Annotated in this window: 44 protein-coding genes; 31 read left to right on the top strand and 13 right to left on the bottom strand. The window is 68.4% G+C overall.

Annotated elements, in window-relative coordinates:
* The 7 genes from A5697_RS18930 to A5697_RS18900 form a co-directional block, all read right to left on the bottom strand.
* The coding region (locus A5697_RS18930; RefSeq protein ID WP_068011668.1) for a YciI family protein at positions 1-466 on the bottom strand (466 nt) is incomplete at its 3' end.
* 94 nt (positions 467-560) lie between these two features.
* Positions 561-1457, bottom strand: a complete 897-nt coding sequence (mmaA4, locus tag A5697_RS18925) for a hydroxymycolate synthase MmaA4 (protein ID WP_067946579.1) — start codon at positions 1455-1457, stop codon at positions 561-563.
* Positions 1458-1540: 83 nt separating this feature from the next.
* Complete coding sequence (locus A5697_RS18920) at positions 1541-2422, bottom strand: cyclopropane mycolic acid synthase family methyltransferase (RefSeq protein WP_068011665.1); 882 nt, start codon at positions 2420-2422, stop codon at positions 1541-1543.
* 145 nt (positions 2423-2567) lie between these two features.
* Positions 2568-3428: a cyclopropane mycolic acid synthase family methyltransferase gene (locus tag A5697_RS18915; RefSeq protein ID WP_068011664.1), complete on the bottom strand. Its 861-nt coding sequence runs from the start codon at positions 3426-3428 to the stop codon at positions 2568-2570.
* An 87-nt stretch (positions 3429-3515) separates the two neighbouring features.
* Positions 3516-4433: an alpha/beta fold hydrolase gene (locus A5697_RS18910; protein WP_068011663.1), complete on the bottom strand. Its 918-nt coding sequence runs from the start codon at positions 4431-4433 to the stop codon at positions 3516-3518.
* Entirely contained in the window at positions 4433-5776 is a 1344-nt protein-coding gene (locus tag A5697_RS18905; RefSeq protein ID WP_068011662.1) for an AarF/ABC1/UbiB kinase family protein, read from the bottom strand. The genes A5697_RS18910 and A5697_RS18905 overlap by 1 nt, the downstream gene beginning before the upstream one ends.
* Before the next feature lie 40 nt (positions 5777-5816).
* Positions 5817-6410: a DinB family protein gene (locus A5697_RS18900; protein ID WP_068011661.1), complete on the bottom strand. Its 594-nt coding sequence runs from the start codon at positions 6408-6410 to the stop codon at positions 5817-5819.
* 38 nt (positions 6411-6448) lie between these two features.
* On the opposite strand from A5697_RS18900, the gene A5697_RS18895 reads away from it, so the two are divergent.
* From A5697_RS18895 to rplL, 5 genes are all read left to right on the top strand, one after another.
* Positions 6449-10621, top strand: coding sequence for an NEW3 domain-containing protein (locus tag A5697_RS18895; RefSeq protein ID WP_068011660.1), 4173 nt, complete (start codon positions 6449-6451; stop codon positions 10619-10621).
* Positions 10618-11229: a malonyl CoA-ACP transacylase gene (locus A5697_RS18890; RefSeq protein WP_068011659.1), complete on the top strand. Its 612-nt coding sequence runs from the start codon at positions 10618-10620 to the stop codon at positions 11227-11229. The genes A5697_RS18895 and A5697_RS18890 overlap by 4 nt, the downstream gene beginning before the upstream one ends.
* Positions 11229-12143: an ROK family protein gene (locus A5697_RS18885; RefSeq protein WP_068011658.1), complete on the top strand. Its 915-nt coding sequence runs from the start codon at positions 11229-11231 to the stop codon at positions 12141-12143. The genes A5697_RS18890 and A5697_RS18885 overlap by 1 nt, the downstream gene beginning before the upstream one ends.
* 276 nt (positions 12144-12419) lie before the next feature.
* A complete protein-coding gene (rplJ, locus tag A5697_RS18880) occupies positions 12420-13022 on the top strand; it encodes a 50S ribosomal protein L10 (RefSeq protein WP_067944858.1) in 603 nt (200 codons plus the stop codon).
* Positions 13023-13055: 33 nt separating this feature from the next.
* The gene (gene rplL, locus A5697_RS18875) at positions 13056-13448 is read left to right on the top strand and encodes a 50S ribosomal protein L7/L12 (protein ID WP_066951972.1); all 393 of its coding nucleotides are present in this window, start codon (positions 13056-13058) and stop codon (positions 13446-13448) included.
* A gap of 57 nt (positions 13449-13505) precedes the next feature.
* On the opposite strand, the gene A5697_RS18870 is transcribed toward rplL, so the two are convergent.
* Positions 13506-14198, bottom strand: coding sequence for a TetR/AcrR family transcriptional regulator (locus A5697_RS18870; protein ID WP_369806129.1), 693 nt, complete (start codon positions 14196-14198; stop codon positions 13506-13508).
* A 62-nt stretch (positions 14199-14260) separates the two neighbouring features.
* Here A5697_RS18870 and A5697_RS18865 point away from each other — a divergent pair, with 62 nt between their 5' ends.
* The 10 genes from A5697_RS18865 (at position 14261) to A5697_RS18820 (ending at position 30818) form a co-directional block, all read left to right on the top strand.
* Positions 14261-15754 carry a carotenoid oxygenase family protein gene (locus A5697_RS18865; protein ID WP_068011657.1) on the top strand — a complete coding sequence of 498 codons (1494 nt, stop codon included), beginning with the start codon at positions 14261-14263 and terminating at the stop codon, positions 15752-15754.
* A gap of 169 nt (positions 15755-15923) precedes the next feature.
* Positions 15924-16934: an ABC transporter ATP-binding protein gene (locus A5697_RS18860; protein ID WP_066951969.1), complete on the top strand. Its 1011-nt coding sequence runs from the start codon at positions 15924-15926 to the stop codon at positions 16932-16934.
* 391 nt (positions 16935-17325) lie between these two features.
* Complete coding sequence (locus tag A5697_RS18855) at positions 17326-20847, top strand: DNA-directed RNA polymerase subunit beta (RefSeq protein WP_156673363.1); 3522 nt, start codon at positions 17326-17328, stop codon at positions 20845-20847.
* 41 nt (positions 20848-20888) lie between these two features.
* Entirely contained in the window at positions 20889-24839 is a 3951-nt protein-coding gene (locus A5697_RS18850) for a DNA-directed RNA polymerase subunit beta' (protein ID WP_068011656.1), read from the top strand.
* Positions 24840-25119: 280 nt separating this feature from the next.
* A complete protein-coding gene (locus tag A5697_RS18845) occupies positions 25120-25875 on the top strand; it encodes a deoxyribonuclease IV (protein ID WP_068011655.1) in 756 nt (251 codons plus the stop codon).
* 10 nt (positions 25876-25885) lie between these two features.
* On the top strand, positions 25886-26716 hold the full coding sequence (locus A5697_RS18840; RefSeq protein WP_068011654.1) for a PHB depolymerase family esterase: 831 nt from the start codon (positions 25886-25888) through the stop codon (positions 26714-26716).
* Between the two features lie 51 nt (positions 26717-26767).
* Entirely contained in the window at positions 26768-28396 is a 1629-nt protein-coding gene (locus A5697_RS18835) for an acyl-CoA dehydrogenase family protein (RefSeq protein ID WP_068011653.1), read from the top strand.
* Complete coding sequence (locus A5697_RS18830; RefSeq protein WP_067944852.1) at positions 28393-29331, top strand: crotonase/enoyl-CoA hydratase family protein; 939 nt, start codon at positions 28393-28395, stop codon at positions 29329-29331. The genes A5697_RS18835 and A5697_RS18830 overlap by 4 nt, the downstream gene beginning before the upstream one ends.
* A gap of 3 nt (positions 29332-29334) precedes the next feature.
* The gene (locus A5697_RS18825) at positions 29335-30054 is read left to right on the top strand and encodes a PaaX family transcriptional regulator C-terminal domain-containing protein (protein ID WP_067944851.1); all 720 of its coding nucleotides are present in this window, start codon (positions 29335-29337) and stop codon (positions 30052-30054) included.
* Positions 30051-30818: a crotonase/enoyl-CoA hydratase family protein gene (locus A5697_RS18820; RefSeq protein ID WP_067944850.1), complete on the top strand. Its 768-nt coding sequence runs from the start codon at positions 30051-30053 to the stop codon at positions 30816-30818. Before A5697_RS18825 ends, A5697_RS18820 begins: the two co-directional genes overlap by 4 nt.
* 8 nt (positions 30819-30826) lie before the next feature.
* On the opposite strand, the gene A5697_RS18815 is transcribed toward A5697_RS18820, so the two are convergent.
* From A5697_RS18815 to A5697_RS18805, 3 genes are all read right to left on the bottom strand, one after another.
* A complete protein-coding gene (locus A5697_RS18815) occupies positions 30827-31549 on the bottom strand; it encodes a DUF732 domain-containing protein (RefSeq protein WP_067944849.1) in 723 nt (240 codons plus the stop codon).
* 184 nt (positions 31550-31733) lie between these two features.
* A complete protein-coding gene (locus tag A5697_RS18810; protein WP_068011652.1) occupies positions 31734-32222 on the bottom strand; it encodes a DUF3060 domain-containing protein in 489 nt (162 codons plus the stop codon).
* A gap of 59 nt (positions 32223-32281) precedes the next feature.
* On the bottom strand, positions 32282-32650 hold the full coding sequence (locus A5697_RS18805) for a DUF3060 domain-containing protein (RefSeq protein ID WP_067944847.1): 369 nt from the start codon (positions 32648-32650) through the stop codon (positions 32282-32284).
* Positions 32651-32787: 137 nt separating this feature from the next.
* Here A5697_RS18805 and A5697_RS18800 point away from each other — a divergent pair, with 137 nt between their 5' ends.
* From A5697_RS18800 to A5697_RS18760, 9 genes are all read left to right on the top strand, one after another.
* Positions 32788-33420, top strand: a complete 633-nt coding sequence (locus A5697_RS18800; RefSeq protein ID WP_067944846.1) for a TetR/AcrR family transcriptional regulator — start codon at positions 32788-32790, stop codon at positions 33418-33420.
* Positions 33421-33665: 245 nt separating this feature from the next.
* Positions 33666-34040, top strand: coding sequence for a 30S ribosomal protein S12 (gene rpsL / locus A5697_RS18795; protein ID WP_007167812.1), 375 nt, complete (start codon positions 33666-33668; stop codon positions 34038-34040).
* Entirely contained in the window at positions 34040-34510 is a 471-nt protein-coding gene (rpsG, locus tag A5697_RS18790; RefSeq protein WP_007167813.1) for a 30S ribosomal protein S7, read from the top strand. Before rpsL ends, rpsG begins: the two co-directional genes overlap by 1 nt.
* A 68-nt stretch (positions 34511-34578) precedes the next feature.
* Entirely contained in the window at positions 34579-36684 is a 2106-nt protein-coding gene (gene fusA, locus A5697_RS18785) for an elongation factor G (RefSeq protein ID WP_082953480.1), read from the top strand.
* A 109-nt stretch (positions 36685-36793) separates the two neighbouring features.
* Positions 36794-37984 (top strand): elongation factor Tu, encoded by a 1191-nt coding sequence (tuf, locus tag A5697_RS18780; protein WP_066951944.1) that lies wholly within the window; start codon positions 36794-36796, stop codon positions 37982-37984.
* 134 nt (positions 37985-38118) lie between these two features.
* Positions 38119-38874, top strand: coding sequence for a PE family protein (locus A5697_RS27320; protein ID WP_082953479.1), 756 nt, complete (start codon positions 38119-38121; stop codon positions 38872-38874).
* Between the two features lie 89 nt (positions 38875-38963).
* Positions 38964-39803: an SHOCT domain-containing protein gene (locus A5697_RS18770; protein WP_068011651.1), complete on the top strand. Its 840-nt coding sequence runs from the start codon at positions 38964-38966 to the stop codon at positions 39801-39803.
* 49 nt (positions 39804-39852) lie between these two features.
* Positions 39853-40671, top strand: a complete 819-nt coding sequence (locus A5697_RS18765) for a mycofactocin-coupled SDR family oxidoreductase (protein ID WP_082953478.1) — start codon at positions 39853-39855, stop codon at positions 40669-40671.
* Positions 40672-40696: 25 nt separating this feature from the next.
* The gene (locus A5697_RS18760) at positions 40697-41872 is read left to right on the top strand and encodes an NAD(P)/FAD-dependent oxidoreductase (protein ID WP_067944843.1); all 1176 of its coding nucleotides are present in this window, start codon (positions 40697-40699) and stop codon (positions 41870-41872) included.
* A gap of 51 nt (positions 41873-41923) precedes the next feature.
* Here the strand turns inward: A5697_RS18760 and A5697_RS18755 are convergent, their stop codons facing one another.
* Complete coding sequence (locus A5697_RS18755) at positions 41924-42967, bottom strand: DUF2332 domain-containing protein (RefSeq protein ID WP_068011650.1); 1044 nt, start codon at positions 42965-42967, stop codon at positions 41924-41926.
* Positions 42964-43560, bottom strand: coding sequence for a mycofactocin system transcriptional regulator (mftR, locus tag A5697_RS18750; protein ID WP_197501063.1), 597 nt, complete (start codon positions 43558-43560; stop codon positions 42964-42966). The genes A5697_RS18755 and mftR overlap by 4 nt, the downstream gene beginning before the upstream one ends.
* 99 nt (positions 43561-43659) lie before the next feature.
* On the opposite strand from mftR, the gene mftA reads away from it, so the two are divergent.
* The 7 genes from mftA to A5697_RS18715 form a co-directional block, all read left to right on the top strand.
* Positions 43660-43749 carry a mycofactocin precursor MftA gene (gene mftA, locus A5697_RS27825; RefSeq protein ID WP_040621348.1) on the top strand — a complete coding sequence of 30 codons (90 nt, stop codon included), beginning with the start codon at positions 43660-43662 and terminating at the stop codon, positions 43747-43749.
* Between the two features lie 5 nt (positions 43750-43754).
* The gene (gene mftB, locus A5697_RS18740; protein ID WP_231588695.1) at positions 43755-44027 is read left to right on the top strand and encodes a mycofactocin biosynthesis chaperone MftB; all 273 of its coding nucleotides are present in this window, start codon (positions 43755-43757) and stop codon (positions 44025-44027) included.
* Entirely contained in the window at positions 44024-45199 is a 1176-nt protein-coding gene (gene mftC / locus A5697_RS18735) for a mycofactocin radical SAM maturase (protein WP_067944839.1), read from the top strand. The genes mftB and mftC overlap by 4 nt, the downstream gene beginning before the upstream one ends.
* Positions 45200-45201: 2 nt before the next feature.
* Positions 45202-46392: a pre-mycofactocin synthase MftD gene (mftD, locus tag A5697_RS18730; protein WP_068011649.1), complete on the top strand. Its 1191-nt coding sequence runs from the start codon at positions 45202-45204 to the stop codon at positions 46390-46392.
* Between the two features lie 164 nt (positions 46393-46556).
* A complete protein-coding gene (gene mftE / locus A5697_RS18725) occupies positions 46557-47300 on the top strand; it encodes a mycofactocin biosynthesis peptidyl-dipeptidase MftE (protein WP_068011648.1) in 744 nt (247 codons plus the stop codon).
* Positions 47297-48709, top strand: a complete 1413-nt coding sequence (mftF, locus tag A5697_RS18720) for a mycofactocin biosynthesis glycosyltransferase MftF (protein ID WP_068011647.1) — start codon at positions 47297-47299, stop codon at positions 48707-48709. The genes mftE and mftF overlap by 4 nt, the downstream gene beginning before the upstream one ends.
* Positions 48710-48728: 19 nt before the next feature.
* On the top strand, positions 48729-49214 hold a 486-nt coding region (locus A5697_RS18715; RefSeq protein ID WP_231972111.1), incomplete at its 3' end, for a GMC family oxidoreductase N-terminal domain-containing protein.

Genomic DNA, 49214 nt, shown 5'->3' with positions numbered 1-49214 from the left:
CCGCGGCCGCATGGAGCTCGGCGTGGCGTGCCGCGACGGCCTCCCACTCCGGGGTGCCCGGCGTATGGGCCGATGCCGGGGGTTCCAGCAGCAGCGCCAACCAGTCGTTTCCCGTGAGCTTGCGGGACGGTTCGATCGCGTGGACCACCGGCCAGACTTCCACCGCTCCGAACTGGGCGACCGGGACGTCGCGCGCCAGCGCCAGCGCCTCGTCCAGGTTCTCCGCTTCGAACACGTAGTAGCCGCAGGCCACTTCGGCGGACTCGGCGAACGGGCCGTCGGTGGTGACCGGCGCGTCCGGCCCGCCGGTGATGACCGCCGCGCTGGCAGCGGGCGCGAGCGCGTCACCGGCTTTGATCGCCGGGCCGGCTTTGGCGTGGAAGCTCTCCCAGGCGGCCATGCCGGCCGCCCACTCTTCAGGCGTGCGGTCTCGCTCCTTGGCGATCAGCAGGGCGAAATATTGCATGTTCGTCACCTCCGGTAGTGAGCGAAGCCTCCTGCTCCACTCTCTACCTATCCGACGAACGACGCAGCCCTAATCCGACACAGCCAGAGCCGGACTACGCAGCCGCCCCCGGCTTCAGGTACGTCACCAGGCTGACGTCGAGCGCCTCGTCGGTGAAGTAGTGCTCGCACCCGCGCAGGTACTTGATGTAGCGGTTGTAGACCTCTTCGGACGTGACCTCGATGGCCTTCTGCTTGTTGGACTCCAGCGTGTCGCCCCAGATGTGCAGCGTTTTGATGTAGTGCGGCCGCAGTGAAAGCGGTGCAGGCACAATGAAACCCGCCTTCTCGCCATGGTCGACCATCATCTGGGTGGACGGCAGCCGGCCACCCGGGAAGATCTCGGTGATGATGAACTTGATGAACCGGGCCGTCTCGAAGGTCAGCTTCTTGCCGCGGGCGGCCAGGTCGTACGGGTGGTAGCTGACGCTGCTCTGCACGGTCATCCTGCCGTCCTCGGGCATGATGTCGAAAGTCCGCTTGAAGAAGTCGTCGTAGTTCTCGTGCCCGAAGTGCTCGAAAGCCTCGATCGACACGATGCGGTCGACGGGCTCGTTGAAGTCCTCCCAGTTCTGCAACCGCACCTCACGCGAGCGGTTGGTGTCGATGGAGGCCAGCACCTCCTCACACCGGGCGTGCTGGTTCTTGGACAGGGTCAGGCCGATGACGTTGACGTCGAACCGCTCGACCGCGCGCTTCATGGTGGTGCCCCAGCCGCAGCCGATGTCCAGCAGGGTCATCCCCGGCTTGAGGTCCAGCTGGTCCAGGTTCAGGTCGATCTTGGCGTACTGGGCCTCTTCCAGCGTCATGTCGTCACGCTCGAAGTAGGCGCAGCTATAGGTCCGGGTGGGGTCCTGGAACAGGGCGAAGAAGTCGTCGGAGACGTCGTAGTGCGCCTGAATGTCCTCGGGCGCCGTCCGGATCTTCGTCGGGCTAGCCGGTTGATCAGCCATTTTCGTCTGGTTCTCCTGGATGAAGTTCACTGCGGATTTCCCACGGCTTTGCCTCGGGGTGTGACGTGCAACGATACCCAACTCTACTTTTCCAGCGTGAATTGGTTGCAGTCGATGTACCCCGTGCGGAAAGCCCCGGCGCAGCCGGTCAAATACTTCAGGTAGCGCTCATACACCTCTTCGGACTGGATTTCGATGGCCTCGGCGCGGCGCGCCTGCAGGGCGCCGGCCCACAGGTCGAGGGTCCTGGCGAAGTCGGTCCGCAGCGACTGGACGTTCGTCACCCGGAAGCCGATCTTCGTCGAGTGCTCCCCGATGGTCTCGATCATCGGCAGCCGGCCGCCCGGAAATATCTCGGTCAGGATGAACTTGATGAACCGCGCGACTCCCATCGTCAGGGGCAGGCCGCGCTCGATGGCCTGCCTTCCGTGTAACCCCGTGATCGAGTGCAGCAGCATCACACCGTTGCGGGGCAGGGCGGTGTAGGCGAATTTGAAGAAGTCGTCGTAGCGGTGAAAACCGAAGTGATCCAAGGCCTCCACGATGACTATGCGATCCACCGGTTCGCTGAACTCGGCCCAGTCGCACAGCAGCGCCCGCCGCGACCGGCCGCTGTCGATCCCGTCGAGCACCTGCTGGCAATAGGCGTGCTGATTCCTGGACAGGGTCAGCCCGACGACGTTGACGTCGTAGCGCTCGACGGCGCGTTTCAACATCGAACCCCAACCGCAGCCCACGTCGAGCAGGGTCATCCCCGGCTCGAGCCCGAGCTTGTCCAGCGTGAGGTCGAGCTTGGCGAGCTGCGCCTCCTGCAGGGTCATGTTCTCGCGGGGGAAGTACGCGCAGCTGTAGGTGCGGGTGGGGTCCTGGAAGAGCGCGAAGAATTCGTTCGACAGGTCGTAGTGCGCCCGTACGTCGTCGAAATTGGAGCGCGTACGAACAGCGCTGGCCGGGTTGTCAGACATCTGTCCTCCCGAGAGGACGGCCACCAGGAGGCGGCCATCTCCGGGGGCACGCTACTCGCGCGGGATCGAAAACCGCGCATTTGCGCGCGCGTGCGCCGAAGTTTTTACCGGGCGCATTCTCAGGGCCGATGCCGGCCGACGGGCGCTACTTGGTCAGCGTGTACTGGGCCACGTTGGAGATGCCCTTGCGGAAGAGCTCCGCGCAGCCGGTGAGATAGCGCATGAAGCGGTTGTAGACCTCTTCGGACTGGACGGCGATGGCGCGTTCGCGATTCGCCTCGAGATTGGCCGCCCACGTGTCCAGCGTCCGCGCGTAATGCGGCCGCAGATATTGGACCTGCTCGACCGAGAAGCCGCTGGCTTGCGCATTGTCGACGATGTCGGGTTCGCCGCACATCTGCCCGCCGGGAAAGATTTCCTTCCCGAGGAAGTGGAAGAAACGCAGATCGGTCATGGTGATCGGGATGCCGCGCTCTTTCCATTGCGACTGCGGATACGTGAAAATGCTGTGCATCATCATCCGGCTGTCGTCGGGGAGGGTCTTGTAGGCCCAGTCCCAGAATGCGGGCCAGCGTTCCTTCTTGAACGCGTCGAAGGCCTCAAAGCTGATGATCCGATCGACCTGCTCGTCGAACTCTTCCCAACCCTGCAGCCGGGCCTCGGCCCGCCGCGTCGTCGGAATGGCGGCCAACCGTTCTTTGGTGCGCGCGTAGTGGTTGCGGCTCAGCGTGATGCCGATGACGTTCACGTCGTATTTCTCAACCGCGCGGACCACGGCCCCACCCCACCCGCACCCGACGTCGAGCACCGTCATGCCCGGCTCGAGCTTCAGCTTGTCCAGCCCCAGGTCGAGCTTGGCGAGCTGCGCCTCTTCCAGCGTCATGTCGTCGTTGTCGAAGTAGGCGCAGGTGTACACCATGTTGGGGTCGAGGAACAGCGCGAAGAAGTCGTCTGAGATGTCGTAGGTTGCCTGCGACTCTTCGTAATACGGCTTCAGCTTGGCCATTGGTGGACCCACCTCCTTGGACAACCGTACAACTCGGCGATACGGACCGGGATCGCAGGGGAAGCGTTTCTCTCGAGTGATTTCGGCTCAGTTCGCTCTGGCGAAGTTGCCTGCCAGCACGCCGATCACCTGATCCCACAACTGCTGTGGCAGATCATGGCCCATCCCGTCGAATAACACCAATCGGGCGCCGTCGATGGACCTGGCCACCGCGCGACCGCCGAATGGCCGCATCAGCTTGTCCGCCCGGCCGTGAATCACCACGGTCGGGGCGGCGGTCCGGCGGTTGTAGCGCCTCAGGCTGCCGCTGCCCAGCACCGCGTCGAAATGCCTTGCGACGCCCCACGGGTAATAGCTGCGTTCATAGCTTTCGATGGCCTCGGCCCGAAGTTGCTCCTCGGAAGCCAAAAAGCGCCTGCTGCCGATGATCTTGCTGACCCGGATGGCGTTGTCGACGATCACCTCGCGCGGCGAGCTCGGCGGCGGCCCCTTGATGAGCGCCAGCAACTGGCGCGGACCGGGCGGCGGCAGGAAGGCCGAGTTATTGCTGGAGAAGATGACCCCGAGGGTTCTCGTCCGCTCATGGAATCGCGCCGCGAAAATCTGGGCGATCATGCCGCCCATCGACGCGCCCACGATGTGTGCGTGCTCGATGCCCAGATGATCCAGCACGGCCGCGGCGTCGTCGGCCATGTCCTCGAGCTTGTATGCCGCTTCGCTCGGCAGGCCCAGCCAGGAGCGCGCCAGTCGCGCCACCAGCGGCTGCCCCGAGCTGCGGTGCCGGGTTTTGCTCGACAGGCCGACGTCCCGGTTGTCGTACCGGATGACGCGCAGCCCGTGGCTGACCAGCCGCTCGCAGAAGTCGGTTCGCCACAGCAGCAGCTGGGCGCCCAGCCCCATGATCAGCAGCACGGGCGGGTCGTCGATGTCGCCCATGTCCTCGTAATAGAGCTTCAGGTCGCCGTTGGGATCAAAGACAGTGGCGTTCCCGGTGCGGATCTGCATCAGACTTCTTCGGACTGGTGCTCGCGGCTGACCTCGACCATGAAGTTGGCGAAGTAGCCGGTCAGCTGCGGGTCGGACATCATCTGCCATTTGGGGGCGAGCAATTTCATGTACCGCTCGACGTAGAGGAACTGCTTGCCGATCAGCACCAGCTCGCGCGGCAGCTTGACGTCGTAGGCGTCGGCCAGCGCCGACAGCTGCCGCCCGATGTCGGCGTAGGACAGGTCGCCCAGCGTCTGCATGGTCAGCGGGGTGGCGAATTTCTCCAGGTCCTTGGCGGCCTGGGCCTCGGGCTTCATGGTCCCGACGGCGCCCATCAGCACGACGATCTTGCCCGCCGCGGCGTGGTCCTTCTTGACCAGCAGCGCGTACACCAGCTCGCGCAGCAGCCAGCGGGTGCGCGGGTCGATGCGGCCCATGATCCCGAAGTCGAAGAACACGATGCGGCCCTGTTCGTCGACGTAGAGATTGCCGGCGTGCAGGTCGCCGTGGAACAACCCGTGCCGAAGGCCGCCCTCGAAAAGCGAGAACAGCAGCGCCTTCACCAGTTCGACCCCGTCGAACCCGGCCTTGCGGATGGCCGCGACGTCGTCGATGCGGATGCCGTGCACGCGCTCCATCGTCAGCACCCGCTCGGAGGTGAAGTCCCAATGCACCTGCGGCACCCGGATGTTCTTGCCCAGCGGCGAGCCGTGCAGGTGCGAGACCCACGCGTCCATCGACTGCGCCTCGAGCCGGAAGTTCAGCTCCTCGGCCAGGTTGTCGGAGAAGTCGGCGACCACGTCCTGCGCCGAGAGCCGGCGGCCCAGCTTGGCCAGTTCGACGGCCTGGGCGAAGCGTTTGAGGATCTGCAGGTCGGCGGCCACCCGGCGCCGGATGCCCGGGCGCTGGATCTTGACGACCACGTCTTCGCCGGTGTGCAGGGTCGCGTAGTGCACCTGGGCGATCGACGCCGACGCGAACGGCGTCTCCTCCCACTTGGCGAACAGCTCGGCGGGGTCGCCCCCGAGTTCCTCGACGAAGAGCTTGTGCACCTCTTCGGTGTCGGCGGGCGGCACCCGGTCGAGCAGGCCGCGGAACTCGCGGGACAGCGATTCGCCGAACGCCCCGGGGCTGGACGCGATGATCTGACCGAATTTCACGTACGTCGGGCCGAGGTCGGCGAAGGTCTGCGGGAGCTGCTTGATCACCTTCTGCTGCCACGGGCCTTTGCCGGGCAGCTTGGTGATGACGCGCGCGGCGGTGCGGGTGACCTGCCAACCGGTGACGGCGACCCGGGCCGCTTCCACCGGCAGCGGCACCCGGTCCAGCCTGGCCACGTCTCGATGTTTGGTAGAGCTCATCTAAAGCAGTCTGCCAAATCGGCGCAGCCAGTCCCAATTTCTAGCTCGGGCTCCAGGGTTGTACCCAGCCCTGGACCGCCCAGCCCTCGAGGCCCGCGATCAACTCGTACATGGTGGCGCCGTCGATGGTTTCGCGGATGATGTCCGCGTGCCCGGCGTGCCGGGCCAACTCGTTGATCACGTGCAGGATCACCCAGCGCACCGACCAGGCCTTCTGGTCCTTGGGAAACCACGGGATGTCCTGCGGAACCGGCACCGCCGCGTCGAGGTCCGCGGTCTCCGCCAGTCGCAGCGATGCCGCGTTCTGTTCCTCGAATGCCCGCAGCAGGCCGGCCAGCGTCTCGTCGGGCCGCATTACGTGCTGATCCGCGAAGTCCTTGGTGATCTGCTCGAACGGGCGAGTGTCTTTCGGCGGCGCGTCCGGCGCCGCGGCGACGCGCGCCATCCAGCTGCGCTGCATCCCGGTGGCGTGCTTGATCAGCCCGCCGATCGACAGCGCGCTGACCGAGGGGGTGGACCGCGCCTGTTCGTCGGTCAGGCCGTAGGACACCGCGAAATACGCGCTTTGGTGGTAGGCCAGGTATTCGCACAGGGCGCTGCGTTCGTCGGCTACGGGCCGGGCAAGAGCGGGCATTACCGGATATTAGGTCTCCTCCGCCGTAAGGTGCGGGGATGCAGCTGGTTTCGGCCCACTCGGCCGAGCTGTTCGTCGGGCCGCCGAACGCGCCGTTGCAGCTGGCCCGCATCACCGTTGCCGCGGCGCCCGCCCCGACGCCGGTCCGCGTCGAGGGGGACGGGTTGAGCGGGGAGGCGGTGGCCGGAGTCGGCGAGCAGGTCGTCGAGGTCCCGGTCAGGGTGGACCGCCCGGTCGTCGGACAGCGGCGCGCGGCGCGGGCGCTGGCCGCGGGTGCCGTCGAGCCGTTCGAGTTCGTCGTGGCCGAGCCCGGCTGGACCATGTTCATGGTCAGCCACTTCCACTACGACCCGGTCTGGTGGAACACCCAGGGCGCCTACACCAGCGAGTGGACCGAGGACCCGCCGGGACGTGCCCGGCAGACGAACGGATTCGCACTCGTGCACGCGCACCTTGAAATGGCCCGCCGCGAGCCCGAGTACAAGTTCGTGCTGGCCGAGGTCGACTACCTCAAGCCGTATTGGGACACCCGCCCCGAGGACCGCGCCGACCTGTGCCGGTTCATCGCGCAGGGCCGCGTCGAGGTGATGGGCGGCACCTACAACGAACCCAACACCAACCTCACCAGCCCCGAGACCACCATTCGGAACCTGGTGCACGGCATGGGCTTTCAGCGCGAGGTGCTGGGCGCCGACCCGGCGACCGCGTGGCAGCTGGACGTGTTCGGCCACGACCCGCAATTCCCCGGGATGGCCGCCGACGCCGGGCTGACATCGAGCTCGTGGGCCCGGGGCCCGCACCACCAGTGGGGGCCCGCGCTCGGCGACGGGGACATCGAGCGGATGCAGTTCAGCAGCGAATTCGAGTGGATTTCGCCGTCGGGCCGCGGCCTGCTCACCCATTACATGCCCGCGCATTATTCGGCGGGCTGGTGGATGGACTCGGCGACGTCGCTCGCCGAGGCCGAGAACGCCACGCTCGAGCTGTTCGAACAGCTCAAGAAGGTCGCGCTGACGCGAAACGTGCTGCTGCCCGTCGGCACCGACTACACCCCGCCGAACAAGTGGGTCACCGCAATCCACCGCGACTGGGCCGCGCGCTACACCTGGCCGCGCTTCGTGTGCGCGCTGCCGCGGGAGTTCTTCGCGGCCGTACGCGCCGAACTGGCCGAGCGCGGCCGCGTGCCGTCGCCGCAGACCCGGGACATGAACCCGATCTACACCGGCAAGGACGTCTCCTTCATCGACACCAAGCAGGCCAACCGGGCCGCGGAGAACGCCGTGCTGGAGGCCGAGCGGTTCGCCGTCTTCGCCGGGCTGATGTCGGGCGCCGAGTACCCGCACGCGGCGCTCGCCAAGGCGTGGGTGCAGCTCGCGTACGGGGCGCACCACGACGGCATCACCGGCTCGGAATCCGACCAGGTCTACCTTGACCTGCTGACCGGCTGGCGCGACGCGTGGGAGCTTGGCCGCGCGACGCGCGACGCGTCGCTGGCGCTGCTTTCCCGCGCGGTCGACGCCGACGTGGTCGTGTGGAATCCGCTGGCACAGAAGCGGACCGACGTCGTCACCGCGCGGCTCGACCAGCCGCTCGCGGGCGGGGTCCGGGTGCTGGACACCGACGGTGCCGAGTTGCCCGCACACGTCGAGCACGGCGGCCGGTCGGTGACCTGGCTGGCGCGGGGAGTGCCGTCGATGGGGTGGCGGGGCTACCGGCTGGTTCCCCATGACGGCCCGAGCGGCTGGGAACCCGTGGCCGGCGCGGCGATCGCGAACGAGCACTTTCGCCTGGAGGTCGACCCGGCGCGCGGCGGGGGAGTCGTCTCCCTGGTCGCGGACGGCCGCGAGCTGATCGCCGAGGGCCGGGTGGGCAACGAGCTCGCGGTCTACGAGGAGTACGCGGCGCACCCGACGCAGGCCGAGGGGCCGTGGCACCTGCTGCCCAGGGGGCCGGTGGTGTGCTCGTCGGAGTCACCGGCGCGGGCGCGGGCCTACCACGGCCCGCTGGGGCAGCGGATCGTCGTCACCGGGCGGATCGGAGCGGTGGCGCGCTACACGCAGACCCTCACGCTGTGGCGAGGGGTGTCGCGGCTGGACTGCCGCACCACCATCGACGAATTCACCGGGGCCGACCGCCTGGTGCGGCTGCGCTGGCCGTGCCCGGTGCCGGGCGCCATGCCGGTCAGCGAGGTCGGTGACGCCGTCGTCGGGCGGGGCTTCGCGTTGCTGCATGACGGGACCGAGTCGGTGGACACCGCGCGGCACCCGTGGACGCTGGACAACCCGGCCTACGGCTGGTTCGGCCTGTCCTCGGCGGCGCGGGTCCGGGTGGGCGCGCCGCACGGCCGAGCCGTGCGCGCGATCTCGGTGGCCGAGGTGGTGTCGCCGGACGAGGCGGTGTCGGGTCCGCTCGCGCGCGAGCTGATCGTTGCGCTGGCCCGCGCCGGGGTGACGGCGACCTGCAGCGGCGCGGGCAAGCCGCGCTACGGCCACCTCGACGTCGATTCGAACCTGCCCGACGTGCGCGTCGCGCTGGGCGGACCGGCCCGCAACGCGTTCACCAAGGCGGTGCTGGCGCAGGCCGACCCGGTGTACGCGGAAGAGCTCGAGCGCCAGCTGGCGACGACGGGCCGGGCCAGGGTCTGGGTGCCCGCCGCGACGCCGTTGGCCGCGGTGTGGGTGCCGAGCGCGGACCTGCGTGCGCCGGTCGCGCTGCCGGTCCTGGTACTCGCGGGCCGCGACGCGGAAAGCCTGGCGGCCGAGATCGCGTCGGTCGCCGACGACCTCGACGACGCGGAAATCGTGGTAAGCCAAAAGGCGCCGGCGGGAACCGGCGAATTCGAGGACCGCACCGTCGCCCTGCTCAACCGGGGCGTGCCCAGCTTCGCCGTCGACGCCGAGGGCACCCTGCACACCGCGTTGATGCGGTCCTGCACCGGTTGGCCGTCGGGCATCTGGATCGACGAGCCGCGCCGCACCGCCCCGGACGGCTCGAACTTCCAACTGCAGCACTGGACACACGTTTTCGACTACGCCCTGGTCTGCGGGGCGGGCGACTGGCGTCGCGCCGAGATCCCCGCCCGCAGCGCGCAGTTCTCCCACCCGCTGCTGGCGTGCGCGCCCGGCCGGTCGGGAGGCGCGTTGCCCGCGGCGGGATCCCTGCTGAGCGTCGAGCCCGCCGGCCGGGTGCAGCTGGCCGCGCTCAAGGCGGCCGGCAACCCGCTCACGGCGGGCAGCGCCCGGCCGGTCGACCCGAGCGCGGTCGCGCTGCGATTGGTGGAGACGACAGGGGCGCCCGCGAGCGTCGTGATCGGCTCCGACATCGGCGAGGTCGGCGACTTCCGCGACGCCGACCTCCTCGAAACGCCGCGCGCCGGCGGCCGCCCGCTCGAGTTGCACGGCTATCAGGTGGCCACCGTGCTGGCTCGGTTCCACGCGCCCCCCGCACCGACGGGGGCGCCCGCGCTGGCCCCGGACACCGAAGCCGCCCAGCCGTTGTACGCGCGCTATTGGCTGCACAACCGGGGGCCCGCCCCGCTCGGCGGTCTGCCGGCCGTCGCTCATCTGCATCCCGCGCGGGTGGCCGCCGATCCCGGCGGCGAGGTCATGCTGCGCCTCACGGCGGCCAGCGACTGCAGCGACGCCACCCTGGCCGGGACAGTCACCATGGTGTGCCCGCGGGGCTGGTCGGCCAAGCCCGACGAGCTTCCCCTGACGCTGCGCAGCGGCGAATACCGCGAGACCGACGTGGCGGTGTCGGTGCCCGCCGGCGCCGAGCCGGGGCTGTACCCGGTCCGCGCACAGCTCCGCATCGGCGGGGAAGACGTCCCGCCCGCGTGGCGGCAGGCGGTCGAGGATGTCTGCCTGATCGAGGTCGGCCCGTGCGCCGAGGCGCAGCCGGTGTATCTGATCGACGGGCCGGCGGACGTCGAGTTGGCCGCCGGCGACAGGGCGGCGCTGACCGTCAGAGTCGGCACCCACGCCGGGGCGGACCTGGCCCTCGAGGCGTACCTGATCAGCCCGTGGGGCACATGGGAATGGCTGGGTCCCGCCGCGGCGGGTGCGGTGCTGCCCGCCCACGGCACCGTCGACGTGCGCTTCGACGTGAGGCCGCCGGCCGGGCTGGATCCCGGCCAATGGTGGGCCCTGGTCCGGATAGGCTGCGCCGGCCGGCTGGTCTACACCCCGGCGGTCAAGGTGACGGTGACATGAGCGTGGTCGCGACCGTCGCCGGTATTCCGGTCCTTATCGACGAGGTCGACGCTGCCGAAGCGCGGTTGCGCGGCGGGCGGGCGGGGGCCGCCCTGCCGGCCGGCGGCACCGCCGAGGGGCGTCAACTGCGGCGCTGGCTGACCCAGTTGATCGTGACCGGGCGGGTCGCCGCCGCCGAGGCCGACGCGCGCGGCCTGAGCGGGGCGGGTGCGCCGAGCGAGGCCGAGCTGCTGCCCGACGCGACGGCCCGGCTGGAGCTGGGCAGCGTCGCCGCGGCCGCGCTGGCCGACCCGCGTGCGCGGGCGCTGTTCGCCAACGTCACCGCATCGGTGCGCGTCACCGGCGAGGAGGTGGCCGCCTACCACGCTCGCAACCCGCTGCGGTTCGCCGAACCGCGCCGCGACCGGCACGGCTGGCGGGTCCCGTCACCGGTCGGCCCGCCGCTCGACGATGTGCGGCCGGCGATCGCCGACCACCTGCGGGGCGCCGCGCGGCGGCGCGCCTTCCGGGTCTGGCTCGACGCGCGGCGTGCCGAGCTGGTGCGGCTCGCCCCCGGCTACGAACATCCCGGCGACCCCCGCCAACCCGACAACGTCCACCGGCACTGATGACGACGCTCACCCTCTGCCTGGACATCGGCGGCACCAAGATTGCCGCCGGCCTCGCCGATCCCGATGGCACGCTGGTGCATACCGTCATCCGGCCCACGCCGAGCGGCGGCGGGGCGGACGAGGTCTGGGCCGCCGTCGACGCGGCCATCGCCGACGCGCTGCTCGTGGCCGGCGGTGCGGTCGCCGCCGTGGGCATCGGTTCAGCCGGCCCCATCGACCTGCAACGCGGAACCGTCAGCCCCATCAACATCAAAGGCTGGCACGGCTTTCCGCTGCGGGACAGGGTGGCCGCCGCCGTGCCGGGGGTGCCGGTACGGCTCGGCGGCGACGGCTTGTGCATGGCGCTGGGTGAGCACTGGCGCGGCGCGGGCCGTGGCGCCGACTTCCTGCTGGGCATGGTGGTGTCCACCGGTGTGGGCGGCGGACTGGTGCTCGGCGGCGTCCCCTACACCGGGCGCACCGGCAACGCCGGCCACGTCGGGCACGTGGTGGTGGAGGACGACGGGCCGCCGTGCGTGTGCGGGGGCCGCGGCTGCGTCGAGACCATCGCGTCCGGACCGTCGATGGTGCGGTGGGCGCGGGCCAACGGGTGGGTCGCGCCGCCCCCCGCGGGCGCCCGGGATCTGGCCGCGGCGGCGGCGGCCGGCGAGCCCGTCGCCGACCGGGCGTTCCGCCGGGGAGCTACCGCGCTCGCAGCGATGATCGCCTCGGTCGGCGCGGTCTGCGACCTGGACCTCGTCGTCGTCGGAGGAGGCGTCGCGAACTCCGGCCGCCTGCTCTTCGACCCCTTGCGGGCGAAGCTGGCCGAGTACGCCAGGCTGGACTTCCTGGCCGGTCTGCAGGTGGTGCCCGCCGAACTCGGCGGCGCGGCCGGACTGGTCGGCGCCGCCCGGCTGGCGGCCCTCGGCTGACCGTCCCGGCCGCCTGGAGGCCGCCGTTTTGGCTGACGAGGGCGGGTCAGGCTATCCTGGTGGCCGATCCACCGAAGACCGTCGGTCACCGAGAAATCGGTTGAAGGTCCGGGAGCATCCCGGCGGCCCACGCAGGAGGACGAGGCAACAAGGCCGGCATGCGCCGGCGTCTTTCACGCCCCGGCCGCTTCCTGCGCCGGGGCGTACTTGATTCTCAGGCGTCTCTCCGGTGATCACAGACGACACGTCGCATCGCTTTCACATCAGGAGGTACGCATGGCCAGGGCTGACAAAGCCACCGCCGTTGCAGACATCGCCGAGCAGTTCAGGGAGGCGACCGCGACCCTGATCACCGAGTACCGCGGTTTGACCGTGGCCAACCTGGCCGACCTGCGCCGCTCGCTGAGCGGATCGGCCACCTACTCGGTGGCCAAGAACACGCTGATCAAGCGGGCGGCGTCGGAAGCCGGCGTCGAGGGTCTCGACGAACTGTTCGCCGGACCCACCGCGATCGCGTTCGTCACCGGGGAACCGGTGGACGCGGCCAAGGCCATCAAAACCTTCGCCAAGGACAACAAGGCGCTGGTCATCAAGGGCGGCTACATGGACGGCCGCGCGCTGACCGTCGCCGAGGTCGAGCGCATCGCCGACCTGGAGTCGCGCGAGGTGCTGCTGGCCAAGCTGGCCGGCGCGATGAAGGGCAACCTCGCCAAGGCCGCCGGCCTGTTCAACGCGCCCGCCTCGCAGGTCGCTCGCCTCGCGGCCGCCCTGCAGGAAAAGAAGGCCAACGAGGCGCCCGCCGCGCCTGCGGCGGCCGCCCCAGAACCAGCTTCGGAAGCACCCACTGAGGCTCCGGAAACCCCGGCCGAAGCCGAATAACCCCAACCGGAAATTAGGAAGGACCCACACACCATGGCGAAAATGTCTACCGACGACCTGCTCGACGCCTTCAAGGAAATGACCCTGTTGGAGCTCTCCGACTTCGTCAAGAAGTTCGAGGAGACCTTCGAGGTCACCGCGGCCGCTCCGGTCGCCGTCGCCGCGGCCGGCCCGGCCGCCGGTGGCGCCCCCGCCGAGGCCGCCGAGGAGCAGTCCGAGTTCGACGTCATCCTCGAGGCCGCCGGCGACAAGAAGATCGGCGTCATCAAGGTGGTCCGCGAGATCGTCTCCGGCCTGGGCCTCAAGGAGGCCAAGGACCTGGTCGACGGCGCGCCCAAGCCGCTGCTGGAGAAGGTCGCCAAGGAGGCCGCAGAGGAGGCCAAGACCAAGCTCGAGGCCGCCGGCGCCACGGTCACCGTCAAGTAGCTCCACTCGCAAAACCCCCGGGACCGCCTCGCGGCGCTCCCGGGGGTTTTCGTGTGCTCAGCCCAGCGATTGCGCCACTCGTTCTGGTGAATCACCCAGAGCGACAAGGAGATTCGAATTCATCGACGCGAGCAACGGCAGCACCGCGTCGCCGTCGTGACCGTAGTAGCCGGCCAGCTCAAGCATCACGAATCCATGGATCAACGCCCAGAACTGGGCGGCCGTCGACAGCACCGCCGCGTCGTCGTCCGGCGCGCCGGCGCTGATCCGGCCCGCCAGCATGCACCGATGCACCCCCCGCACCACATGCGCGAAGCTGGGAATGTGCTCCTCGATCTCGGCGACCGTGAGGGCCAGGACGTTGCCCGCCGGCGCGTTGATGCCGTGCGCGCTGGTGCTGCCGAACATCAGCCGGTACATGTGCTGATGCTTGATGGCGAAGCGCCGGTAGGCCGCGCCGGTCGCGAACAGGTCGGCGACCGGGTCGGCGGTCTGCGGCACGGTTAGCGCGGCGTCGAACTGGCGCAGTCCCTCGGCGGCCACCTCGGCGATCAGGCCCTGCATCCCGCCGAAGTGCGTGTACACCGCCATCGTCGACGTTCCCGCCGCGGCCGCGACCTTGCGGGTCTGCAGCGCGTCGGGCCCATGCTCGTTCAGCAGGCCGACCGCCGCGGACAGCATCTCGTCGCGGACACTGCGTTGCCCGGCGGGCGCGGTGCCCGCAGTCGCTTCTGAAGTCATCGTTGCCATCTTCCCATCCACGGCGTACGTTGCCTATAACAACGTCATATCAATGTTATAGGAGTTCAGCGATGACGTCCGCGCAAATCTCCGAGACCCGGAATCCCTATCTGGAGGGCCTGCTGGCGCCGGTGCGCGCCGAAGTGACCGCGACCGACCTGCCGGTCACCGGCCGCATCCCCGAGCACCTCGACGGACGCTATCTGCGCAACGGTCCCAACCCGGCCGAGGAGGTCGACCCCGCCACCTATCACTGGTTCAGCGGCGACGGGATGGTGCACGGCGTCGCGCTGCGCGACGGGAAAGCCCAGTGGTACCGCAACCGGTGGGTGCGCAGCCTGTCGGTGTGCGGCGCCCTGGGCGAGCCGACGCCGGGCCGGCTCAACCCGCGGGCGGGCATGCTCTCGCTGGGCGCCAACACCAACGTCCTGGCCCACGCCGGCCGCACCCTGGCGCTGGTCGAGGGCGGGGTGGCCAACTACGAGCTGACCGACGAGCTGGACACCATCGGGACATGCGACTTCGACGGCACCCTGGCCGGCGGCTACACCGCCCACCCGCACCGCGACCCGCGCACCGGCGAATTGCACGCCATCTCTTACTCGTTCGCCCGCGGCCGGACCGTGCAGTACTCGGTGATCGACACCCGGGGTCGCGCGCGCCGCACGGTGGACATCGAGGTGTCGGGGTCGCCGATGATGCACGACTTCTCGCTGACCGACTCCTACGTCGTCGTCTACGACCTGCCGGTGACGTTCGACCCGATGCAGGTGCTGCCGGTGACCATGCCCCGCTGGCTGGGCCTGCCGGCCCGGCTGGTGATGCAGTCGCTGATCGGGCGCGTGCGGGTGCCGAGCCCGCTCAACGCGATGATGAACCGAAACCCCAAGCACTCCGACCGGATGCCGTACGCCTGGGACCCCGGCTACCCGGCGCGCATCGGGGTCATGCCGCGCGAGGGCATGAACTCCGACATCCGCTGGTTCGACATCGAACCCTGCTACGTCTACCACCCACTCAACGCCTACTCCGAGATGCGGGACGGCACCGAGGTTTTGGTGCTGGACGTGGTGCGGTACGCGCGGATGTTCGACCACGACCGGCGCGGGCCCGGCGAAGCCCCGCCGACCCTCGAGCGCTGGACCATCAACCTCGCGACCGGCGCGGTGAGCACCGAATGCCGCGACGACCGGCCGCAGGAATTCCCGCGGATCAACGAGACACTGCTGGGCCGGGAACACCGCTTCGGCTACACCGTCGGTGCGTCCTTCCAGGGCGCCGCGTCCGCGCTGTACAAGCACGACTACGCCACCGGGGGCAGCGTGGTCGCGCCGCTCGACCCGGACCTTTTGCTCGGCGAGATGTCCTTTGTGCCCAACCCCGGGGGCTCCGCGACGGACCGAGCCGAGGACGACGGCATTTTGCTGGGCTACGGCTATCACCGCGAGCGCGACGAAGGCCAGTTGGTCTTGCTGGACGCCGCGACGCTCGAGCCGGTGGCCACCGTGCACCTGCCCCAGCGGGTGCCGATGGGCTTCCACGGCAATTGGGCGCCCACTGGCTAACGTGAGTTGAATAAGACGACCGCCGCCGAGCGCGGCGGGATCTCAGGTCAGCCAATTTTTGTCGGCTGTGCCGCGCAACCCTGATGCCGTGCAGCAAGCGTGCGCTACAGTGACTCATGCCACATAAAAGGGCAGGTGGCGGGCATGTGCGTCGACGGAAGGATCTCCCATGGGTGTCGCTATTGAGGTGAACGGCCTCACGAAGTCCTTCGGGTCGTCGAGGATTTGGGAAGACGTGACGCTGGAGATCCCGGCCGGGGAGGTCAGCGTGCTGCTGGGGCCGTCGGGTACCGGCAAATCGGTGTTTCTGAAGTCCCTGATCGGTCTGCTGCGGCCGGAGCGCGGCTCGGTCGTCATCGACGGCACCGACATCCTGCAGTGCTCGGCCAAGGAGCTCTACGAGATCCGCACGCTGTTCGGCGTCATGTTCCAGGACGGCGCGCTGTTCGGTTCGATGAACCTGTTCGACAACGCCGCCTTCCCGTTGCGCGAGCACACCAAGAAGAAGGAAGGCGAGATCCGTGACATCGTCATGGAGAAGCTGACCCTGGTGGGTCTGGGCGGCGACGAGAAGAAGTTCCCCGGCGAGATCTCGGGCGGTATGCGCAAGCGCGCCAGCCTGGCCCGCGCCCTGGTGATGGACCCGCAGATCATCCTTTGCGACGAGCCGGACTCGGGTCTGGACCCGGTCCGTACCGCCTACCTGAGCCAGCTGATCCTCGACATCAACGCCCAAATCGACGCCACCGTCCTGATCGTCACGCACAACATCAACATCGCCCGCACCGTTCCGGACAACATGGGCATGCTCTTCCGGCGCAAGCTGGTCATGTTCGGCCCGCGCGAGGTGCTGCTGACCAGTGACGAGCCGGTGGTGCGGCAGTTCCTCAACGGCCGCCGCATCGGGCCGATCGGCATGTCCGAGGAAAAGGACGAGTCGACGATGGCCGAAGAGCAGGCCGCCCTCGAGGCCGGTCAGCACGCCGGCGGTGTCGAGGAGATCGAGGGGGTGCCCCCGCAGATCGTCGCCTCGCCGGGAATGCCGGAGCGCAAGGCCGTCGCCCGCCGCCAGGCGCGGGTGCGCGAGATCCTGCACACCCTGCCGCAGAAGGCACAGGCCGCGATCATCGACGACATGGAGGGCACCCACAAGTACCGTGCGCACGAAGTCGGCGACTAGCGGCCCGGTTCGAGTTGCGATAACTTCGCGTAACTCTCCCGGCCCGCCCTCTTGACGACGGGGCGTAAACCGGCCAGTCTGTTGGGCAGCATGGATCCAGTGGAAAGTCGAGATGCCAGCCAGCGCCGATGTCCCTGGATCGCTTGTGCTGGACAGTTGAGGAATGCGCCGCCCTGCGCTATTGTTGGACGTTGCGCTGGCTACCTCCTGCCCACCTCACCCGCCACTTGACAATGTGGTCTAAGCCTGAGCCCCCTCTAGCGGCTTAGTTCTTTAGTTGTGCGCGTGAGATTCGGACAGATCGTTCGCCGGCCAAACCGACACAATTCGCGGCGAACAGACCGGTGGTTCCGGTTCTCGTGAGTCGCACGAGGTGCTGGAAGGATGCATCTTGGCTGATTCCCGCCAGAGCAAAACGGATCGCCCACAAAGTTCCTCTAATGGAAGTTCCTTAAACGGCTCCGTACCCGGAGCGCCTAACCGAGTTTCCTTCGCCAAGCTACGCGAACCGCTCGAGGTTCCCGGCCTGCTCGACGTGCAGATCGACTCCTTCGAGTGGTTGATCGGCTCTCCCCGTTGGCGCGAGGCCGCGGCCGCCCGCGGCGACGTCAAGCCGGTCGGTGGTCTCGAGGAGGTGCTCGACGAGCTCTCGCCGATCGAGGACTTCTCCGGCTCGATGTCGCTGTCGTTCTCCGATCCCCGTTTCGACGAGGTCAAGGCGCCGGTCGACGAGTGCAAAGACAAGGACATGACGTACGCGGCCCCGCTGTTCGTCACGGCCGAGTTCATCAACAACAACACCGGCGAGATCAAGAGCCAGACGGTGTTCATGGGTGACTTCCCGATGATGACCGAGAAGGGCACCTTCATCATCAACGGGACCGAGCGCGTGGTCGTCAGCCAGCTGGTGCGCTCGCCCGGCGTGTACTTCGACGAGAGCATCGACAAGTCCACCGAGAAGCTGCTGCACAGCGTCAAGGTGATCCCCAGCCGGGGCGCGTGGCTGGAGTTCGACGTCGACAAGCGCGACACCGTCGGCGTGCGCATCGACCGCAAGCGCCGCCAGCCCGTCACCGTGCTGCTCAAGGCGCTGGGCTGGACCAACGAGCAGATCCACGAGCGGTTCGGCTTCTCCGAGATCATGATGGGCACGCTGGAGAAGGACAACACCGCCGGCACCGACGAGGCGCTGCTGGACATCTACCGCAAGCTGCGCCCGGGCGAGCCGCCGACCAAGGAGTCCGCGCAGACGCTGCTGGAGAACCTGTTCTTCAAGGAGAAGCGCTACGACCTGGCCCGCGTCGGCCGCTACAAGGTCAACAAGAAGTTGGGTCTGCACGCCGGTGAGCCGATCACGTCGTCGACCCTGACCGAGGAAGACGTCGTCGCCACCATCGAGTACCTGGTGCGCCTGCACCACGCCCGTACGGATGGCCAGCCCGCGGTCATGACCGTCCCCGGCGGCATCGAGGTGCCGGTGGAGACCGACGACATCGACCACTTCGGCAATCGCCGCCTGCGTACCGTCGGCGAGTTGATCCAGAACCAGATCCGGGTCGGCATGTCCCGGATGGAGCGGGTCGTCCGCGAGCGGATGACCACGCAGGACGTCGAGGCGATCACGCCGCAGACGCTGATCAACATCCGGCCCGTGGTCGCCGCGATCAAGGAGTTCTTCGGCACCAGCCAGCTCTCCCAGTTCATGGACCAGAACAACCCGCTGTCGGGGCTCACCCACAAGCGCCGGTTGTCGGCGCTGGGCCCCGGTGGTCTGTCCCGTGAGCGGGCCGGGCTGGAGGTCCGTGACGTACACCCGTCGCACTACGGCCGGATGTGCCCGATCGAGACTCCCGAGGGTCCCAACATCGGTCTGATCGGCTCGCTGTCGGTGTACGCGCGGGTCAACCCGTTCGGCTTCATCGAGACGCCGTACCGCAAGGTGGTCGACGGTGTGGTCACCGACGAGATCCACTACCTGACCGCCGACGAGGAGGACCGCCACGTCGTGGCGCAGGCCAACTCGCCGATCGACGACAGCGGCCGGTTCGAAGAGTCGCGCGTCCTGGTCCGCCGCAAGGCGGGCGAGGTCGAGTACGTGCCGTCGTCCGAGGTCGACTACATGGACGTCTCGCCGCGCCAGATGGTGTCGGTGGCCACGGCCATGATTCCGTTCCTCGAGCATGACGACGCCAACCGTGCCCTGATGGGCGCCAACATGCAGCGCCAGGCGGTTCCGCTGGTGCGCAGCGAGGCGCCGCTGGTGGGCACCGGCATGGAGCTGCGCGCCGCGATCGACGCCGGCGACGTCGTCGTCGCGGACAAGGCCGGGGTGATCGAGGAGGTCTCCGCCGACTACATCACCGTGATGGCCGACGACGGCACCCGGCACACCTACCGGATGCGCAAGTTCGAGCGTTCCAACCACGGCACGTGCGCCAACCAGTCGCCGATCGTGGACGCCGGAGACCGGGTCGAGGCCGGCCAGGTCATCGCCGACGGTCCGTGCACCGAGAACGGTGAGATGGCGCTGGGCAAGAACCTGCTCGTGGCGATCATGCCGTGGGAGGGTCACAACTACGAGGACGCGATCATCCTCTCCAACCGCCTGGTCGAAGAGGACGTGCTCACCTCGATTCACATCGAGGAGCACGAGATCGACGCCCGCGACACCAAGCTGGGCGCCGAGGAGATCACCCGGGACATCCCGAACGTCTCCGACGAGGTGCTGGCTGACCTCGACGAGCGCGGCATCGTCCGCATCGGCGCCGAGGTCCGCGACGGCGACATCCTGGTCGGCAAGGTCACCCCGAAGGGGGAGACGGAGCTGACCCCGGAGGAGCGGCTGCTGCGGGCGATCTTCGGTGAGAAGGCGCGCGAGGTCCGCGACACCTCGCTGAAGGTGCCGCACGGCGAGTCCGGCAAGGTCATCGGCATCCGGGTGTTCTCCCGCGAGGACGACGACGAGCTGCCCGCCGGCGTCAACGAGCTGGTGCGCGTCTACGTGGCCCAGAAGCGGAAGATCTCCGACGGCGACAAGCTCGCCGGCCGGCACGGCAACAAGGGCGTGATCGGCAAGATCCTGCCCGTCGAGGACATGCCGTTCCTGCCGGACGGCACGCCGGTCGACATCATCCTGAACACCCACGGTGTGCCGCGACGGATGAACATCGGCCAGATCTTGGAGACCCACCTCGGGTGGGTGGCCAAGTCCGGCTGGAACATCGAGGGTTCGCCCGACTGGGCCGCCAACCTGCCGAAGGAGCTGCAGAGCGCGGAGCCCAACGCCATCGTCTCGACGCCGGTGTTCGACGGCGCCCGGGAGGCGGAGCTGCAGGGCCTGCTGTCCTGCACGCTGCCCAACCGGGACAACGAGGTGATGGTGAACGGCGACGGCAAGGCGGTGCTGTTCGACGGCCGCAGCGGTGAGCCGTTCCCGTACCCGGTGACGGTCGGCTTCATGTACATCATGAAGCTGCACCACCTGGTGGACGACAAGATCCACGCCCGCTCCACCGGTCCGTACTCGATGATCACCCAGCAGCCGCTGGGTGGTAAGGCGCAGTTCGGTGGCCAGCGGTTCGGTGAGATGGAGTGCTGGGCCATGCAGGCCTACGGCGCCGCGTACACGCTGCAGGAGCTGTTGACCATCAAGTCCGACGACACGGTCGGCCGGGTCAAGGTGTACGAGGCGATCGTCAAGGGCGAGAATATCCCCGAGCCGGGCATCCCGGAGTCGTTCAAGGTGCTGCTCAAGGAGCTGCAGTCGCTGTGTCTGAACGTCGAGGTGCTCTCGTCGGACGGCGCGGCGATCGAATTGCGCGAAGGCGAGGACGAGGACCTCGAGCGGGCTGCGGCCAACTTGGGAATCAACCTGTCCCGCAACGAATCCGCGTCCGTTGAGGACCTGGCTTAATCACTTTTAGTTACTAAACCCGCAAGGGGAAAGGGAGTTACGTGCTCGACGTCAACTTCTTCGATGAACTCCGTATCGGCCTGGCCACCGCGGAGGACATCAGGCAATGGTCTTACGGCGAGGTCAAAAAGCCGGAGACGATCAACTACCGCACGCTGAAGCCGGAGAAGGACGGCCTGTTCTGCGAGAAGATCTTCGGACCGACTCGCGACTGGGAGTGTTACTGCGGCAAGTACAAGCGCGTCCGCTTCAAGGGCATCATCTGCGAGCGCTGCGGCGTCGAGGTGACCCGTGCCAAGGTCCGCCGCGAGCGGATGGGCCACATCGAGCTGGCCGCGCCCGTCACGCACATCTGGTACTTCAAGGGTGTGCCGAGCCGGCTCGGTTACCTGCTCGACCTGGCCCCGAAGGATCTCGAGAAGATCATCTACTTCGCGGCGTACGTGATCACGTCGGTCGACGACGAGATGCGGCACAACGAGCTGTCCACGCTCGAGGCCGAAATGATGGTGGAGCGCAAGGCCGTTGAGGACCAGCGCGACGCCGACCTGGAGGCCCGCGCGCAGAAGCTCGAGGCCGACCTGGCCGAACTGGAGGCCGAGGGCGCCAAGGCCGACGCCCGCCGCAAGGTGCGCGACGGCGGCGAGCGGGAGATGCGCCAGCTCCGTGACCGGGCCCAGCGTGAGCTGGACCGGCTGGAGGACATCTGGAGCACCTTCACCAAGCTGGCCCCCAAGCAGCTGATCGTCGACGAGAACCTCTACCGCGAGCTCGTCGACCGCTACGGCGAATACTTCACCGGCGCCATGGGCGCGGAGTCGATCCAGAAGCTCATCGAGAACTTCGACATCGACGCCGAGGCCGAGATCCTGCGCGACGTCATCCGAAACGGCAAGGGGCAGAAGAAGCTTCGTGCGCTCAAGCGGCTGAAGGTGGTCGCGGCCTTCCAGCAGTCGGGCAACTCGCCGATGGGCATGGTGCTCGACGCGGTGCCGGTCATCCCGCCGGAACTGCGCCCGATGGTGCAGCTCGACGGTGGCCGGTTCGCCACGTCCGACCTGAATGACCTGTACCGCCGCGTGATCAACCGCAACAACCGCCTCAAGAGGCTGATCGACCTCGGTGCGCCCGAGATCATCGTCAACAACGAGAAGCGGATGTTGCAGGAGTCCGTCGACGCGCTGTTCGACAACGGCCGCCGCGGCCGGCCGGTCACCGGGCCGGGCAACCGTCCGCTGAAGTCGCTCTCCGATCTGCTCAAGGGTAAGCAGGGCCGGTTCCGCCAGAACCTGCTCGGCAAGCGTGTCGACTACTCGGGCCGTTCGGTCATCGTGGTCGGCCCGCAGCTCAAGCTGCACCAGTGCGGTCTGCCCAAGCTGATGGCGCTCGAGCTGTTCAAGCCGTTCGTGATGAAGCGGCTCGTCGACCTCAACCACGCGCAGAACATCAAGAGCGCCAAGCGAATGGTGGAGCGGCAGCGTCCCCAGGTGTGGGACGTCCTCGAAGAGGTCATCGCCGAGCACCCGGTGCTGCTGAACCGCGCACCCACCCTGCACCGGCTGGGCATCCAGGCCTTCGAGCCGATGCTGGTGGAAGGCAAGGCGATTCAGCTGCACCCGTTGGTGTGTGAGGCGTTCAACGCCGACTTCGACGGTGACCAGATGGCGGTGCACCTGCCGCTGTCCGCGGAGGCGCAGGCCGAGGCGCGCATCCTGATGCTGTCCAGTAACAACATCCTGTCGCCCGCGTCCGGGCGCCCGCTGGCCATGCCGCGTCTGGACATGGTGACCGGGCTGTACTTCCTCACCACCGAGGTCGACGGCGACAAGGGCGAATTCCGCGCGGCCGCAAAGGATCAGCCGGAGGTGGGCGTGTACTCCTCGCCGGCCGAGGCGATCATGGCCGCCGACCGCGGCGTGCTCTCGGTGCGGGCGAAGATCAAGGTGCGTCTGACGCAGCTGCGTCCGCCCGCCGAGATCGAGGCGGAGCTGTTCGGTGCCAACGGCTGGCAGCCGGGCGATGCCTGGATGGCCGAGACCACGCTGGGCCGGGTGCTGTTCAACGAGCTGCTGCCGGTGGGCTACCCGTTCGTGAACAAGCAGATGCACAAGAAGGTGCAGGCTGCCATCATCAACGATCTCGCCGAGCGCTACCCGATGATCGTGGTCGCGCAGACGGTGGACAAGCTCAAGGACGCCGGCTTCTACTGGGCGACCCGCAGCGGTGTCACGGTCTCGATGGCCGACGTGTTGGTGCCGCCGCGCAAGAAGGAGATCCTCGACCAGTACGAGGAGCGGGCCGAGAAGGTCGAAAAGCAGTTCCAGCGCGGCGCTTTGAACCACGACGAGCGCAACGAGGCACTGGTGGAGATCTGGAAGGAGGCCACCGACGAGGTCGGTCAGGCGCTCCGCGAGCACTACCCCGCCGACAACCCGATCATCACGATCGTCGACTCGGGTGCCACCGGTAACTTCACCCAGACCCGAACGCTGGCCGGCATGAAGGGCCTGGTGACCAACCCGAAGGGTGAGTTCATCCCGCGTCCGGTCAAGTCGTCGTTCCGCGAGGGCCTGACCGTGCTGGAGTACTTCATCAACACGCACGGTGCCCGAAAGGGCTTGGCGGACACCGCGTTGCGTACCGCCGACTCGGGTTACCTGACCCGTCGTCTGGTGGATGTCAGCCAGGACGTCATCGTCCGCGAACACGACTGCGAGACCGAGCGCGGCATCCTCGTCGAGCTGGCCGAGCGTCAGCCCGACGGCACCCTGATCCGCGACCCGTACATCGAAACCTCGGCGTACGCACGGACTCTGGGCGCCGACGCGGTCGACGAGGGCGGCAACGTCGTCGTCCGCCGCGGTGAGGACCTGGGTGACCCGGAGATCGACGCCCTGCTGGCGGCCGGCATCACGCAGGTCAAGGTGCGCTCGGTGCTGACGTGCACCACCGGCACCGGCGTGTGCGCGACCTGCTACGGGCGGTCCATGGCCACCGGAAAGCTGGTCGACATCGGCGAGGCCGTCGGCATCGTCGCCGCCCAGTCCATCGGCGAGCCCGGCACGCAGCTGACCATGCGCACCTTCCACCAGGGTGGTGTCGGTGAGGACATCACCGGCGGTCTGCCCCGGGTCCAGGAGCTGTTCGAGGCCCGCGTCCCGCGCGGCAAGGCCCCGATCGCGGACCTCACCGGGCGGGTGCAACTGGAGGAGGGCGAGCGCTTCTACAAGATCACCATCATTCCCGACGACGGGAGCGAGGAGGTCGTGTACGACAAGCTCTCCAAGCGGCAGCGTCTGCGTGTCTTCAAGCACGAGGACGGTTCCGAGCGGGTGCTCTCCGACGGCGACCACGTCGAGGTGGGCCAGCAGCTGATGGAAGGCTCGGCCGACCCGCACGAGGTGCTGCGCGTGCAGGGCCCCCGCGAGGTGCAGATCCACCTGGTCCGCGAGGTCCAGGAGGTCTACCGCGCCCAGGGTGTGTCGATCCACGACAAGCACATCGAGGTGATCGTCCGCCAGATGCTGCGCCGCGTCACCATCATCGACTCGGGCGCAACGGAGTTCCTGCCCGGTTCGCTGATCGACCGTGCGGAGTTCGAGGCGGAGAACCGTCGGGTGGTGGCCGAGGGCGGCGAGCCCGCCGCCGGCCGTCCGGTGCTGATGGGCATCACGAAGGCGTCGCTGGCCACCGATTCGTGGCTGTCGGCGGCGTCGTTCCAGGAGACCACGCGAGTCCTGACCGATGCGGCGATCAACTGCCGCAGCGACAAGCTCAACGGTCTGAAGGAGAACGTGATCATCGGAAAGCTGATCCCGGCCGGTACCGGTATCAACCGGTACCGCAACATCCAGGTGCAGCCGACCGAGGAGGCCCGGGCCGCCGCGTACACGATCCCGTCCTACGAGGATCAGTACTACAGCCCGGACTTCGGCCAGGCCACCGGTGCCGCGGTGCCGCTGGACGACTACGGCTACAGCGACTACCGCTAGTTCGACGACGATGCGGCGAGGTAACTCGCCGCTGAGGAGTCGGACAATCGAATCGAGTCCACACCGAAAAGCCCCGGGTTCGCCCGGGGCTTTTTCGTTGGCCCGAGCGTCACCCTGGTGTGGCGCCCGCCCAACGCGGCCGCATCATTCGCCACATCGGTACCGCTCAAGGACCACCACTCGATCCCCGAATTTGATATCGCGGGCGCTATCGAATTTGGGGCTCGCCTATTGGTTCCGCGCACCTCCTCGCGCCCGGCTTCCCAACTACACTGGCCGCGTGCTCATCGGTTCACATGTCCACAACGACGACCCCCTGGCCGCCGCCCAGGCGGATGGCGCCGACGCGGTGCAGTTCTTCCTGGGCAACCCGCAGAGCTGGAAGAAGCCCAAGCCGCGCGACGACGCCGAGGCGCTGAAGGCGTCCACCATCCCGCTGTATGTCCACGCGCCGTACCTGATCAACGTGGCTTCGGCCAACAACCGCATCCGCATCCCCTCGCGCAAGATCCTGCAGGACACCTGCGACGCGGCGTCGGAGATCAACGCGACGGCGGTGATCGTGCACGGCGGCCACGCCGACGACGACGACATGGAGGCCGGCTTCGAGCGCTGGGTCAAGGCGCTGGACTACCTCGAAACCGAGGTGCAGGTGTACCTGGAGAACACCGCCGGCGGTGACCACGCGATGGCGCGCCACTTCGACACCATCGGCAGGCTCTGGGATCGCATCGGCGACAAGGGAATCGGCTTCTGCCTGGACACCTGCCACGCGTGGGCCGCGGGTGAGGAGCTGATCGACGCGGTGGACCGGATCAAGGCCCTGACCGGACGCATCGACCTGGTGCACTGCAACGACTCGCGCGACGCCGCCGGCTCGGGCGCCGACCGGCACGCCAACTTCGGCACCGGCCAGATCGATCCCGAGCTGCTCGCCGCGGTCGTCAAGGCCGCCGACGCGCCGGTCATCTGCGAGACCGCCGACGAGGGCCGCAAGGACGACATCGCGTTCCTGCGGGAAAAGACCGGCGGCTGAGACCCGGCCCGTGCTTGGTCGGCTCGTAACCCTCCTCCGGGTCGTCCTGCTGGTCGTGAGCTGTTCGCCGGCGCCGCCCTCCGGCTTCGTCACCGGGACCAGCCTGCACCACCTCGAAGTGGGCGGACACGATCGCAGCTACCGGCTCTACGAACCGGCGGGCAAACCCGCTTCGCCGCCGCTCGTCGTCGTGCTGCATGGCTATTCCGGGAGCGCGAGACAGGTCGAAAGGGATTACGGTTGGGACGAATTGGCCGATTCGGCCAAGTTCGTCGTCGCGTACCCGGATGGACTCGAGCGGGCCTGGAACGTCGACGGGGAAGGCTGCTGCGGCCGGCCGGGGCGGGAGGGTGTCGACGACGTCGCCTTCGTCAGCGCGGCCGTCGCCGACATCGCCAAGCACCTCGGCACCGACCCCGCCCGCGTCTATGTCGCCGGCATGAGTAACGGCGCCATCATGGCCTACACGCTGGCTTGCACCACCGACCTCTTCGCCGCGATCGGACCGGTGGCGGGCACCCAGCTCAACCGCTGCCCCAACCCGCGTCCGGTCTCGATCGTGCACATCCACGGCACGGCGGATCGGCTGGTGCCCTACGGCGGCGGGCAGGGCTTCAGCGTGATCAACGGTCCCTCGGTACCCGAGGTGAATGCGTTCTGGCGCAACGTCGATCAGTGCGCGGCCCCGGCGACCACGACGAATGGCCCCCTCAACACGTCGACGGCGGGATGTGCGGGCAGCCGCGGCGTCACGCTGATCACGATCGAGGCGGGCGGTCACGAGTGGCCCCCGTTCGCCGCACGGACGCTCTGGGAATTCTTCGCCGCGCACCCACGGTAACGCCCTATTACACCTCTTGTGCGGCTGTCGGAAAAATGTAACATGAGTGGCATGTCGGATACGCATGTCGTCACCAACCAGGTCCCCCCGCTGGAGAATTACAACCCCGCGACGTCCGCGGTGCTCGTCGAGGCCCTGATCCGCGAGGGCGGGGAATGGGGACTGGAAGAGGTGAACGAGGTGGGCGCGATCGCGGGTGGCCCCGAAGCGCAGCGCTGGGGCGAGCTCGCCGACCGCAACCGGCCCATCCTGCACACCCACGACAAGTACGGCCATCGGGTCGACGAGGTCGAGTACGACCCGGCCTACCACGAGTTGATGCGCACGGCGATCGCCACCGGCATCCACGCCGCGCCGTGGGCCGACGACCGCCCGGGCGCGCACGTGGTGCGGGCGGCGAAGATGTCGGTCTGGAACGTCGAGCCCGGCCACACCTGCCCGATCTCGATGACCTACGCCGTGGTCCCCGCGCTGCGCTACAACCCCGAGCTCGCCGCCGTTTACGAGCCCCTGCTGACCAGCCGCGAATACGATCCCGAACTCAAGCTGGCCACCACCAAGCGCGGGATCACCGCCGGCATGTCGATGACCGAGAAGCAGGGCGGATCCGACGTGCGCGCCGGCACCACGCAGGCGACCCCGAACGCAGATGGCAGCTACAGCCTGACGGGCCACAAGTGGTTCACCTCGGCGCCGATGTGCGACATCTTCCTGGTGCTCGCGCAGGCCCCGGGCGGGCTGTCGTGCTTCCTGTTGCCGCGGGTGCTGCCCGACGGCACCCGCAACCGAATGTTCCTGCAGCGCCTCAAGGACAAGCTCGGCAACCACGCCAACGCCTCCAGCGAGGTCGAGTACGACGGTGCGACCGCGTGGCTGGTGGGCGAGGAGGGCCGCGGCGTCCCCACCATCATCGAGATGGTCAACCTGACCCGCCTGGACTGCACCCTGGGCAGCGCCACCAGCATGCGCACCGGCCTCACCCGCGCCATCCACCACGCCCAGCACCGAAAGGCGTTCGGCGCCTACCTGATCGACCAGCCGCTGATGCGCAACGTGCTGGCCGACCTCGCCGTGGAGGCCGAGGCCGCGACCATCGTCGCGATGCGGATGGCCGGCGCCACCGACAAGGCGTTGCGCGGCGACGACCAGGAGGCGCTGCTGCGGCGCATCGGCCTGGCGGCCAGCAAGTACTGGGTGTGCAAGCGCGCCACCCCGCACGCCGCCGAGGCGCTGGAATGCCTGGGCGGCAACGGATATGTCGAGGACTCGGGCATGCCGCGGTTGTTCCGCGAGGCGCCGCTGATGGGCATCTGGGAGGGCTCGGGCAACGTCAGCGCGCTGGACACGTTGCGCGCCATGGCCACCCGGCCCGAGTGCGTCGAGGTGCTGTTCGCCGAGCTGGCCGAAAGCGCCGGCGCGGACCCGCGACTCGGCGGTCACGTCGAGCGGCTGCGCCACGACCTGACCGACCTGGACACCATCGCGCACCGCGCCCGCAAGGTGGCCGAGGACATCTGTCTGGCGCTGCAGGGTTCGCTGCTGGTCCGCCACGGCCACCCCGCCGTCGCGGAGGCCTTCCTGACCACCCGGCTCGACCGCCAGTGGGGCGGGGCCTACGGCACCATGCCCGCCGGCCTCGATATGGCCCCGATCCTCGAGCGTGCTCTAGTAAAGGGATGACGCACGCGATCAGGCCGGTCGACTTCGACAACCTGAAGACCATGACCTACGAGGTCACCGACCGGGTTGCCCGGATCACCTTCAACCGCCCGGAGAAGGGCAACGCGATCGTCGCGGACACCCCGCTGGAGCTCTCGGCGCTGGTCGAGCGCGCCGACCTCGACGCAGGCGTGCACGTCATCCTGGTGTCGGGCCGCGGCGAGGGGTTCTGCGCCGGGTTCGACCTGAGCGCCTATGCCGACCGCACCGGCTCGGCCGGCGGGACCGGCGCCTACGAGGGCACCGTGCTGAGCGGAAAGACGCAGGCGGTCAACCACTTACCCGACCAGCCGTGGGACCCGATGATCGACTACCAGATGATGAGTCGATTCGTGCGCGGCTTCTCCAGCCTGATGCACGCCGACAAGCCGACGGTGGTCAAGATCCACGGTTACTGCGTGGCCGGGGGCACCGACATCGCGCTGCATGCCGACCAGGTGATCGCCGCCGCCGACGCCAAGATCGGCTACCCGCCCACGCGGGTGTGGGGCGTCCCGGCGGCCGGGCTGTGGGCGCACCGGCTCGGCGACCAGCGCGCCAAGCGCCTGCTGTTCACCGGTGATTGCATCACCGGCGCGCAGGCGGCCGAGTGGGGGCTGGCGGTCGAGGCCCCGGACCCGGCGGACCTCGACGAGCGCACCGAACGGCTCGTGCAGCGGATCGCCGCGGTGCCCGTCAACCAGCTGATGATGGTCAAGCTCGCGCTGAATTCGGCTCTGCTGCAACAGGGTGTGGCCACCAGCAGGATGGTCAGCACCGTGTTCGACGGCGTTGCCCGGCACACCCCGGAAGGTCACGCCTTCGTCGCCGACGCCGTGGAGCACGGATTCCGCGACGCGGTGCGGCATCGCGACGAACCCTTCGGTGACTACGGCCGCCGCGCGTCACAGGTGTAAACCGTGCCCACCATGACGGCCCGGTCGGTGGTGCTCAGCGTGCTGCTGGGGGCCCACCCGGCCTGCGCCAGTGCGAGCGAATTGGTCAGACTCACCGCCGATTTCGGCATCAAAGAGACGGCCCTGCGAGTGGCGCTGACCCGAATGGTCGGCGCCGGTGACCTTATCCGCTCCGCCGACGGCTACCGGCTCTCGGATCGCCTACTTGCCCGCCAGCGGCGGCAGGACGACGCCATCAACCCGCGGGTCCGGCCGTGGCGCGGGGAGTGGATCACGCTGATCGTGACCAGCGTGGGCGGTGACGCGCGGACCCGGGCCGCCCTTCGAAACGCCCTGCACGGCAAGCGCTTCGGCGAACTACGCGAGGGCGTCTGGATGCGACCCGACAACCTGGGCATCGATCTCGATCCCGAGATCGATGCCCGCGTGCACGTCCTGCGGGCCCGCGACGACGATCCCGCCCGGCTGGCCGCCCAGCTGTGGGACCTGCCGGCCTGGGCCCGCGCCGGCCACCGGCTGCTCGACGAGATGGCCACCGCACCAGACATTCCCGGCCGTTTCGTGGTCGCGGCGGCGACGGTGCGGCACCTGCTCACCGACCCGGTGCTGCCCGACGAACTGCTGCCGGACGACTGGCCCGGGGCCCGGCTGCGCGCGGCCTACCACGACTTCGCCACCGAGTTGCTCGAGCGGCGGGAACCACTATTTACGGAGGCAAAATGAGCGATCCGGTGCGTATCGAGCGCAACGGCCCGGTGACGACGGTGATCCTGAACCGCCCGGCGGCGCGCAACGCGGTCAACGGCCCCACCGCCGCGGCGCTGTACGCGGCGTTCGACGAATTCGACCGCGACGACACCGCGTCGGTTGCCGTGTTATGGGGCGACGGCGGAACCTTCTGTGCCGGAGCGGATCTGAAGGCCTTCGACACCCCCGACGCCAACGCCGTGCACCGCACCGGTCCCGGCCCCATGGGCCCGTCGCGCATGGTGCTGTCCAAACCGGTGATCGCCGCGGTCAGCGGCTACGCCGTCGCGGGCGGGCTGGAGCTGGCCATCTGGTGCGACCTGCGGGTGGCCGAGGAGGACGCCGTGTTCGGGGTGTTCTGCCGGCGCTGGGGGGTGCCGCTGATCGACGGCGGTACCGTGCGGCTGCCGCGGCTGATCGGGCAGAGCCGCGCGCTGGACATGATCCTGACCGGCCGCGGGGTCAAAGCCGACGAGGCGCTCGCGATGGGGTTGGCCAACCGCGTCGTGCCCAAGGGCCAGGCACGGCAGGCGGCCGAGGAGCTGGCCGCCCAACTGGCCGCGCTGCCCCAACAGTGCCTGCGATCCGACCGGCTTTCCGCGCTACATCAATGGGGCTGGACGGAATCCGAGGCGATCGACTTCGAGTTCGCCAGCATCTCCCGCGTCGCCGCCGAGGCGAACGAGGGGGCCGGGCGGTTCGCCGCCGGCGCCGGCCGGCACGGGGCCCCCGCAGGCTAGCCGGTCCCTTACGGTGCGAGCCGCACCCTGCCGGGTGGCGTGGGCGGGGCGGGCGGCTCCGGGCCGGCGCCGCTGCCGCCGGGGGATCCGCCCGGCGCCGGTGCAGCGGGCGCCTGCTGTTGCGGTCCCGGTTGCGGCTCCTGCGCCGGGGGTGGCGGCGGTTGTTGCCGTGGAGACGGCGTCGCGACCGGCGCGGGTGGCGTCAGGATCTGTGCTGTCGGCGGCGGGGGCGGCGGAAGCTGCGGCGGGTCCGGCTGGCCGGTTTCCCCCGCGGGGATCACGTGCAAGGCCGATCGCGGCTCCCGAAGATTCGGTTCGTCAGCGCCCGGCAGGGGATTCGCCATGGATTGCAGGGCAGCGATCTTCGGTTGGTTGTTGGGGCAGTAGGCCTCGACTGCGGCGGAGATGAACCGGGCAATGGTGCGCGCGACGCGGTCGGGTGGGTATTGGCCGCCGGCCCCGTTGGCATTGAACGCCCTCTCCCGCATGTCGTCGACGACGCCGTCCGCCGACATGCCGCCATCGAGTTGGCGGCAAATTCTGTGGGCGGTGGCGATGAGGCTCGGCACGTTCTCGAGGGCGGGGATTTGCTTTTGGTTGAGCAGCGCCAAGAACTGGTCATCGGGGTTGGGGTCGGCCGCCGCCGCGCCGTGCGGCAGCATCACGACGCCGGTCAGTACCACAATGGCCGCAACCAGTGCGCGGGCGTGATTGCTGGTACCGGTGAACATGGCTGGCTTCCGTTCTGCTGGCAAAAATCATATGCCCATGGTCTGCCCGCGGCACCTCGACGGCGCGGTATGCGGGTCGTACACCGGGGTGCCAGAGAAGCAGCGGCGCCATGCGCCCCGGCCGCACCGCACCGGGAGATGAAAGCCTTTGTAGCGCAACGGCAAGGCGCGCTACGTTCGCCGGCTAGCCGCCCTTGGTGATGGTGTTGCCGGAACCCAGGTTGTCGACCTTGGGCGCACCGTCTTTGTAGGTGATGGTGTTGTTGAGCCCTACCACGCTGATGCGGGTGTCGACCTTGTCCAGGGTGATCTTGTTGTCCGTGCCGCCGACGGTTACTGTCGCGCAGCTGCCCGTGACCGTCAGGGTGTTGTTCGAACCGCCCACGTTCAGCGACTTGCCGCTGGCGCAGTCAAGCGTCGCGGTGGTGCCCATCGAGCCGTAGTTGAGCGTATTGCCGATTTCGACCGACGCGGTGGTGCTCGCCCCGCTCGACCCCGTGGTCGGGGCCGCCCCGGCGCTCGTCGTCGTCGTGCTGCTCTTCGTTGTCGTGGTCGTGGCACCGCCGGGCGGGTTGGCCGTCGAACTGCACCCTGCAACCAGCATGGCTGCGACGGCCGGCGCCACGGCGAGCGCGGTCAGCCCCGAGGGGCGGTCAAAGATGTGGGCGGACATTGTTCTCGATCCCCTCGATTCGGATGCTCTTCGGTTTGGGTGGCGATGTGGTGCCGGGTTCAGCCGGGCACCTGCTGGAGCCGGTTGGTCATGCCCAACTCGCGGCCGCGGTCCCAGATGAACGGCGTGCCGTTGTGGTAGAACACCGTCTGGTCGTAGCCGTAGACGGTGATGTCGTGCGAGACCGAATCGGCGACGACGGTGTTGGACGAGCCCATCACCGTGACCGCGTAGCAGTTGCCCAGCGCGGTGACGTTGTTGAAGGAGCCGTTGACGAACAGCGTGGCGTCGTTGCAGTCGAGCGTCTGCTGGATGCCCTGCCCGATGACGTGGGTGTCGCCGTTCTTCGCGTGAGCCGGGGGAGCGGATGCCGCGGCGGCGGTGATGACACAGGTTGCCAGCGACCCGGCGACGGTTGTCCAGTTCACTGCGGGCCCCCTTTTTGACCGGTGGATCTGCTCGATGAGATTACGTCCATCCGGCCATGGCTGAAACGGTTTCGCGGTCGGCGTCAACTAGAGTCATTAGTTAAGCACCACGATCATCGCAAGCGAAGGGCCTCGCCATGGCAGCTCACCCGGAAACGCCGTCGGCGGCCGGGCGCCCGCGGGCGGGAAGAACCGGCTCGCGCCCGGCGAAGCTGAGCCGCGAGGGCATCATCGACGGCGCGCTCACCTTCCTGGACCGGGAAGGCTGGGACGCCCTCACCATCAACGCGCTGGCGATGCAGCTGGGCACCAAGGGGCCGTCGCTGTACAACCACGTCGACAGCCTGGAGGACCTGCGCCGCGCGGTGCGGATCCGCGTCATCGACGACATCATCACGATGCTGAACAGGGTCGGCGAGGGCCGCGCCCGCGACGACGCGGTGCTGGTCATGGCGGGCGCGTACCGCAGCTACGCCCATCACCACCCCGGCCGGTACTCGGCGTTCACCCGGATGCCGCTGGGCGGCGACGACCCCGAGTACACGGCGGCGACCCGGGGTGCCGCGGCGCCGGTGATCTCGGTGCTGTCCTCCTACGGTCTCGACGGCGACGAGGCGTTCCACGCGGCCCTGGAGTTCTGGTCCGCGCTACACGGCTTCGTGCTGCTGGAAATGACCGGTGTCATGGACGACATCGACACCGACGCGCTGTTCTCGGACATGGTGCTGCGGCTGGCTGCAGGCATGGAGCGGCGCGTCGCGCACGGTTAACCGCCGCTTTGACCTGCGAGACCGGCGGCGGGTATTGTGGAGGCTCGTGCCTGGCGGCTTGCGGCGCCTAACCGTAAGGAAGTGGATGCCGGGCGAATTCGCATGTCCACGATGCATCGGATCTTTCTCCGGTGCGCAGCGCGTGCGACACACCCGGCCGCGGGGTAGTGCGGCCGGACATAACTGCAGTACGAAGACTTGAGAACCGCCGACAAACGCATAACACGAACACAGAAAGCCGGTAGATGCCAACGATTCAGCAGCTGGTCCGCAAGGGTCGCCGCGACAAGATCGCCAAGGTCAAGACCGCGGCCCTGAAGGGCAGCCCGCAGCGCCGTGGCGTATGCACTCGCGTGTACACGACCACCCCGAAGAAGCCGAACTCGGCCCTTCGGAAGGTCGCGCGCGTGAAGCTGACGAGCCAGGTCGAGGTCACCGCCTACATCCCGGGTGAGGGCCACAACCTGCAGGAGCACTCGATGGTGCTGGTGCGTGGTGGCCGAGTCAAGGACCTGCCAGGCGTGCGGTACAAGATCATCCGCGGTTCGCTCGACACCCAGGGGGTCAAGAACCGCAAGCAGGCCCGCAGCCGTTACGGCGCGAAGAAGGAGAAGAGCTGATGCCGCGCAAGGGGCCCGCGCCGAAGCGTCCGTTGGTCAACGACCCTGTCTACGGGTCGCAGCTGGTCACCCAGCTGGTGAACAAAGTTCTCCTGCAGGGGAAGAAATCGCTGGCCGAACGCATTGTTTATGGTGCGCTCGAGAACGCCCGCGACAAGACGGGCACCGATCCGGTGATCACGCTCAAGCGCGCTCTCGACAACGTCAAGCCCGCGCTGGAGGTGCGCAGCCGCCGCGTCGGCGGTGCGACCTACCAGGTGCCGGTCGAGGTCCGTCCGGACCGGTCCACCACGCTGGCGCTGCGCTGGCTGGTGAGCTTCTCGCGGCAGCGCCGGGAGAAGACGATGGTCGAGCGGCTGGCGAACGAGATCCTGGACGCCAGCAACGGCCTGGGGGCCTCCGTCAAGAGGCGCGAGGACACCCACAAGATGGCCGAGGCAAACCGCGCCTTCGCGCACTATCGCTGGTGATCACGCCGGCATAGTCGCCGGCGCGCACACGACAGCAACCAAGCAATCGAAAGAGTGGGAAGACTTCTGTGGCACAGAAGGACGTGCTGACCGACCTGACCAAGGTCCGCAACATCGGCATCATGGCGCACATCGACGCCGGCAAGACGACGACGACCGAGCGCATCCTCTACTACACCGGTATCAGCTACAAGATCGGTGAGGTCCACGATGGCGCCGCCACCATGGACTGGATGGAGCAGGAGCAGGAGCGGGGAATCACCATCACCTCCGCGGCCACCACCTGCTTCTGGAACGACAACCAGATCAACATCATCGACACCCCCGGGCACGTCGACTTCACCGTCGAGGTGGAGCGCAGCCTGCGCGTGCTCGACGGTGCCGTCGCCGTCTTCGACGGCAAGGAGGGCGTCGAGCCGCAGTCCGAGCAGGTGTGGCGCCAGGCCGACAAGTACGACGTCCCGCGGATCTGCTTCGTCAACAAGATGGACAAGATCGGCGCCGACTTCTACTTCTCGGTGCGCACGATGGAAGAGCGCCTGGGCGCCAACGTCATCCCGATCCAGCTGCCGGTCGGCTCCGAAGGCGACTTCGAGGGCGTCGTCGACCTGGTCGAGATGAAGGCCAAGGTGTGGAGCGCCGAGGCCAAGCTCGGCGAGAAGTACGACGTCGTCGACATCCCCGCCGACCTGCAGGAGAAGGCCGACGAGTACCGCACCAAGCTGCTGGAGGCCGTCGCCGAGACCGACGAGGCGCTGCTGGAGAAGTACCTGGGCGGCGAGGAGCTCACCGTCGAGGAGATCAAGGGCGCCATCCGCAAGCTGACCATCAGCTCGGAGGCCTACCCGGTGCTGTGCGGCAGCGCGTTCAAGAACAAGGGCGTGCAGCCCATGCTGGACGCGGTCATCGACTACCTGCCCTCGCCGCTGGACGTGCCGCCGGCCGTCGGCCACGCCCCGGGCAAGGAGGACGTCGAGGTCATCCGCAAGCCGTCGACCGACGAGCCGTTCTCCGCGCTGGCCTTCAAGGTCGCGACGCACCCGTTCTTCGGCAAGCTCACCTACGTCCGGGTGTACTCGGGCAAGGTCGACTCCGGCAGCCAGGTCATCAACTCCACGAAGGGCAAGAAGGAGCGGCTGGGCAAGCTGTTCCAGATGCACTCCAACAAGGAGAACCCGGTGGAGACCGCCTCGGCGGGTCACATCTACGCGGTGATCGGCCTGAAGGACACCACCACCGGCGACACCCTGAGCGACCCGAACGACCAGGTCGTGCTGGAGTCGATGACCTTCCCCGACCCGGTCATCGAGGTGGCCATCGAGCCCAAGACGAAGAGCGACCAGGAGAAGCTGTCGCTGTCGATCCAGAAGCTCGCCGAGGAGGACCCGACGTTCAAGGTGCACCTGGACCAGGAGACCGGCCAGACCGTGATCGGCGGGATGGGCGAGCTGCACCTGGACATCCTGGTGGACCGCATGCGCCGGGAGTTCAAGGTCGAGGCCAACGTCGGTAAGCCGCAGGTGGCTTACAAGGAGACCATCAAGCGGGCCGCGAACAACGTCGAGTTCACCCACAAGAAGCAGACGGGTGGCTCCGGCCAGTTCGCGAAGGTGATCATCAACCTCGAGCCGTTCGCGGGCGAGGACGGTGCGACCTACGAGTTCGAGAACAAGGTCACCGGTGGGCGCATCCCCCGGGAGTACATCCCGTCGGTGGACGCCGGTGCGCAGGACGCCATGCAATACGGTGTGCTGGCCGGCTACCCGCTGGTGAATCTAAAGGTCACGCTGCTCGATGGCGCCTTCCACGAGGTGGACTCGTCGGAGATGGCGTTCAAGATCGCCGGTTCGCAGGTGCTGAAGAAGGCTGCGCAGCAAGCCCAGCCGGTGATCCTGGAACCGATCATGGCCGTCGAGGTCACCACGCCCGAGGACTACATGGGCGACGTGATCGGCGACTTGAACTCCCGCCGTGGCCAGATCCAGGCCATGGAGGAGCGGAGCGGTGCACGCGTCGTCAAGGCGCACGTGCCGCTGTCGGAGATGTTCGGCTACGTCGGCGACCTGAGGTCCAAGACCCAAGGCCGGGCGAACTACTCCATGGTGTTCGACTCGTACGCCGAAGTGCCGGCGAACGTGTCGAAGGAGATCATCGCGAAGGCGACGGGTCAGTAAACCTGCACGCGGAGTAATCTTGCCGGGTCATTGCAAAGCCTTGGGCGCGGCACAACTGAAAACACCAACACTGCTTTAACGAGCACCAACAGTCCAGGAGGACAACGAAGTGGCGAAGGCGAAGTTCGAGCGGACGAAGCCGCACGTCAACATTGGGACCATCGGTCACGTTGACCACGGCAAGACGACGCTGACCGCGGCTATCACCAAGGTTCTGCACGACAAGTACCCGGACCTGAACGAGTCCCGCGCGTTCGACCAGATCGACAACGCTCCCGAGGAGCGTCAGCGCGGTATCACGATCAACATCTCCCACGTGGAGTACCAGACCGACAAGCGGCACTATGCCCACGTCGACGCCCCGGGTCACGCCGACTACATCAAGAACATGATCACCGGTGCGGCCCAGATGGACGGCGCGATCCTGGTGGTTGCCGCCACTGACGGCCCGATGCCGCAGACCCGTGAGCACGTGCTGCTCGCGCGTCAGGTCGGGGTGCCCTACATCCTGGTCGCCCTCAACAAGGCCGACATGGTCGACGACGAGGAGCTGCTGGAGCTCGTCGAGATGGAGGTCCGCGAGCTGCTGGCCGCCCAGGAGTTCGACGAGGACGCCCCGGTGGTTCGGGTCTCGGCGCTGAAGGCGCTCGAGGGCGACGCCAAGTGGGTCGAGTCGGTCGAGCAGCTGATGGAGGCCGTCGACGAGTCGATCCCGGACCCGGTCCGTGAGACCGAGAAGCCGTTCCTGATGCCGGTGGAGGACGTGTTCACCATCACCGGTCGTGGCACCGTGGTCACCGGTCGTGTCGAGCGCGGTGTGATCAACGTGAACGAGGAAGTCGAGATCGTCGGTATCAAGCCGACCAGCACCAAGACCACCGTCACCGGTGTGGAGATGTTCCGCAAGCTGCTTGACCAGGGACAGGCCGGCGACAACGTCGGGCTGCTGCTGCGTGGTATCAAGCGCGAGGACGTCGAGCGCGGTCAGGTCGTCGTGAAGCCCGGCACCACCACGCCGCACACCGAGTTCGAGGGCAGCGTCTACATCCTGTCCAAGGACGAGGGCGGCCGGCACACGCCGTTCTTCAACAACTACCGTCCGCAGTTCTACTTCCGCACCACCGACGTGACCGGCGTGGTGACGCTGCCGGAGGGCACCGAAATGGTGATGCCCGGCGACAACACCAACATCTCGGTCAAGCTGATCCAGCCCGTCGCCATGGACGACGGTCTGCGGTTCGCGATCCGCGAGGGTGGCCGCACCGTCGGCGCCGGCCGGGTCGTCAAGATCATCAAGTAGGTCCAGTTCGCCGTAGAGCCCGGGCTGCCGATTTCGGCGGTCCGGGCTTTACGCGTTTTACCGGGCCGGCTGTTGACGATTCCGCTACGATTCCGGGACAAGGGAGTCGGGGGAGAAAGGGCCGGGAGGTTCGGATGTCCTTCGTATTCGCGACGCCCGAGTACGTCGCCGCCGCGGCGTCGGATCTAGCCAGGATCGGCTGGACGATCACTTCGGCGAACTCGATGGCGCTGGGACCGACGTCGAGCGTGCTGGCACCGGGTGCCGACGAGGTGTCGGCCGGGATCGCGTCGCTGTTCGACGCGCATTCCCAGGTCTACCAGGCGCTCAGCGCTCAAGCCGCGGCGTTTCACAACCAGTTCGTGCAGCTGATGAACGGCGGCGCGGCGCAGTACCTCGCCACCGAGGCCGCCAACACCACGCCCCTGCAGTCGGCGGCGGCCCCCGCGTCGGTCGCGGCGCAGCTGCCCGCGGCGTCGGCCGCGGGTGGTTCGGCGCCGGGCGTACCGGCCGCACCCCTGATGTCGGCGGTCGCGCCGGCCTCGGCGATCGCCGGCGCGCAGGCACCGGTCAGTCAAACGGCAGCCGCGGTTACCACCGGGCCTGCGGCGGTGGCGGCCCCGGCCACCACATCGGCGACGCCGGTGCGGATGGTGACTCCCGCCTACGGCCCGGCCACCGCGCAGCCCGCGGCTAGTGCGCCGGCGCCGGTCAATCCGCTCGCCTCGACCCCGGCGCAGGTGGAGACGCCGCAGGCGGCCGCGGCCCCGGCGATGCCGGTATCGACCGGCACGCCGGTGAAGATGGTGTCGGCTCATTCGCCCACCGCTCCGACGTCGGCGGAGTCTTCGGCGCGCCCGGCGCCGACGCTCATACCCAAGGTGGACTGACGCCCGTCCGGTTTGCGCGTATGGCGCGCGCCGCGACAGCGCGAGAGCTAACCTGACACCCAAAATCCCAGCAAGGGTAAGGAGAACTCGTGTTGGCGCGCTACCTGAAGGCACAGTTGGTGGTTTTGCTGTGCGGCGGCCTGGTCGGGCCGATTTTCTTGATCGTCTACTTCACCCTCGGGCTCGGCAGCCTGCTGCAGTGGATGTTCTACGTCGGACTGCTCATCACCGTGGCCGACGTGCTGATCGCGCTCGCGTTGGCCAACTACGGGGCGAAGTCCTCGGCCAAGAATGCGGAGCTCGAACAGAACGGGGTGCTGGCGCTCGCTCAGATCACCGGTGTCACCGAGACCGGGACGTGGATCAACAACCAGCAGGTGGTCAAAGTGCACCTGCACATCTCCGGGCCAGGGGTGCTGCCGTTCGACAGCGAGGACCGGGTGATCGCGAGCGTGACCCGGCTCGGCAACCTCAGCGCCCGCAAGGTGGTGGTGTTGGTCAACCCCACCACCAACGAATACCGAATCGACTGGGAGCGAAGCGCGTTGGTCAACGGCCTGGTGCCGGCGCAATTCACCGTGGCCGAGGACAACAGGACCTACGACCTGAGCGGGCAGGCCGGCCCGTTGATGGAGATCCTGCAGATCCTCAAGGCCAACAACGTTCCGCTCAACCGGATGGTCGACATCCGGTCGAATCCGGCGCTGCGCCAGCAGGTTCAGGCGGTGGTGCGCCGCGCCGCCGAACAACAGGCGCCCGCCGCGCAGGCCGCCCAACCTGCCGCCGCCGCGGGGCCGGCACCGGTGGTGACGCCCCCGCAACCGTCGATCGCGCAGCGGCTCCAGGAGCTCGAGACGTTACGCGCCAGCGGCGCGCTGACCGACGACGAGTACAACAGCCGGCGGGCCCAGATCATCTCCGAAATCTGATCGGCGGGCGACTTAGAACAGGTTTCAGTTCCGCTGCTAGCCTGACTCCGTGACTGGATCACTGCAGGGGCGGGTGGCTTTTATTACCGGCGCCGCCCGCGCCCAGGGCCGTTCGCACGCGGTGCGGCTGGCCCGGGAGGGCGCCGACATCATCGCGCTCGACATCTGCGCCCCGGCGTCGAAGAGCCTGACCTACCCGCCCGCGACGCCGGAGGACCTCGCTGAGACCGTCCGCCTGGTGGAAGCCGAGGGCCGCAAGGTGTTGGCCCGCGAAGCCGACATCCGGGACGACGCCGCGCTGCGCCAACTGGTGGCCGACGGCGTCGAACAATTCGGGCGGCTCGACATCGTGGTGGCCAACGCGGGAGTCCTGAGTTGGGGCCGGCTTTGGGAGCTGACCGACGAGCAGTGGGACACGGTGATCGGGGTCAACCTGACCGGCACCTGGCGCACGCTGCGCGCCACCGTGCCCGCCATGATCGAAGCCGGCAACGGGGGTTCGATCGTGGTGGTCAGCTCGTCGGCGGGGCTGAAAGCCACTCCGGGCAACGGGCATTATTCGGCCAGCAAGCACGGACTCACCGCGCTGACCAACACCCTCGCGATCGAGCTCGGCGAATACAACATCCGGGTCAACTCCATCCACCCCTACTCGGTCGACACCCCGATGATCGAGCCGGAGGCGATGATGGAGATATTCGCCCGCCATCCCAGCTTCGTGCACAGCTTCCCCCCGATGCCGTTGCAGCCCAACGGCTTCATGGCACCCGACGAGGTGGCCGATGTCGTGGCGTGGCTAGCCGGCGACGGGGCGGGCACGGTGACCGGCACGCAGGTCCCCGTGGACAAGGGCGCCTTGAAGTATTGACCGGCGATCGTGGTATGAACTCCACGTGACCGCTAGCAAAGGAATAGTGATCGTCGGTGGCGGTCTGGCCGCCGCCCGGACCGCCGAGCAGCTCCGCCGATCCGAGTATGCCGGCCGCGTCACGATCGTCAGCGACGAGGTGCACGTGCCCTACGATCGCCCGCCGCTGTCAAAAGAGGTGCTGCGCAAAGAGGTCGACGACGTGGCCCTCAAACCGCGCGAGTGGTACGACGAGAACGACATCACCCTGCGGCTGGGTGCGGCCGCCACCAGCCTGGACACCGCGGCGCAGACGGTGACGCTGGCCGACGGGTCCGTGATCGGCTACGACGAACTCGTCATCGCGACCGGCCTGGTGCCGCGGCGCATCCCGACGCTGCCGGATCTCGAGGGCATCAGGGTGCTGCGCACGTTCGACGAGAGCATGGCGCTGCGTGAGCACGCGTCCGCGTGCCAGCGCGCCGTCATCGTCGGCGCCGGCTTCATCGGCTGTGAGGTGGCGGCCAGCCTACGGAGCCTCGGGGTGGACGTCGTGTTGGTTGAGCCGCAGCCGACGCCCCTGGCATCCGTGCTCGGCGAGCGGATCGGCGAGCTGGTCGCGCGCCTGCACCGCGCGGAGGGGGTCGACGTGCGCCTCGGTGTCGGGGTGGCCGAAGTGCGCGGCGACGAGCGGGTGGACACGGTGGTGCTGACCGACGGTACCGAGCTCGCCGCGGACCTGGTGGTCATCGGCATCGGATCCCGCCCCGCCACGGGCTGGCTCGAGGGCAGCGGCATCGCGGTCGACAACGGCGTGCTCTGCGACGAGGCCGGACGGACCAGCGCACCGAACGTGTGGGCGCTCGGTGACGTCGCCTCCTGGCGCGACGCGACGGGACATCAAGCGCGCGTGGAACATTGGAGCAACGTCGCCGACCAGACCCGCGTGGTGGTGCCCGCGATGCTGGGACGGGACGTGTCGTCGGCGGTGGTCGTCCCGTACTTCTGGAGCGACCAGTACGACGTCAAGATCCAGTGCCTCGGAGAGCCCGAGGCCACCGACTCCGTCCACCTCGTCGAAGACGACGGCCGCAAGTTCCTGGCGTATTACGAGCGCGACGGCGTGCTGGTCGGGGTGGTGGGCGGCGGGATGCCCGGCAAGGTCATGAAGGTGCGCGCCAAGATCGCCGCCGGTGCGCCCATCTCGGACGTGCTGGGCTGACTTTGGCGGGTAAAGGCGTTGGGCTACAGCCGTTCTCGCCCGTCCGGCGGCTCACAGCCAGCGCACCGGCGGGCCATGCGGATGGCATTCGCCGAGAATCTCGAGGTCGCCGCCCGGCCAGCGGCGCGCCCGCACCAAGAACCGGATCGGTGAGTCGGGCCGGTCACGCGCCGGCTCCAGGGTGAGGTGGACGAACGGCGACCGTTCATCCGCCTGCTCGCCCAGCGCGCGAACGCGCGCGCGGACGGTCTCCCGCTCCTCGTCGGACAGGTATTGCCAGGTGATGGAATGCCACAGCACCGTCAGCGCGCCCGCGGCCAGCGTCAGGCCGGCGACCGCGTCGGCGGCCGTCTGGCGCTCCAGCCCGGCCGGCACCCGCCTGGCGACCTCGATGGCGCCGCGCAGCCGCTCGAGCCGGGCGCTCTGATCGGGCCACACGTAGCTCAACACGGTGAGCTCCCCGTCGGCCCCGGTGACGTCGATGGGTGCGATGTCATAGCCGCGCCGCTCGACGATCCGCACCCGGCCGTGCGGCAGCGCGCCGCGCCACGCGTCCTCGATAATCACCGGCGAATCACCCGGTCCCCACTGGCCGCCGGCGAAGCGGTAACCGTAATGATCCCCGCGCAGGTTCAGCCCCGCGCTTGATCCGATCTCGAAAAGCCTTATCGGCAGGTCGAATTCACGGTTGACGCCTAACAGGCCACCGATCAGCGCGGCGGACCGCCCGACCTCGTTGGTCTGGGGCGGTTGCCGCAACGCCGCCCGCAGCGCCTCGGAGTGGGTGATCGCGACGTCCTTGATCTCCGGCCACGCCGAGTCGGCGTCCCAGCTGCCCCCGGTGCTGGGGTACCAACGGCGCAGGTGCGCCGCCCGGCCGTCGAGCACCAATCGGTGCAGGCCGCCGAGCAGTCGCAGCGGCACCGCAAGGCGCGACGGGGCGTCCTCGTGCCCGGACAAGATGGCGGCGAAGACGCCGTCGGCGGCGACGTCGCTGGCCACCAGCTCGAAAAGCTCCCCATACATCGGTGAGCCCGAGCCGGCACAGAACCGCCCCTGCGCGTGCAGGGTGTGCAGCAGGTGGTCGCCGGTCACCGATCCAGCCTGTCCAGTCCGGCGCCGACAACGTCAAACGCGTTGCCCAGCGCGGTCGGGAGTGGAACGGACTCGTCACCCAGCCAGTGCTCGTAGGCCGACAGCGCCACCGCGAGCATGGTCCAGGCGGCGGTTTGGGGCACCAGGTCGGTCGTCTTGCGGTCCGACCGGCGGGCCACGAAATCGGCGATCACCTCCCGCCAGCCCGCGTACATCGTCATCGAATAGGCCTGCAGTTCGGCCGTCTGCAGGATCACTCGCATGCGCTGGCGGTGCCGTGCGGTCTCGGACTCGTCAAAGGTGTTGAACGCCAACAGCGCATCGCGCAGGGCCTGGCCCAGCGGCACCCGCGGATCGACGTTGTCGAGCAAGTCGCGCAGGTGCGCGAGGTGGGTGTCGAAGTCGCCCCAGGGGATGGCGTTCTTGGACGCGTAGTAGCGAAACAGCGTCCGCCGCGAGATGCCCGCGGCCTGCGCGACGTCGTCGACACTGACCTCGGCGAAGCCGCGGGCGCTGAACAGTTCGATGGCCACGTCGGTGATCTGGTGCGGAGTCGTCGAGCGGCGACGGCCCACCCGTGGCTGCGGCACCATGACACCCCGCCCTTCCATTTCGGCACTCGATGCCATATTCTGACGAAGCTTGTGACTCGATCCCCATCGTTGTCAAGAACCGACGAAAGGCAATGACCCGTGGACCACGAAACCGAGACCGAAACCCAGCTCGTCGCCGAGACCCTGGTCGAAGAGGTGTCCATCGACGGCATGTGCGGGGTCTACTGACCCGCGTGTTCGACCCCGACCGCGGCTGGCGGTTGCACCCACAGGTGGCGGTCCGCCCCGAACCGTTCGGGGCGCTGCTCTACCACTTCGGCACCCGCAAGCTGTCCTTTCTCAAGAACCGCACCATTCTGACGGTGGTGCGGTCGCTGGCCGACCATCCCGATGTGCACTCCGCCTGCCGAGCGGCGGGTGTGGACGACTCGGGTGAGGCGCCGTACTTGCACGCGCTGGGCGTGTTGGCCGATTCGAAGATGTTGGTACCTCAGGAGGTTCCATGACCGCCGGACTGGCCAGAGTGCCGCGGCTCATCGAGCAGTTCGAGAGCGGGCTGGATGCACCCATCTGCCTGACGTGGGAGTTGACGTACGCCTGCAACTTGGCGTGCGTGCACTGCCTCTCGTCCTCGGGTAAACGGGACCCGCGGGAGCTGTCCACCCGGCAATGCATGGACATCATCGACGAGCTCGAACGCATGCAGGTGTTCTACGTCAACATCGGCGGCGGGGAGCCCACCGTGCGCCCGGACTTCTGGGAGCTGGTCGACTACGCCACCGCGCACCACGTCGGGGTGAAGTTCTCCACCAACGGGGTCCGCATCACCGAAGAGGTCGCCGCCCGGCTGGCGGCCAGCGACTACGTGGATGTCCAGATCTCGCTCGACGGGGCCACCGCGGAGGTCAACGACGCGGTCCGGGGCCCGGGATCCTTCGACATGGCCGTGCGCGCGCTGGAGAACCTCGCGGACGCCGGCTTCGCCGACGCGAAGATCTCCGTCGTGGTCACTCGGCACAACGTCGACCAGCTCGACGAATTCGCCGCGCTGGCAAGCCGTTACGGCGCCACCCTGCGGATCACCCGGCTGCGTCCCTCGGGCCGGGGCGCGGACGTCTGGGAGGACCTGCACCCCACCGCCGAGCAGCAGGTGCAGCTGTATGACTGGCTGGTGGCCAAGGGGGAGCGGGTGCTCACCGGCGACTCCTTCTTCCATCTGTCGCCGCTGGGCTCCTCGGGCGCGCTGGCCGGCCTGAACATGTGCGGCGCCGGCCGGGTGGTGTGCCTGATCGACCCGGTGGGCGACGTGTATGCGTGCCCGTTCGCCATCCACGACCGCTTCCTGGCCGGAAACGTGTTGACCGACGGGGGATTCGACAACGTCTGGAAGAACGCACCGCTGTTCCGTGAGCTCCGCGAACCGCAGTCCGCGGGCGCCTGCGGCAGCTGCGATCACTACGACGCCTGCCGGGGCGGCTGCATGGCGGCCAAGTTCTTCACCGGCCTGCCGATGGACGGGCCGGATCCCGAATGCGTCCAGGGCCACAGCGCGTCGGCGCTGGCCCGCCGGCGCGAGACGCCGCGCCCCCGCGCCGACCATTCCCGGAAGTCCGGCGGCCCCGTACTCCTGAAACTGTCCCGGCCACCCGCGCGGCTGTGCAACGAAAGCCCCGTGTGATCATGGCCGGCCAATGGTTCGAAACCGTCGCCATCGCGCAGCAGCGCGCGAAGCGGCGGCTGCCGAAATCCGTTTACTCGGCGCTGCTTGCGGGCAGCGAAAAGGGCGTCACCGTCTCCGATAACGTCGCGGCGTTCGGTGAACTCGGATTCGCCCCGCACGTGGTGGGTGCGCAGGAAAAGCGCGACCTATCGACTACCGTGATGGGACAAGATATTTCGATGCCGGTGCTGATTTCGCCAACCGGTGTCCAGGCGGTCGATCCGGACGGTGAGGTCGCGGTCGCGCGGGCCGCGGCGGCGCGGGGGACGGCGATGGGCCTGTCCTCCTTCGCCAGCAAACCGATCGAGGAGGTCATCGGCGCCAACCCCAAGATCTTCTTCCAGGTGTACTGGCTGGGCGGGCGTGACGCGATCGCCGAGCGGGTCGAACGGGCGCGCCAGGCCGGGGCGGTCGGTTTGATCGTCACCACCGACTGGTCGTTCTCGCACGGGCGCGACTGGGGTAGCCCCCAGATCCCCGAAGCGATGAACCTGCGGACCGTCCTGCGGCAGTCTCCGGAAGCGGTCTTCAAGCCCCGCTGGCTGTGGAAATACGGCAAGACGCTGCGCCCGCCGGACTTGCGGGTGCCCAACCAGGGGCGCCGCGGTGAGCCCGGCCCGCCCTTCTTTGCCGCCTACGGCGAGTGGATGGGTACGCCGCCCCCGACGTGGGAGGACATCGCTTGGCTGCGCGAGCTGTGGGGCGGCCCCTTCATGCTCAAGGGCGTGATGCGTGTCGATGACGCGAAAAGGGCTGTGGATGCCGGGGTTTCGGCAATTTCGGTGTCGAACCACGGAGGTAACAACCTCGACGGCACGCCGGCCTCCATCCGCGCCCTGCCGGCGGTGGCTGCCGCGGTCGGCGATCAGGTCGAGGTGCTGCTCGACGGGGGCATCCGCCGCGGCAGCGACGTCGTGAAGGCCGTGGCGCTCGGGGCGCGCGCGGTGATGATCGGCCGCGCCTACCTGTGGGGCCTCGCCGCCGCCGGCCAGGCGGGCGTGGAGAACGTGCTCGACATCCTGCGTGGGGGGATCGACTCGGCGCTGATGGGTCTGGGCCACGCCAGCGTCCACGACCTCGGCCCGGACGACATCCTGGTGCCGCCCGGCTTCACCCGGGCGCTGGGTGTCCCGTCCGCCGGGCACGCCTGATCAGCTAATCACCGATATCCCGGGCAAATTTGTCCAGAATGCTCGCCGGCCTTGAAACGGTGGTACACGCGGGGTATCCGTGACGAACGAGCACAAATATCGAACCCCTGATGAACCAGTCAGAAAAAAATAGTTTTCAACAGACAACAATTGGTGCACGCCAGGTGAATTCGTCCTACCATCACCGAGTGCCCGTACTCGGCGAATTGGCGATGGCGACGTCAAGCCAGCTATCGGGTAGCTCGCCGTCGATATTGATCCCGCTTGGGTCGACCGAACAGCACGGTCCGCACCTGCCATTGGACACCGACACCCGGATCGCCACCGCGGTCGCCCGCGGGGCCCGGGCCGGTCTCGAAGCGCGCCTCGGGCCCGAGTGGTTGCTGGCGCCGGCCATCGCCTACGGGGCCAGCGGCGAGCACCAGAGTTTCGCCGGAACGATATCCATCGGCACCGAAGCCCTGACGACCCTGCTGGTGGAGTACGGCCGGTCGGCCGCCAGCTGGGCCAACCGCCTGGTCTTCATCAACGGCCATGGCGGCAACGTCGCGGCGCTGACCGCGGCGGTGGCCCGGCTGCGGGCCGAGGGCCGCGACGCCGGCTGGTGCCCATGCCTGGCCGACGGCGGCGATGCTCACGCCGGGCACACCGAAACCTCGCTGTTGCTGCACATCTCGCCGGGTGACGTGCTGACCGACCGGTGGCTCACCGGCAACCGGGCGCCGCTGCCGGAATTACTCCCCTCCATGCGGCGCGGGGGAGTCGCGGCGGTCAGCCCCGTGGGCGTGCTGGGGGACCCGACCACCGCGACCGCTGCCGAGGGCAAGCGCATCCTCGCCGAGATGGTCGACGGTGCTGTCCGGCGAGTGACCCGGTGGTCGCCCGGGCGCGACGGGATGCTTACATGACGGCGGCCCGGCTACCGGATGGCTTCGCCGTCCAGGTCGATCGTCGGGTGCGGGTGCTCGGCGATGGCTCGGCGCTGCTCGGTGGCTCGCCGACCCGGCTGCTGAAGCTGGCGCCGGCCGCACAGGACATGCTGTGCGACGGCCGGCTGAAGGTCCGTGACGACGTCAGCGCCCAGTTGGCCCGCACCTTGCTGGACGCCACGGTGGCACATCCGCGGCCGGCGGGCGGGCCGTCGCATCACGACGTCACCGTGGTAATTCCGGTGCGGGACAACCTTTCCGGTGTGCGGCGCTTGGTGAGCTCGCTGCGCGGCCTGCGGGTCATCGTGGTGGACGACGGTTCCTTCCCGCCGATCGAGCCCGACGACTTCGTCGGCGCGCACTGCGACGTCGAAGTGCTGCGGCACACACGCTCCAGGGGACCGGCCGCCGCCCGCAACACCGGGCTGGCCGCCTGCAGGACCGACTACGTCGCGTTTCTGGATTCCGACGTCGCGCCGCGGCGCGGCTGGCTGGAGGCGCTGCTCGGGCACTTCTGCGATCCCACCGTCGCCCTGACCGCGCCGCGCATCGTCGGGTTGTCGCAGAGCGAAAATGTGGTGGCCCGCTACGAGGCGGTGCATTCGTCGCTCGACCTCGGCGAGCGCGAAGCGCCGGTGCTGCCCCACAGCCAGGTGTCCTACGTGCCCAGCGCGGCGATCATCTGTCGGTGCTCCGCCCTGCGCAGTGTCGGCGGGTTCGACGAGACCCTGCAATCCGGTGAGGACGTCGACCTGTGTTGGCGGCTCATCGAGGCCGGCGCCCGGCTGCGCTACGAACCCATCGCGGTGGTCGCCCACGACCACCGCACCGAACTGCGGGATTGGCTCGCGCGCAAGGCGTTCTATGGCGGATCGGCCGCCCCGCTGTCGGTTCGCCATCCGGACAAGACGGCCCCGGTGGTGATCTCCGGCTGGGCGCTGATGACCTGGATCCTGGTGGCGTTCGGGACCAGCCTGTCCCAGCTGGCATCCGTCGTCGTCGCCATCCTGACCGGTCGCCGGATCGCCAGGGCGATGCGTGGCGCCGAGACGTCGATCACGGACGTGGCGGTGATCGCGACCCGCGGCCTGTGGTCGGCGGCGCTGCAGCTGGCGTCGGCCCTGTGTCGGCACTATTGGCCGGTGGCGCTGCTTGCCGCCACGCTGTCGCGACATTTCCGACGCGTCGTGCTGGTCGCGGCGATCATGGACGGCGTGGTGGACTGGCTGCGACGCCGCGACGCCATCGGCGACGATGCCGAACCGATAGGCCTGCTGACCTATCTGTTGCTCAAGCGGGTCGACGACCTGGCGTACGGCCTCGGGTTGTGGTGGGGCGTGGTGCGGGAGCGCAACCTGCGGGCGCTGAAACCCCAGATTCGCAGCTAGCCGCGACCTTGACCCGCCCTTGAGTAAGGCCGCCTCGCACAGCGACGTGCTGATCGTCGGTGCCGGCAGTGCTGGATCGGTTGTCGCCGAACGCCTTTCTGCCGAGCCGGGTTGCGCGGTGACTGTCCTCGAGGCGGGCCCGGCCCTCGATGATCCGGCATTGCTCGCTCAAACCGCGAACGGATTGCAGCTGCCGATCGGGGTCGGCAGCCCGCTGGTGCGCCGCTATCAGACCAGCCTGACCGATCGGCCAATGCGCGCGCACGCGCTCGTGCGCGGGGCGACGGTCGGCGGTTCCGGCGCGATCAATGGCGGCTACTTCTGCCGCGGGTTGCCGCGCGACTTCGACCGGTTATCGCTGCCCGGCTGGGCCTGGTCCGACGTCCTCGAGAGCTTCCGCGCCATCGAGACCGACCTGGACTTCAGTGGGCCGGCCCAGTGCCGGCAACAGGAAGCCCGCGCCGGATCCGGTACGCACACCGTCGACGATGTTCAGCGGGACGGC

This window comes from Mycobacterium sp. E3251 (genome assembly GCF_001666835.1).
In the GTDB taxonomy this organism is placed as follows: Bacteria; Actinomycetota; Actinomycetes; order Mycobacteriales; family Mycobacteriaceae; genus Mycobacterium.
Note: the sequence above shows the minus strand (reverse complement) of the source record. Positions and strands in the feature narration are given on the sequence as shown.

Excerpts from the sequence above, each read along its gene's own strand:
- A5697_RS18920 (WP_068011665.1), bottom strand. The coding sequence starts at position 2,422 with ATGTCTGACAACCCGGCCAGCGCTGTTCGTACGCGCTCCAATTTCGAC.
- A5697_RS18830 (WP_067944852.1), top strand. The coding sequence starts at position 28,393 with ATGACGCACGCGATCAGGCCGGTCGACTTCGACAACCTGAAGACCATG.
- rplL (WP_066951972.1), top strand. The coding sequence starts at position 13,056 with ATGGCGAAAATGTCTACCGACGACCTGCTCGACGCCTTCAAGGAAATG.
- mftD (WP_068011649.1), top strand. The coding sequence starts at position 45,202 with ATGGCCGGCCAATGGTTCGAAACCGTCGCCATCGCGCAGCAGCGCGCG.
- rplJ (WP_067944858.1), top strand. The coding sequence starts at position 12,420 with ATGGCCAGGGCTGACAAAGCCACCGCCGTTGCAGACATCGCCGAGCAG.
- A5697_RS27320 (WP_082953479.1), top strand. The coding sequence starts at position 38,119 with ATGTCCTTCGTATTCGCGACGCCCGAGTACGTCGCCGCCGCGGCGTCG.
- rpsG (WP_007167813.1), top strand. The coding sequence starts at position 34,040 with ATGCCGCGCAAGGGGCCCGCGCCGAAGCGTCCGTTGGTCAACGACCCT.
- mftR (WP_197501063.1), bottom strand. The coding sequence starts at position 43,560 with ATGGTGCCGCAGCCACGGGTGGGCCGTCGCCGCTCGACGACTCCGCAC.
- A5697_RS18820 (WP_067944850.1), top strand. The coding sequence starts at position 30,051 with ATGAGCGATCCGGTGCGTATCGAGCGCAACGGCCCGGTGACGACGGTG.
- A5697_RS18865 (WP_068011657.1), top strand. The coding sequence starts at position 14,261 with ATGACGTCCGCGCAAATCTCCGAGACCCGGAATCCCTATCTGGAGGGC.
- mmaA4 (WP_067946579.1), bottom strand. The coding sequence starts at position 1,457 with ATGGCTGATCAACCGGCTAGCCCGACGAAGATCCGGACGGCGCCCGAG.
- A5697_RS18810 (WP_068011652.1), bottom strand. The coding sequence starts at position 32,222 with ATGTCCGCCCACATCTTTGACCGCCCCTCGGGGCTGACCGCGCTCGCC.
- A5697_RS18860 (WP_066951969.1), top strand. The coding sequence starts at position 15,924 with ATGGGTGTCGCTATTGAGGTGAACGGCCTCACGAAGTCCTTCGGGTCG.
- mftF (WP_068011647.1), top strand. The coding sequence starts at position 47,297 with ATGACGGCGGCCCGGCTACCGGATGGCTTCGCCGTCCAGGTCGATCGT.
- rpsL (WP_007167812.1), top strand. The coding sequence starts at position 33,666 with ATGCCAACGATTCAGCAGCTGGTCCGCAAGGGTCGCCGCGACAAGATC.
- A5697_RS18890 (WP_068011659.1), top strand. The coding sequence starts at position 10,618 with ATGAGCGTGGTCGCGACCGTCGCCGGTATTCCGGTCCTTATCGACGAG.
- A5697_RS18835 (WP_068011653.1), top strand. The coding sequence starts at position 26,768 with ATGTCGGATACGCATGTCGTCACCAACCAGGTCCCCCCGCTGGAGAAT.
- A5697_RS18900 (WP_068011661.1), bottom strand. The coding sequence starts at position 6,410 with ATGCCCGCTCTTGCCCGGCCCGTAGCCGACGAACGCAGCGCCCTGTGC.
- A5697_RS18910 (WP_068011663.1), bottom strand. The coding sequence starts at position 4,433 with ATGCAGATCCGCACCGGGAACGCCACTGTCTTTGATCCCAACGGCGAC.
- A5697_RS18905 (WP_068011662.1), bottom strand. The coding sequence starts at position 5,776 with ATGAGCTCTACCAAACATCGAGACGTGGCCAGGCTGGACCGGGTGCCG.
- mftC (WP_067944839.1), top strand. The coding sequence starts at position 44,024 with ATGACCGCCGGACTGGCCAGAGTGCCGCGGCTCATCGAGCAGTTCGAG.
- A5697_RS18915 (WP_068011664.1), bottom strand. The coding sequence starts at position 3,428 with ATGGCCAAGCTGAAGCCGTATTACGAAGAGTCGCAGGCAACCTACGAC.
- A5697_RS18800 (WP_067944846.1), top strand. The coding sequence starts at position 32,788 with ATGGCAGCTCACCCGGAAACGCCGTCGGCGGCCGGGCGCCCGCGGGCG.
- A5697_RS18885 (WP_068011658.1), top strand. The coding sequence starts at position 11,229 with ATGACGACGCTCACCCTCTGCCTGGACATCGGCGGCACCAAGATTGCC.
- A5697_RS18895 (WP_068011660.1), top strand. The coding sequence starts at position 6,449 with ATGCAGCTGGTTTCGGCCCACTCGGCCGAGCTGTTCGTCGGGCCGCCG.
- A5697_RS18870 (WP_369806129.1), bottom strand. The coding sequence starts at position 14,198 with ATGGCAACGATGACTTCAGAAGCGACTGCGGGCACCGCGCCCGCCGGG.
- A5697_RS18815 (WP_067944849.1), bottom strand. The coding sequence starts at position 31,549 with ATGTTCACCGGTACCAGCAATCACGCCCGCGCACTGGTTGCGGCCATT.